This is a genomic window from Pseudomonas fluorescens (genome assembly GCF_005938625.1).
GTDB classification, from domain to species: domain Bacteria; phylum Pseudomonadota; class Gammaproteobacteria; order Pseudomonadales; family Pseudomonadaceae; genus Aquipseudomonas; species Aquipseudomonas fluorescens_BD.
Genome location: NZ_VCNJ01000022.1, coordinates 57,672 through 113,011, shown reverse-complemented (window position 1 = coordinate 113,011; position 55,340 = coordinate 57,672). Strand labels below are relative to the sequence as shown.

Sequence of the window (55,340 nt, the reverse complement as noted above, 5' to 3'; positions counted from 1 at the left end):
CTGTTGCCAATGATTCAAGCAGGGAAAGAAAAAGGTGGAGAGTCGATCTGTAAGCCGGGTTCTGTCTTGAACAGTCATTCGTCTACGATGGCCATCACTGGACATCTTTAGCAACCTACCCGGTCCCAGCGCGGGCCACGCCTTGGGACCCTATTTGGTCTTGCTCCAAGTGGGGTTTACCTAGCCACGAACTGTTGCCAGACGTGCGGTGCGCTCTTACCGCACCTTTTCACCCTTACCGGCGCCGAAGCGCTTAGGCGGTTATTTTCTGTGGCACTTTCCGTAGGCTCACGCCTCCCAGGCATTACCTGGCACTTCGCCCTATGGAGCCCGGACTTTCCTCCCCCCCCTAATTTTCATAGAGGGCAGCGACTGTCCGATCGACTCTCCGCCGCGAAGGTTAACGGCAGAGCGCCTGAAGAACAAGCGCTAAAAGCCTCAAGACCGCTATAGGCGACGGCTTACACGCCTTTCTGTTTCTCCAGCGCAACCTGATACAACACGTTTTTGCGTTCGCCAGTGATCTGTGCGGCTAACGCGGCGGCGCGCTTGAGCGGCATTTCTTCGAGCAGCAGATCGAGGATGCGCATCGCCTCGCTGCTGACTGCATCTTCTGACTCCGGCGCAGTCCATCCGGCTACCAGCACCACGCATTCGCCACGCTGCTGATTGCTGTCCGACTCGACGAACGCGCGCAGCTCGGCCAATGGTAGTCCCTTGAGCGTTTCAAAGGTTTTGGTGATTTCACGGGCGAGCAATGCATGACGCTCACCGCCGAACACTTCTTCCATATCCTGCAGGCATTCAAGAATGCGGTGCGGTGCTTCATAGAAGATCAGGGTGCGCGGCTCTTCTTTAACCGCTTCCAGTCGCGCCTTGCGTCCGACCGATTTGGCCGGCAGAAAACCTTCGAAGATGAATCGGTCAGACGGCAGACCGGCCGCCGACAGCGCGGCGATAAGGGCACAAGCGCCTGGCACCGGCACCACATTGATTCCGGCCGCACGGGCCTGACGGACCAGGTGATAACCCGGATCGGAAATCAGCGGCGTACCGGCATCGGAAATCAGCGCCACGTTGTCACCGGCCAGCAAGCGGGTAATAAAGCGGCTACCTTCATCTCGTTCATTGTGTTCGTGACACGCGGCCAACGGCGTGCCGATCCCGAAGTGCTGCATCAGGCGCGCCGAGTGGCGGGTGTCTTCGGCAGCAATCAACGCCACTTCACGAAGAATCTTCAGGGCCCGGGCGCTGATGTCGTCCAGGTTGCCGATGGGCGTCGCCACCACATAAAGCGAGCCAGCAGCGGAATTCAGGGAACCTGGAGCAGTCAAAGCGCACACCTCGTGATCGGTAAAAGCGGCCATTGTAGCGCGTCACGAGGCTTGCGATGCGCTCAAGCCGAACCCGGTTTTGCACGCAGTTGTGCGCCGCCGCAACATTTACTCCAGCTAAATTGTCCGATTCACGCCAGTAACATCGCGCCCCGGCCAGTGCTTGGGTACAATTCGACGCTAATTTGATCGAGTATCAGGAACACTTACATGATCGCTTGCCTGCGGCTGTTCACTGCCCTCTGCCTCGCTGCCTTGTTGGCGGCGTGCGCCAGCTCCCCTTCCTCCAGCCTCGGCGAACTTCCACGGACTCCGGATGCCAGCATCGAGCAACTGCTCGAACAGGCTACCCAGGCGAAAACCCCGGAAAAAGCCGCCCTGTTGCGCCTGAGCGCTGCGGACCTGGCTTATCGTCAAGGTAACGCCGGTCAGTCCGCGCAAATCCTGCAGCAAGTGCCGATGGAGCAACTGAAGCCCGGCCAGCAGATTTTTGCCAGCACGCTAAATGCCGAACTGGCCATGACCCGCAATCAGCCGAAAGCCGCGCTGACTGCCCTGAGCCATCCAAGCCTGCAACATTTGGGCGAGATGCCTGAAGAGCAGCAAGTGCGCACCGGCACCGTGCATGCCCGCGCCCTCGAAGCAGATGGCCAGACTTTGGCTGCCGCCCGCGAGCGTGTGTTTATCGCGCCGATGCTGCAAGGCGAAGCCGCGAGCAAGAACCACGAAGCGATCTGGACCCTGATTGGCTCGCTGCCAACTGATCAACTGCAACCCAACACCACCGACGACCTCGGCGGCTGGATGGGCCTGGCCATGGCAGTGAAATCTGCCGGCACTCTGGAACAGCAACAAGCCGCTATCGACACCTGGCGCGCGCAGAATCCAAAGCACCCGGCCGCAATCAACCTGCCGCTGCCGCTGACCAAACTCAAGGAACTGGCAAGCCAGCCACTGAGCAAAATCGCCCTGCTGCTACCACAGGACGGCCCGCTGGCCGCTGTCGGCAAGGCACTGCGTGAAGGCTTCATGGCTGCGCACTATCAGGCTCAACAGGCCGGACAAAAACCGCCAGCGATCGAGTTCTACGACAGCTCCAAGCTGACGTCGATGGACGAGTTCTACCGCAAGGCTCAGGCTGACGGCGTGCAACTGGTCGTTGGCCCACTGGAAAAACCACTGGTCAAACAGCTGAGCACTCGCCCGCAACTGCCGATCACCACCCTCGCGCTGAACTACAGCGAAGGTGATCAAGGCCCGGCACAATTGTTCCAGTTTGGTCTGGCCGCTGAAGACGAAGCCCGTGAAGTCTCGCGCCGCGCCCGTGCCGATGGCCTGCACCGCGCCGCGATCATGGTGCCGAAAGGCGAATGGGGCGACCGCGTACTGCGCGCTTTCAGCCAGGACTGGCAGGCCAACGGTGGCAGCATCGTCGCCACTGAACGCGTTGATCAGCCGGTGCAACTGGCTCAGCAGATCGCTGACATGTTCCAGTTGCGTCAGAGCGAAGCCCGCGCCAAGAGCCTGCAGAATGCCGCTGGCACCAACGTCGCCGCACAGCCTTCGCGTCGTCAGGACATCGAGTTCATCTTCCTTGCCGCGACGCCGCAACAGGCGCAACAGATCAAGCCGACCCTGAACTTCCAGTACGCCGGTGACGTTCCGGTTTACGCGACCTCGCACGTTTACAGCGCCAGTGGCGACGTCAACCAGTACAACGACATGAACGGCATTCGCTTCTGCGAAACCCCATGGCTGCTCGACTCCAGCGACCCACTGCGTCAGCAAGTGGTTGCGCAGTGGCCACAAGCCGCCGGCAGCCTCGGCCGCCTGTACGCAATGGGTGTCGATGCCTATCGCCTGGCGCCGCGCCTGGGTCAACTCAAAGCCTTGCCGGACAGCCGCATCGATGGTGAGTCGGGCAGCCTCGGCATGACCCAGACCCAACGCGTGGTGCGTCAATTGCCTTGGGCGCAGTTTGTCAGCGGTCAGGTTCAACGCCTGCCGGACACCCCGCGCTGATGCCTGACAGGTCACGCTCGCAAAGCGGCAAGGATGCCGAGCGCCAGGCGCTCGAGCATCTGCAACAACACGGTCTGCGCCTGTTGGCGCAGAACTGGTTATGCAAACGCGGTGAGCTTGATCTGGTCATGCTTGATGGCGATACAGTAGTATTCGTTGAAGTTCGTTACAGAAAAAACACTCAATGGGGTGGCGCGCTCGCTAGCATCGATGGGCGCAAGCAGCAGAAACTGATTTTCGCTGCGCAGTATTTTCTTCAGCGCGAGTCGCGTTGGGCCAATTCCCCCTGCCGCTTCGACGTGGTGGCCATCGACAGCCATCCGGATCAGCTGAACTGGTTGCAGAATGCTTTCGACAGTTGATCGTCGGCGTTGCGACCCGGACAATCCCACCGACAAATTTTGCTCTTTGCTTTGCGGGCTGCACATTCATGTGCCGGACAGCCGCGCTACTTAAGGTCACACAGATGGACATGCAATCCCGAATTCGCCAGCTTTTCCAGGCCAGTATCGACACCAAGCAACAGGCGATGGACGTACTTGCACCGCACATCGAGCAAGCCAGCCAGATCATGGTCAACGCCCTGCTCAACGAGGGCAAAATGCTTTCGTGCGGCAATGGCGGCTCGGCCGGCGATGCCCAGCACTTCTCTTCCGAGTTGCTCAACCGCTTCGAGCGCGAGCGTCCGAGCCTGCCGGCTATCGCCCTGACCACCGATACCTCGACGATCACCTCGATCGCCAACGACTACAGCTACAACGAAGTGTTCTCCAAACAGATCCGTGCGCTCGGCCAGCCAGGCGATGTCTTGCTGGCGATTTCGACCAGCGGCAACTCGGCGAACATTATTCAAGCGATCCAGGCCGCACATGATCGCGAAATGATTGTCGTAGCTATGACCGGACGCGATGGTGGCGGCATGGCGTCGCTGCTGTTGCCCGAGGACGTCGAGATTCGCGTACCGGCCAATGTCACTGCACGTATTCAAGAAGTCCACTTGCTGGCGATCCATTGCCTTTGCGATCTGATCGACAGCCAACTGTTCGGGAGTGAAGAATGACCCCTAATCGCCTTGGCCTTCTGGCCTTGACCCTGTGCCTCGGCATCAGTGGTTGCACCTCGGTGGTAAACGCCAGCCGTGAAGCACCGATCGACGACGACCGTGGCACGCGCACCTTCGGCAGCAAGATCGACGACTCGTTGATCGAAACCAAAGTCGGTGTGAACGTGGCCAAGGCCGACCCGGCCCTGGACAACGATTCGCATATCGTCGTGACCAGTTTCAACGGTGTCGTACTGCTGGCCGGCCAGACACCTCGCGCAGATCTGAAAGCCAAAGCTGAACAGGCAGCAGCGGCGGTCCAACGGGTAAAAACCGTTCATAACGAACTGCAAGTCATACCGCCGTCCGGTTTCCTGGCGCGCCAGAACGACACCTGGCTGACCTCCAAGATCAAGACCCAGATGCTCACCGACGCCAGCATCCCAGGCTCGCGCATCAAGGTTGTGACCGAAAACGGTATCGTCTACCTGCTGGGCCTGCTGACCAAACAGGAAGCCACTCAGGCGACCAATCTGGTTCAGGGTGTTTCCGGCGTGCAGAAAATCGTCAAGCTGTTTGAATACATCGATTGATAGCTGAAACGCGCACACAAAAAAGGCGATCCATCCGGATCGCCTTTTTTATTACTTCACCACTTTCAAACTAGGCCGACCGCTAGGGCGCGGAGGCTCGCTGTCCGGTGGCGGCAAGTCGTCATCGGACTCGATCTCTTCTTCCTCATCCATCGGCGACTCGAGATCGAACACCATGCCCTGACCGTTCTCCCGGGCGTAGATACCCAGAATCGCGCTGATCGGCACGTACAAGCTGTGCGGGACACCACCGAAGCGACCCTCAAAGGTCACCACGTCGTTGTCCATGTGCAGATGGCGCACGGCGCTCGGCGAGATGTTCAGGACAATCTGCCCGTCACTGGCGAAGCCCTGCGGCACTTGCACCGCCGGGTATTCGGAATTGACCAGCATGTGCGGGGTGCAATCGTTATCAACAATCCACTCGTAGAGCGCGCGGACCAGATAAGGTCGACTGGAGTTCATAGCGGCTCCTTAAGCCTTAGCGCATATCGCGTTCGACACCAGACAGACTCGCCTGGAAAGCCTCACGCGCAAACGAGCGCTCCATATAATCAAGCAGCGGCTTGGCTGGCCGCGGCAGTTCAATACCCAGAATCGGCAAACGCCAGAGTATTGGCAATAGGCAGCAATCCACCAGACTTTGTTCCTCACTGAGGAAAAACGGCTTGTCGGCAAACAGCGGCGACACGCCCGTCAGGCTTTCACGCAATTCCTTGCGCGCCACGACACGCGCGGCCTCCTTGGACTTGGGATCCAGAATCAGATCCACCAGACCACACCAGTCGCGCTGAATACGATGAATCAGCAGACGGCTGTTGGCACGCGCCACCGGGTAAACCGGCATCAACGGCGGGTGCGGGTAACGCTCATCCAGATATTCCATCACCACGGTCGACTCCCACAACGCCAGGTCACGATCGACCAGCGTAGGGAGACTGCCGTAAGGGTTCACCTCAATCAGTTTAGGCGGCTGGCGACCAGCTTCCACATAAATGATCTCGGCGCTGACACCCTTCTCTGCAAGCACAATGCGCACTCGGTGGGAATAGTGGTCGGCGGGGTCGGAGTAACAGGCCAACCGATTGGTCACGCCCATGGCGATCCTCCTCGCTTGTTGAAATTATCGGAACCGGAAAAACGCGCGCGCCCAGAGGGCGCCTCCCGCAACTTCCGGATGACCGGACGTTGCGTTAACGGAGGCGCCCTTGGGCGCGCGCGATTAACAGCAATGCTTGAAGCGTATCAGTGCACGTCTTTCCAGTATTCACGCTTGAGCAGGTAGGCGAACACAAAGAAGAACGCCAGGTACAGCAAGACATAAGTACCGATGCGCTGATGTTGCAGCTTAACCGGGTTAGCCGAGTAAGCCAGGAAGGTTACCAGATTCTTGACCTTCTCATCGAACTGCTCTTCGTTCAGAGCACCGGATTTCGGCACGATGGTCAGTTGATCGCACGCTTCATGGGTCAGAGGCGTACCGGTCAGCGGATCATATTGCTTCTTGCCGTCTTCGACGATCTGCACCTGCTTGCAACCCACCACCTGACGACCTTGCAGGCCGACCAGCACGTTAGGCATGCCGACGTTCGGGAAGACTTTGTTATTCACACCCCATGGGCGTGCCGGATCTTCGTAGAACGACTTCAGGTAACCGTAGAGCCAGTCGGTGCCGCGCACGCGAGCGACCAGGGTCAGATCCGGCGGCGCTGCGCCGAACCAGGTCTTGGCATCAGCCGGTTGCATACCGATGTTCATGTGATCGCCGATCTTGGCCCCCGTGAACACCAGCTTCTCCAGCATCAATTCGTGCGGCACACCGAGGTCATCGGCGACGCGCTCATAACGCTGGAACTTGGCACTGTGGCAGCCCATGCAATAGTTGGCGAAGGTGCGCGCACCGTCCTGCAGGGCAGCTTTATCGGAGACATCGATGTCGACTTTTTCCAGCTCCGGACCACCGTGTTCAGCGGCGAAAGACAGCACAGGCAACGCAGCAAAAATCAGAGCAAAAAATAACTTTTTCATCAGCCAGTCACCCTTTCCGGAACCGGTTTGGTCTTCTCGAGCCTGGTGTAGAACGGCATCAGAATGAAGTAGGCGAAGTACAGGAAGGTGCAGACCTGCGACAGCAAGGTTCGCTCCGGCGTCGGCGCAAGCACACCAAGAATGCCGAGAATCACGAACGAAATGCAGAACACCAGCAGCCAGATTTTGCTCATCCAGCCTTTATAGCGCATCGATTTGACCGGGCTTCGATCCAGCCACGGCAGCACGAACAGCACCGCAATCGCCGCGCCCATGGCAATCACACCCATGAGTTTGTCGGGGATCGCCCGCAGGATTGCGTAGAACGGCGTGAAGTACCAAACCGGAGCGATATGCTCGGGTGTCTTGAACGGGTTGGCTTGCTCGAAGTTTGGTTTTTCGAGGAAGTAGCCACCCATTTCCGGGAAGAAGAACACAATGAAGCAGAAGATAAACAGGAATACCACGACACCGACAATGTCTTTCACGGTGTAGTACGGGTGGAAGGCAATGCCGTCCAGCGGGATGCCGTTTTCGTCTTTGTGCTTCTTGATGTCGACGCCGTCAGGGTTGTTCGAACCCACTTCATGCAGCGCCAGAATGTGCAGCACCACCAAGCCGAGAATCACGATTGGCAACGCGACAACGTGCAAGGCGAAGAAGCGGTTCAGGGTGATCCCGGAGATCAGGTAGTCACCACGAATCCACTGAGTCAGGTCGTTGCCGATGACGGGTATCGCACCGAACAACGAGATGATCACCTGGGCGCCCCAGTAAGACATCTGACCCCATGGCAGAAGGTAACCCATGAACGCTTCAGCCATCAGCGCCAGGTAGATCAGCATGCCGAACACCCAGACCAGCTCACGCGGTTTCTGATACGAACCGTAGAGCAGGCCACGGAACATGTGCAAATAGACCACGATGAAGAACGCCGAAGCGCCGGTCGAGTGCAGCAGACGCAGGATCGAGCCGTACTCGACGTCCCGCATGATGTATTCGACGGAAGCGAAGGCTTCTTCTGCCGACGGCGTGTAGCTCATCGTCAGCCAGACACCGGTGACGATCTGATTCACCAGCACCAGCAGCGCCAGAGAGCCGAAGAAATAGAAGAAGTTGAAGTTTTTTGGAGCGTAATACTTGCTGAGATGGTCTTCCCACATTTTGGTCGCAGGAAAGCGCGCATCAACCCAATCCATGAACTTGCTCATCACGCTTTCTCCGTATCGACGCCAATGACAATCAGGTCATCGGTCTCATAGGAATGCGGGGGAACTGGCAGGTTCAAAGGCGCGGGTTGCGACTTGTAGACGCGGCCAGCCAGATCGTAGTGGGAACCGTGGCAAGGGCAGAAATAGCCACCGACCCAGTCTTTGCCCAGATCCGCAGGTGCCACTTCGGGACGGAAGGTTGGTGAGCAACCCAAGTGTGTGCAAATTCCGATCAGCAGCAGAATTTCCGGCTTGATCGAGCGCACTTCAGGATCGACATAGGTGGGTTGCGTGGAGTTTTTGGAGGTTGGATCGGAGAGCTGGCCCTCGATCTTCTTGAGATTCCCCAGGATTTCCGCAGTACGGCGGACAATGAACACCGGCTGGCCGCGCCACTCAGCAATCATCTGCTGTCCTGGCTCGATTTTGCTGACATTCACTTTCACCGGTGCACCAGCGGCTTTCGCCTTGGCACTGGGAAACCATGACCCCACGAACGGGACCGCAGCCCCCACCGCTCCTGCAGCACCCACCACGGATGTGGCTGCTACCAAGAAGCGACGCCGGCCTGCATTCACGCCGTCATTGCTCATTCAGTCCTCTCCCATCAGCTTTTGTGGCCTGTTAAATCAGGCATCTACTAAATAAATCAATGTTACTTATAAAAATTTTGCCGAGATGGTAATGAAAAGCCCCAATTCTGACAAGGGAATTACCCGGAGCTCATACCCTCAAGCCTTGCAGTATAGGGGGTCTACGGAAGTGGCAAGTTGTCGCAGCGCAATTCTTTGATAAATCACAGGCATAAAAAAACGCCCGCTTCCGTGAGGAGGCGGGCGTTCTTTTTGAACGTGGAAGCGGAATTAACGCTTCGAGTACTGCGGACGCTTACGCGCTTTACGCAGACCAACTTTCTTACGTTCAACTTCACGGGCGTCGCGAGTAACGAAGCCAGCTTTGCGCAGAGCGCCACGCAGGGTTTCGTCGTAGTCCATCAGAGCGCGAGTGATGCCGTGGCGGATTGCGCCAGCTTGACCACTTACACCACCGCCGATCACGGTGACGTAGATGTCGAACTTCTCGACAGTCTCAGTCAGCTCCAGCGGCTGGCGAACTACCATGCGGGCAGTTTCACGGCCGAAGAAGTTTTCCAGCGAACGGTTGTTGATGGAGATGTTACCAGTACCCGGACGCAGGAAAACGCGTGCGGTTGCGGTCTTGCGACGGCCAGTGCCGTAATTTTGAGTCGCCGACATAATGTACTATTCCGTTAAAACTTCAGTTCTTGGGGCTGCTGAGCAGTATGTGGGTGTGCAGCGCCCGCATAGACTTTCAGCTTACGGTACATGTCGCGACCCAGTGGGTTTTTAGGCAGCATGCCTTTAACCGCGGTCTCGATCACGCGCTCAGGGGCTTTAGCGATCAGCTTTTCAAAGTTGATCGACTTGATGCCGCCCGGGAAACCGGAGTGGGAGTAGTACATTTTGTCAGTGGTTTTAGCACCGGTAACACGAATCTGCTCAGCATTGATTACGACGATGTAGTCGCCGGTATCAACGTGAGGAGTGTACTCAGGCTTGTGCTTGCCACGCAGACGGCTCGCGATTTCGGTGGCCAGACGACCCAGGGTCTGACCAGCAGCGTCGACGACAAACCAGTCGCGCTTTACTGTTTCCGGTTTAGCAGTAAAAGTTTTCATTCTTTATAGCCTCAGGGGCCGCCCTGTAAATTAGACGGCGGATCTTACTGAATAGTGCGTACTTTGACAAGTCAAAGGCAGCCGGATACAGACGCTTTCGGGGGCTCGGGTCGGCGCGTCCGTTCAACGGCAAGATTCTTCGGCGGCGGCGCATCACTTCCACTGCAGAAAGAGGTCGGCAATTATGCAGATTGCGAAAAATATTTCAACCTGCTTTTATGATTGTTTTGCCCAAGGAGCACCTGATGGACTATCGCCAGCTAGGCCGTACCGACCTGAACGTGAGTGCAATCTGCCTCGGCACCATGACCTGGGGCGAGCAAAACACTGAAGCTGAAGCCTTCGCGCAGATAGAAAGGGCCAAGGAAGCCGGGATCAATTTCATCGACACCGCCGAGATGTACCCGGTGCCGCCGAAAGCCGAAACCTACGCCACCACCGAACGCTACATCGGCAATTACTTCAAAAGTCGCGGTGACCGCGCCGACTGGATCCTTGCCAGCAAGATCGCCGGCCCGGGCAACACCATTGACTACATCCGCGACAAAAACCTGCGCCACAACCGCCAGCACATCACCGCAGCGGTGGACGCGAGCCTCGAGCGCCTGCAGACCGACTACATCGATCTGTACCAACTGCACTGGCCGGAGCGCAGCACCAACTTTTTCGGACAGCTGGGCTACAAGCACAAGATCGAAGCCAACCTGACGCCGCTCGAAGACACCCTCGAAGCGCTCGACGAACAGGTGAAGGCCGGCAAGATCCGCCACATCGGCCTGTCCAACGAAACCCCGTGGGGCACCATGCGTTTCCTGGCGCTCGCTGAAGCCCGTGGCTGGCCGCGTGCGGTGTCGATCCAGAACCCGTACAACCTGCTCAACCGCAGTTTCGAAGTAGGTCTGGCAGAAATCGCCATCCGCGAACAGTGCGGCTTGCTCGCCTATTCGCCGCTGGCTTTCGGTTTCCTGTCAGGCAAGTACGAAGGTGGCGCCCGCCCGCCGAAAGGACGTCTGAGCCTCTACAGTCGCTTCAGCCGCTATTTCAATGCGCAGTCGGAAGCAGCGTGCAGTCGTTATGTGGCACTGGCCCGTGAACACGGTCTGGATCCGGCGCAGATGGCGTTGGCGTTCGTCACACAGCAACCGTTCGTCACCAGCAACATCATTGGGGCGACGACGCTTGAGCAACTGGAGAGCAACATCGCCAGCTTCGATCTGAAGCTGTCGGATGAAGTGCTGGAAGGGATCGAGGCGATTCACAAGGATCATCCGAATCCTGCGCCTTGATCCCCCCTTCCCGCCTGATCGTTCCCACGCTCCGCGTGGGAATGCATCCCGTGACGCTCCGCGTCACATCCACAGCGTAACGCGGAGCGTCCCCGGCGGCATGCCCACGCAGAGCGTGGGAACGATCATCAAAGCGACCGCGCAATAATTTCCTTCATGATTTCATTGGTACCGGCGTAAATCCGCTGCACCCGCGCATCCGCCCACGCCCGGGCCACCGGGTATTCCCACATGAAGCCGTAGCCGCCATGCAATTGCACGCACTCGTCGAGCACCTTGCATTGCAGGTCAGTGCCCCAGTATTTGGCCATTGCCGCGGTTGGCACATCCAGTTTGCCTTGCAGATGCAATTCAAGACATTTGTCGACGAACACTCGACCGATCTGGATTTCAGTCGCCATCTCGGCCAGCTTGAAGCGCGTGTTCTGGAAGTCGGCAATGGCTTTGCCAAACGCCTTGCGATCTCGGGTGTAATCGAGCGTCCACTGCAACGCTGCTTCGGCCGAGGCGAGGCCACCGATCGCCACTGTCAGACGTTCCTGCGGCAATTCCTGCATCAGGTAAGCGAAGCCTGCCCCGGCCTGCCCCAGAAGGTTTTCCTTGGGCACACGCACATCCTGGAAGAACAGCTCCGAGGTGTCCTGCGCCTTCATGCCGACCTTTTCCAGGCGCTTGCCCTTGTCGAAGCCCGGCGTATTCGCTTCCACCAGAAACAGGCTGGTGCCCTTGGCGCCGGCCTTCGGATCGGTCTTGGCGACGACGATCACCAGGTCCGCGAGGAAGCCGTTGGTGATAAAGGTTTTCGAACCGTTGATCACATACTCGTCACCGTCCAGCACAGCGCTGGTCTTCACGCCTTGCAGATCGGAACCAGCGCCCGGCTCGGTCATGGCGATGGCCGTGACCATCTCGCCCGAAACCAGTTTCGGCAGGTATTTTTGCTTCAGTGCTTCGCTGCCGTAATGCAGGATGTACGGCGCAACAATGTCCGAATGCAGCGAGAAACCGATGCCGGTCAAACCGAGCCGACCGACCTCCTCGATCACCACGGCGCTGTAAAGAAAATCCGCCCCCAACCCGCCGTACTCTTCAGGCAGGTGCGAGCAGAGCATCCCCGCCTCGCCTGCCTTGTTCCACAGTTTGCGGTCGATATAGCCTTGCTTCTCCCATTGCGCATGAAACGGCACGGCCTCTTTTTCGAGGAAGGTTCGTACGCTGTCGCGAAACAATTCGTGCTCGGGGCTAAACAAGGTTCTGGGGATCATGCGGCACCTTTCTTTCTTGTTGGAGGGAGATGACCTTCAGAGACTAAGCCTCCCCTCTGACACAGGACACTGGACACATCCGACAAAAAATAAGACGATCCAGCCGTCTGGTGACCACTTTCCCTTATAAAAACAAAACAAAAGTTGAATTATGTCCAAGCAAGTCTCCACGCCCTTGCGGCGCGTCAGCATCCTGGCAATCGACCGGGTTTTCGCCTCCACTCTCATGCAAGCCAAGGATTTCTTCCATCTGGCCAGCCTGCGTTATGGCAAACAACTGGGCCACGGCCTGACACCGGCGTTCGAAACACGCCTGGTCAGCCCCGACGGCAAACCGGTGAACAGCTTCAGTGACGTCGTAATGCCGGTCGACGGCGGCCTGGAAAACGCCGATGTCATTATCCTCCCGGCGTTCTGGGACGATTTCGATACGCTGTGCAGCCGTTATCCACAAGTCCTGCCGTGGCTGCGCGAACAACACTCGCGCGGCGCGGTATTATGCGGCGAAGCCACCGGGGTGTTCTGGCTGGCCGAGGCCGGTCTGCTCAACGGCAAGGAAGCGACCACCTATTGGCGCTTCTTCAATGCCTTCGCCGAGCGCTTCCCCAAGGTTTATCTCAATCAGGACAAGCACCTGACCGATGCCGACAACTTGTATTGCGCTGGCGGCACCACCTCAGCCTGCGACCTTTACATCTACTTGATCGAGCGTTTCTGTGGGGCCAACGTCGCGCAAGCCGTAGCCCGCGACATTCTCTACGAAGTGCAGCGCAGCTATGCGCCGGGACGCATTGGTTTCGGTGGGCAGAAGCTGCACCAGGACGTGATCATCCTGCAGATCCAGCACTGGCTCGAAGAGCATTTCGCCGACAAATTCCGCTTCGAAGACGTGGCGCGTGAGCATGGCATGAGCATCCGCAATTTCATGCGGCGCTTCCAGACGGCCACGGGTGACAAGCCGCTGCATTACCTGCAACGGCTGCGCATCGAGACGGCGAAAGGCTTGCTGTCCGGCAGCCGCAAGAGCATCAAGACCATCAGTTATGAGGTCGGTTACGACGATGCGAGCTTCTTTGCGCGGCTGTTCCGCCAGCACACCGAGCTGTCACCGAACCAGTATCGGCAGCAGTTTCAGCAGGCTGCGTAACCCCTCCCCGATGATCGTTCCCACGCTCTGCGTGGGAATGCCGCCAATGGACGCTCTGCGTCCGCCCCGGAATGTGACGCAGAGCGTCACGGTATGCATTCCCACGCGGAGCGTGGGAATGATCAGTGTGCGCGGGCCGGTGAACTCGAGATAAAAAAAGGGCCTGCAATTGCAGGCCCTTTTTTTTTTCGCGACTCTGTTTAAGGCTTATGCGCCCGCGACAGGAATTCGTGCGATTGCATCTCCAGCAAACGGCTCAGCGTGCGCTGGAATTCGAAGTTCAGACGGCCGCCGGTGTACAGATCTTTCAGCTCGACTTCAGCAGAAATGATCAGCTTCACGTTGCGGTCGTAGAACTCGTCGACCATGTTGATGAAACGGCGGGCGATGTCGTCGGTGGTGACGCTCATCTGCTCGACACCGCTGAGCAACACAGCGTGGAAAATCTTGCCCAGTTCGATGTAGTCGTTCTGGCTACGCGGGCCGTCGCACAGTTCGCGGAAGTCGAACCACGCCACGTCATCGCAGGTACGCAGGGCACGGATTTCACGGTTTTCGATGATCAGTACATCGTTCTCGACCGCGGCAGTGCACTCCGGCGTCAGTGCCTTGAAGCTCTTGCGCAGGCTTTCGTGAGCAGCTTCGTCGAGCGGATAGTGGAACAGCTCCGCTTGTTCGAGGTGGCGCAGACGGTAGTCGACGCCGCTGTCGACGTTGACGATCTCGGTGTTCTGCTTGATCAGCGCAATCGCGGGCAAGAAGCGCGCGCGTTGCAAGCCGTCCTTGTACAAGCCATCGGGAACGATGTTCGAGGTCGCGACCAGGGTCACGCCATTCTTGAACAGCTCTTCCATCAGGGTGCCGAGGATCATCGCGTCGGTGATGTCGGAAACGAAGAACTCATCGAAGCAGATCACCCGCGACTCGGTCGCGAAGCGCTTGGCGATGATGGTCAGCGGATTTTTCTCGCCGCCGAGGGTTTTCATCTCTTCGTGAACACGCTTCATGAAGCGGTGGAAGTGGGTGCGGGTCTTTTCCTTGAACGGCAGCGCTTCAAAGAAGGTGTCGACCAGATAAGTTTTACCGCGACCTACGCCGCCCCAGAAATACAGGCCCTTGACCGGCGTCTGATCTTTTTTGCCAAACAGCTTGCTCAGCAGACCCGGCTTGTTCTGATCGGCGGCGATCAGATCCTCGTACAGACGCTGCAAATGACGCACAGCAGTTTCCTGCGCGGCGTCATGGAAGAAGTCCGGGCGTTTCAGATCAGCTTGGTATCGTTCTAGGGGCGTCATAATTCGTTAGCAAGGCAACAAAAACGGGCCGTCACTGTAGCGACGGCCCGTAGGAATGGCAATCGGCCCTTGGTCGGACCGTGCCGCCGATTAGTCCTGAACCGGGGTCAGCGCAACGCGCAGAGCCTCGATGGCCGCGTCCCGCGCAGCAGCGTCGGCGAACGCCGGGCTGTCGCCAACGCACTCGCCTTCCAGCCAGACGCTGAAGCTCAGGTCTTCGCTGCGCACATCCAGCGGCTGGCCGGATTGCAGTTGCTTGGTCACCTGCCCGGCGGTTTTACCGTCGGCGAAGTTGCGCGACAGCAGCAGTTGCTCGCCATCAGCCGCCAGCAAACGGAAACGGAAGCTGCCGTCGTCTTCGCGGAAGCTGACGAAACGCGCGGCTTTCGCGGCTTTCTTCTTGGTCGTCGCGGCAACCTGAACCTGATTGACGAAGGAGCGCAGGCCAACGGCTTCGCGCAGTTCGTTGAGGAACGGCGTTGCCACGGCGCGGGCCTTCTTGGCACCGATCTGCAGAATGTCTTCCAGATCCGCCGGGCGCTCGATCAACTGGTGATACTTGTCGCGCGCTTCGCCGAGATCGTTGTCGAGCAGCTGGAACAGACGGTTCTTCGCCTCACCCCAACCCAGGCCGCCCAACAATTCGCTACGGAATTCATCAGCCTGCGCTGGTGTGGCGAAAGCCTGGAACAGCGTGAACAGGTGCGAGTTGTCCGGATCCTTGGCTTCGCCTGGCGCTTTGGAGTCGGTGACGATCCGTGAGATCGCGTCCTTCATCTCTTTGGCGCTGGAGAACAACGGGATGGTGTTGTCGTAGCTCTTCGACATCTTGCGACCGTCGAGGCCCGGCAACGTCGCCACGCTTTCTTCAATCAGCGCTTCGGGCATGGTGAAGAATTCTTTGCCCTGACCGAACAGGTGGTTGAAACGCTGGCCAATGTCGCGGGCCATTTCCACGTGCTGGATCTGGTCACGACCGACCGGCACTTTGTGCGCGTTGAACATCAGGATGTCCGCCGCCATCAGCACCGGGTAGCTGTAGAGGCCCATGGTGATGCCGGCGTCCGGGTCTTCACCGGTTTCGACGTTCTTGTCCACCGAGGCCTTGTAGGCGTGCGCACGGTTGAGCAGGCCCTTGGCGGCAACGCAGGTCAGCAGCCAGGTCAGCTCGGGGATTTCCGGGATGTCGGACTGGCGGTAGAAGGTTACGCGGTCGACATCGAGGCCACCGGCCAGCCAGGTCGCGGCGATTTCCAGACGCGAGCGCTGGATACGCAGCGGGTCATCGCATTTGATCAGGGCGTGGTAGTCGGCCAGGAAGTAGAACGAATCGGCATTGCTGTCGCGGCTGGCGAGGATCGCCGGGCGGATGGCGCCGGCGTAGTTGCCCAGGTGCGGCGTGCCGGTGGTGGTGATGCCGGTGAGGATACGGGTACGGTTCGTCATGGGTAATCGCTTGTCAGACTGCAATCAATTCGAGAGACGCGGCAGGATCAGATCCTTGAGATCGGTCAGCTTGCCATGAAAAAAGTGTCCGCATTCTGCCACTTTCAGCAGCTCATGGGGGCGCTGGAGTTGTTCCGACCAGTCGTAAACCAGCTGTGGATCGATGACTTCGTCGGTTTCTGGCTGGATCACTGTGAGTTCACCGTGCTGCGGCAGTTGGTCCTGTTCGCCCAGACGCATCACCGCCGGCGCGACCATGAACAGGTGCTTGAGCTGCACGCCTTGGGCTTCAAGACGACCGCCGAGACTTGCTGCAACAAATCCGCCGAAGGAAAAACCGAACAGGGTCAGCGGCAGATCCGGGTGTTTCTCGCGCAGCCACTTAGCGGCGGCCTGAGCATCGTCGACCTCGCCGGTGCCCATGTCGTGGGAACCTTCGCTGGCACCAACGCCGCGATAGTTGAAGCGCAAGGTGATCAGGCCCGCGTCGCGCGCGGTGCGCTGCAGGGTCGAGACGACCTTGTTGAGCATGGTGCCGCCCTGCACCGGGTTCGGATGGCAGATCAGCGCGATGCCGATTGGCAGCTCGTTATCCAGGTACAGAGACTCAAGTTGACCCACCGGGCCGTCAATCACTACAGGGGTTTCACGCATCAGCAAGGAAGGAACTCCGTGACCTCGAATCGGGTCGACTCGTCTAGCAAATTGTCTGTGCCAATCTATTGCGAGTGAATCGCGGTATACAGCGCAGGTTCGAGCCGTTAACGTAAAGCAAAGCCGTTTATAGAGGAAGGACTCGTGGAACACTCGCTCTTAGTTTGGTTGTTACCGACTCTTGCCCTGGTTGTGGGTGTCGCCATTGGATTCCTGATCGCGCGCGTTGCGCCGAACGCCGCGCCGAGCCGTACGCAGCGTCAACTGGATGATATCCAGGAGCGTTTCGACAGTTATCAAAACGAGGTGGTCACCCACTTCAACAGCACCGCGATGCTGGTCAAGAAACTGACCCAGAGCTATCAGGAAGTGCAGGATCACCTCGCCGAGGGCGCCAACCGTCTGGCCCTGGACGAGCAAACCCGCCAGCGCCTGATGGCCGCCCTGCACGCCGACGCGGCAGCCGCGCCACGCGAACGCCTGACGCCACCGCGCGATCAGGAGCCACCACGTGATTACGCGCCGAAGACCCCGAACTCGCCGGGCATGCTCGATGAGCACTATGGTCTGAAGAAGTAATCAGCCTGCGCTGACAAACAAAAAGCCCCCGGACAGTGATGTGTCCGGGGGCTTTTTTGTGTCTGTAATCTTCGGTGTTTGTAGCGGCCCCTTCGCGAGCAAGCTCGCTCCCACAAGGTTATGTGTGGAACACAGGTTTTGTGTACACCATCAATACCTGTGGTAGCGAGCTTGCTCGCGAAGAGGCCGGCACTGCCCAACAAAAAATGCCCGATCAGCGGATCGGGCATTTCTTCATTCAGGCAAGCGCTTACGGATACTGCTGAACCGTACCCGGCTGCTGTTGCTGCTGGCCACCATACTGCTGGCCCGGGATCGCCTTCAGGTTGACCTCGACCCGACGGTTTTGCGCCCGGCCATTCACGTCGCCGTTGCTGGCAATCGGGTTATCCGGACCGGCACCACGGGCCGAGAGGTTGGCACCGCTGACACCCTGCGAAGTCAGGTAGGTCGCCACGCTCTGCGCACGACGCTGGGACAGGTCCATGTTGTGCTGACGGCTACCGGTGCTGTCGGTGTAGCCAACGATTTCGATCTGGTTCTGGCTGAACTCTTTCAACGAACCCGCGAGATTATTCAGCGGTTGGTAGAAGCTGGAGGCGATGTTCGCCGAATCGGTAGCGAAGGTAATGTTGCCCGGCATGATCAGCTTGATCTGATCGCCCTGACGCTGCACTTCAACACCGGTGTTGGCCATGCTGGCGCGCAGCTTGGCTTCCTGCTTGTCAGCGTAGTAGCCGTAACCGGCCGCCGAAGCACCGACCACGGCCGCACCGATCAAGGCGCCCTTGCCACGATTGTTGTGGTCGATGGCGGCACCGGCCAGTGCACCGGCCAGCGCACCGAGGCCACCGTACTTGGCGGTTTTGCTCATGCCCTGCGAGCCACCGTCGGCCTGGCCCTGATTGTCATACGGGTTAGGCGAGGCACAGCCGGACAGCAAGGCCACAGCAGTAGCGACAATAATCAAACGACGCTTGGTGAACATGAAGAGCTCCTACTTTTGTGCATTCTGTGGTGCAGCGGCCGTTTGGCAATGGACCTCTGCGGGCGTTGGATCATGACAATGCACAAAAATTCCGCCGCACACTCGTGACAAAATATTTAGGCCCGCACAAACGGGTTTTCGCGCATCTCATCGCCCAGACGCGTGTCCGGCCCATGTCCGGTCACTACGGTCGCGTCCTCGTCCAAGGTGTATAGGCGCTGCTTGATCGAACGCACGATGGTCGCCTGATCACCGCCCCACAAATCCGTGCGCCCTACGCCGCGACGAAACAACGTGTCACCGGCAATCAACAGCTTAGCCTCGGAAAACCAAAAGCTCATGGAACCGGGTGTATGTCCCGGCGTATGCAGGGCAACGCCGCAACCACAGGCCAGTTCTTCATCGTCACTCAACCAGCGATCTGGCGATGGCACCGGGGTGTATGGCACACCGAACATCTGGCACTGCATTTCGAGGTTGTCCCAAAGGAACTGGTCTTCCTTGTGCAAATGCAGGGTCGCGCCGGTTTTCTCTTTCATCTGACCTGAGGCCAAGAAGTGATCGAGATGCGCGTGGGTATGGATGATGCTGACCACTTTCAGGCCATGCGCATCGAGACGCGCCATGATCAGATCAGGGTTGCCACCCGGGTCGACGACGATGGCTTTCTTGGTGACCGGATCGCCGATGATCGTGCAATTGCACTGGAGCGGGCCGACGGGGAAGGTTTCACGGATCAGCGCTGAGCCTGGAACGGTCATGGGGGGTAATCCTGGAAAAATAGTCAACAACGGTCGGAACCGGACAATCGGGATTTTACCGTCGCTAAATCATTAACCCCAGCTCTTTGGCCCGCGCCACCGCCTGCGTGCGCCGCTCAACCCCCAACTTGCTGTTGATATGGCTGGCGTGGGTTTTCACGGTGTGCAGGGAAATGAACAATTGCTCGCTGATCTCCTGATTCGAGCAGCCTTGAGCGATCAGGCGCAGAACGGCCAGTTCTCGACTGCTGAGCTGTTCGGCCACCGAAACCTCAGCGACGGGACGCGCAGCGGGAACAGGCAGGTGTTCGAGCAATTGCTGACTGACGGCTGTCGACGCGCTCACTAACAATTGCGCGCGCAACCAGTCGCCATGCTCCTTCACTAGCAGATCGAAAGGCTGCGCCACGCCGCCTGTCGCCGCCTCCAGCGCCTGATTCAGTGCTTTTCTGGCCTCCGGCTCACGCCCCCCCACCAGCAGCAATGCCACCTTCTGCGTCAACGCCATTACACTGAGCAACTGTCGCCCGGTTTGCTGGCCGTTCTCATGCAGCACGTTCAACCGCCCTTCGGCGAGCATCGGTTGCCCCTGAATCATGTCCAGCAGCGCTTGTTGCAACTCCACATGCAGCGGCAGCTGTGGATGAAACTCCGGTGGCGCAGCGGCGCGCTCGCCGGTGTAAGTCTGGCCCAGTCGTGCGAGCCACGCCTCGGCCAGATCGGTGCGGCCCTGCGCCAGCCACAGTTCACATTTGACCAGGGTGATCATCGCCAGGTAGTAGATCGGCGGCACGTCCCAGATGTGCATCAGGCGTTCGGCTTCAGCGAGTTCGGCAAAGGCCTTGGCGAACTCGCCAGTGGCGCCGTCCAGGCGGGCGATTACGCAGTGGCCGATCAACACGCTGATATCGCGACAGGCGCGTGCCTCGCCGATCCCGGCCATCAAACGCACGCGTGCCGCCTGAGGCTGCAAGCGCATGGCCAACAGGAAACCCTCATACAACGTCAGCCGTGCGCGCACTGCGTACAGGCGTTGTGGCGACAAGCCGCGCAAGCGCTCCAGGCCCTGATGAACTTCGTCGAGGGAGCGCAGGATTTCGCCGCGAGCCTGCAACACCCGCGCACGATCGTAGTGCGCCAGTGCTTCGAACAACGGATTGCCGACACGCTGCGCCAGCTCCAGGGATTCGCGGTTAAGACCGCGAGCACGCCACAGATCGCCATCGGCAATGGCCAGATTGGACAGGGTGGATAAGCACATCAGCCGCTGGCCATAACGTTTGGCCGGCAGACTTTCCAGCGCCTCGGTGCAATAGCACAACGTCAGCTCACGATGGCCGCGCCCCCGGGCAATGATCCCGCTCAGCGCCAGCCATTGCGCGAGCATCGACTTTTGCGCGGTAGCGGAAGGCGCCGGCAGAAAGCGGCTCAGGTGGCTGGACAACTCTTCGGCGGCATCGAGCTGACAGGCCAGCCCCAGCGCCCAGCTGTACAACACGATCAAGCGTGGCGTGCTGATCAACAGGCTGTCGGGCAAGTCCATCTTCCAGCGCAGCAGCATCCCGACGTTTTGCTCGGCCAGCAGTTGCTCCTCGGAGAGGTTCTGCACCAGGTTCGCGGCGACATCGAGGTGGCCGGCGCGCAACGCCTGCTCGACCGCCTCATCCAGCAGCCCTTGCGCGTTGAACCAGCGACAGGCACGCAGGTGCAGCGTGGCCGTCGGCACCATCGCTTGGGCAATCGGCCGGCTGCGCAACAGATCCGAGAACAGATGGTGATAGCGATACCAGTGACCGTGCTCGTCCAGCGGCACCAGAAAGACCTGATGCGCCAGCAGAAAACGCAGGATCTCGGCGCTGTCATGAGCTTCACGCACGGCATCGCACAGTTCGCTGCAAAAACGCTCTTGCGGTGCGGTGTCGTAGAGAAAGGCCTGTACTTCGGCGGGCAGGCAATCGATGACTTCTTCGAGCAGATAATCGCGGATCAGCCCTTCCCCGCCGTTCAGCGCTTGTGGCAGCGCCGCATCACTGCCCGCTTCGGACACCGCCAGCAGCCAGAAACGCAAACCGGCGACCCAGCCTTCACTGCGCTGGATCAGGTTTTCCAGTGCCTCACCGCGCAACGAACTGCTATGCCGATCGAGCAAGGTCAGGGCTTCGTCGTGGGTCAGGCGCAGATCCGCCTCATGCAGTTCCAGTAACTGCCGGGACAGACGCAAGCGTGCCAGATGCCAGTCCGGACGCTGGCGGCTGGTGACCATGACCAGCAAGCCATCGGGCAGATGGTTGAGGAAAAATTGCAGGCAGCGATCGAGCACCGGGCCTTGCGCAAGATGGTAATCGTCGAGCACCAGTAGCAGCGGTGCGCCGGGGTCGAGGTGCAGGGTCAGTTCATCAAGCAAGCCGTCGAGCCATTCTTCGAAGGCAAACGGCTGATGGCGCTGGCGCATTTTCAGCAGTCCCAGTGCGCGACTACCCAGTTGCGGAAAGTAGTCCTGCAAGCCTTCAAGCAAACGTTCAAGAAAGCGTCCGGGGTCGCTGTCGCGAGGACTCAGGCCCAGCCAGAGGCTTTGCCAATGCGCCGGCAGACTCTGACAGAACTCCACCGCCAGCGAACTTTTGCCGAACCCGGCGGGGGCGCTGACCAGCAACAGCCGCCCACCGAGCCCGGCCTGCAGGCGCTCGCAAAGACGTGGTCGCAAGACGTAGCCGTCGGGCAACGGCGGGCGAAAAAAACGCCCGTCCAGTGCCGCGACGGCAACGCTTGCGGGACCCGGAAGTGGGGACAGATCAGTCATGGCCGGCTCTTGTTCGAATTGCTGTTGGCGGCGTTGCAGATGTCCGCAGACTAGCCTTAAACGAACCGGTTATGAAGGTTACTGCTACAAATGGCTACAAAAAGGCTACACCCACCTTTGGACCCACCCCTGTAGGAGCTGCCGAAGGCTGCGATCTTTTGATCTGGCTTTTGTTGTTGAAAAGTCAAAATCAAAAGATCGCAGCCTGCGGCAACTCCTACAAAAGCGGTTCAACATTGCGCCAGAAAAAGCAAAAAAAAGCCCCGAACCAGTCGGGGCGTTTTCACGAGGATGCGGCCTCGGGTTACAGCGGGTTAGCGAACACCATCCTGACGCAGTGCGGCCGGGGTGAAATCGCTGGTGGTGGCGGTGAAACCGAAGTCATACGCCTGTTTCTCTTCGTTCTTCATGCCCAGTGCCAGATAGCGGCCGGATTGCAGGTCGTAGAGGGTTTCCAGGGCATACCACGGCACTTGCTTGTCGTAGTAGTTCTCGGCGTGTGCTTCGGCGACGCGCCACAGTTGACCACGACCGTCGTAGTGGTCGATCACCGCCGCTTGCCAGGTGTCTTCGTCGATGTAGAAGTCACGCTTGGCGTAGATGTGACGCTGACCTTCCTTCAGTGTCGCAACCACATGCCAGACGCGGCGCAGCTCGTAACGCGCCAGATCCTGGTTGATGTGACCGGCCTTGATGATGTCGGCGTACTTCAGTTTCGGATCGTCGAGCTTGTAGCTGTCGGAGGCGATGTACATCTCTTTCTTGCCTTCGAGCTTCCAGTCGTAGCGATCCGGGGCACCGTTGTACATGTCGAGGTTGTCCGAGGTACGCAGACCGTCCGCCGCAGTACCCGGGCCGTCATAGGACACTTGTGGCGCCCGACGCACACGACGCTGACCGGCGTTGTAGACCCACGCCGAACGTGGTTCTTTCACCTGGTCGAGAGTCTCATGCACCAGCAACACACCACCGGCCAGACGCGCCGGCGCGGTCACTTTCTGCTTGAAGTAGAACAGGATGTTGCCCGGGTTTTTCGGGTCGTAGTCCTTCATCTTGTCGCGGAACACGAACTGATCCTGGAAGTACACAAGGCTGTACGAGCCGTTCGGTTGCGGCGTGGCCTGGGTCACCAGACGAGTCACGCTACCACCGCGATAGCGGGTGATATGGTTCCAGATGACTTCCACGCCGCTCTTCGGAATCGGGAACGGTACCGCGGTTTCAAAGTTTTCCAGACCGTTGCCGCCGGACACCAGATTGGTGTTGGTGGCGTTTTTCTTGATGGCGGCGAACACGTCATCCGGTACGGTCGCGCCACGGTGGGACGGATAGACCGGCATTTTGAAGGTGTCCGGGTAGCGCTTGAACATCGCGTATTGGCCCGGCGCCAGCTTGTCCTTGTACTTGTCGACATCCTTGGCGGTGATGGTGAACAGCGGTTGTTCACTGGCGTAAGGGTTGGACAGGAAACCACGCGCGTCGACCGTGCCGGCGTTTTTTGCCAGCGGCTTCCACGCCGGGATCGAGTTGTCGGCGTTGCCGGCCATTTCGGCGCCCATCGGGGTCAGGCTTTTACCCAGCTTGTCCGCTTCGGCAGCGGGAACCGCCGCCATGACACCTGTCGCCAGCAGCGACAGGCCCAGAACACCGGCGTGGAACAGACTCTTTGTTATTTTCATAAATTCGTTCGTCCTGAAATGCAGTGCTTAGAAGTTCACGCCGAAGCTGAGCGCAACGAAGTCGCGGTCATCCACAGTGGTGTACTTGCCGTCGAAGAAGTTGGTGTAGGCCAGGCTCGCGGTGTAGGTGTTCTGGTATTCGGCATCGACACCCAGACTGACCGCCTTGCGACCTTCCTCGAAGTTGCCGCCAGGGCCTGGCGAGTAACCGCTGACGTCGTGGGACCAGGCCACGTTGGGCTTGAGGTTCACACCGGCGAAGACGTCGTTGTATTCCCAGATGGCGCGACCGCGGTAGCCCCACGACATCGATGTGGTGAAGCCATCGTTGTCGCAATTGCGGCTGCGGTTGTTCTGCGGCGAGCCCGGGCCGGCACCATTGATGGTGCTGGCGTTGAGGATGTTGGCGCAGGTATTGACACCGCCAGTGGCCGGCAACTCACCCGGGCCATACACCGGATCGCGGCCATAACGCATGTCGGATCGGCTTTCCAGCCCGCCGACGTAGGTCGCGCCGACTTCACCGACGAGGGTCAGACGGCTGGCGCCCATGACCTGATCGAAGAAGTGCGTGAACGTCGTCTGGATCTGGGTGATTTCCTTGCGCTCGTAACCGTGCAGATCCTGACCCGGCACACCATTGAGTATCGAAGCATTGGTCAGGGCGCCGCCGATCGGACGCACACCGGCAAACAGGATGTCGGTGGAGTTCAGTTGTACCGGCGCGTTCGGACGGTAGCTGATCTCACCGCTCCACGCCGTACCAGTAGGCAGGGTGGTGGAGAAACTCAGACCGTAGAGGCGAATGTCTTCAGGGTATTCAATGAAGTAATTCGAGTTACCCGCGACCAGCAGTGGTGCAAGTGCGGCAAACGGCCCCGGCAGCGCGCGCGCAGTGTTGTAGACCGATTGCGGCGCACCGGTGGCGCTGAAGATCGGCGCACGGCTGTGATAGTTCATGAAGTAGGCGCCGAACTCGGTGTCGAGCGGCTCGTACATGTACTTGAAGGACGCGCCCCACTGGCCGCTGTCACGGGCATCGCGGTCCGGACCGCGGCGCACCAGAACGCCTTCTTCGTTGACGTTGACACCGTTGGCCGCCAATGGCCCCAGGGCGATGGCCGGGATTTGCGAACGCTTGTTCAGCACGCGCAGGTTGTCGTTGCAACCGTCGGCAACGATGTCCGGCTGCGAGAAGAACGTGCCACAGTTATCGACGACGGTCTGGTCCCATTCCAGTTGATAGAACGCTTCGGCCGAGAGGTTTTCGGTCAGGCTCTGGGACACGTAGAACATGTTGACCGGGATCAGGCCTTCCTTGATCTCGGCGCCCGGACGACGGAACGCGGAGACGTCGATCGGGTTGATCGAGTTGATGCCGCCGCCGATGAAGGTACTTTCACCCCAGCTCACCACCTGCTTGCCCAGACGCACGGAACCCGGCTGATCGGCAATCGAGTAATTGTGGTAGACGAAGGCGTCGAGGATCTGGCCGCCGGACGATTTGGCGCCCTCTTTGCGACCCGAATCGCTGATGTCCTTGAACTCGCGGCTTTCATCCTTGAGTTCGAAGTCGTACCAGTACTTGCCACGGACGAACACGCCGGTGTCGCCGTATTTCAGTTCAAGGTCATGAATGCCCTTGAAGATCTTCGAAAAGGTTTCACCGCTCTTGAAGTTGGCGTGACCGTCATCGGATGTCTGCGACAGGCCATGGCCGCCGTTGTTGACGCCGATGAGGTTCTTGTTCGGGCTCTGAGTAGACCAACTGGCACCGATCGACAGGGACGAGTCGAACTGGCCCTCGATTTCACCGACGTTGAAACTGACGCCGAATGCGGGCCCGGCGAGCGAAGAGGCAAGACTGACCGCCAGAGGCAGTTTCGCCCGGCGCCAGAACTGGTTTACTGAGGTCATCGACGCTACTCCATGTGCATTATTGTTATGGCAGTGAGTACTTTTAAAAACGCCTGAAGGACCGGGTGCCAGAGACAGCCCGAAGTCACTCCAAAAATGCATCGCCCCGTTTTGTGCGTGTGCCCCGTTCTTAAAAATCCTTGAGCGGACTATAGCCAGCAGGTGGTACTGCTTGATCCCTCTAAAGTGTGATTTGCAGCTGCCGGCCACTCTGGAACAGTCCTTTCGCCAGTCCGACAGATGTCGGCACGGCAAGGATGGCCTAATTTTTCGATTTCACAAGCCAAGCGCTTGCTTGGTGGGTCTGGCGCGCCGTTTTCGGCGCGCCAGCAGACACTTAAAGTGTCGAGAGGAAGGTGCTGTTGTTGGCCTGCCATTCGGTGATGTCGAGGCGGATGCGCTTCTTGTCGAGCTTGCCGACACTGGTCTTGGGAATTTCGGTAACAAGGGCGATCTGACTCGGAATCGCCCACTTGCTCAGGTGCCCCAATTCCACGAACGGCTTGAGGTGTTCCTTGAGCTCGCGCGCCCCGATCACATGCCCTTCGCGGATCACCAGCAAGGCAAACGGGCGCTCGCCCCACTGCGGATCGGCGATGCCCACGACTGCTACTTCGCGTACCGCGACGTGCCGGCTGATCAGGTCTTCGAGGTCTAGCGAGGAGATCCATTCGCCGCCGGTCTTGATCACGTCCTTGATGCGATCGCGGATGTCGATCACGCCCATGCTGTCGAGCGTGGCGACGTCGCCGGTGTGCAGCCAGCCGCCGGCCCACAACTCGGCGCCCTTCTGCGGTTCGTTGAAATACCCTTCGGTGAGCCACGGTGCGCGCAGCACCAGCTCGCCCTGGGTTTCGCCGTCGGCCGGAAGGAAGTTGCCGTCGCCGTCAACGATCGCCGCTTCCACCAGCGGCCCCGGCACACCGGCCTTGATCCGGTAGGTGGTGCGTTCGTCTTCAGTGCCGGCCATCAGTTCGTCGTTGAGGTGCGCGCAGGAAACCAATGGCCCGGTTTCCGACATGCCGTAGGCCGCAGTGAGCTGAATACCACGGGTCTTGGCGGTTTCGTACAGAGTGCGATTGAGCGCACTGCCGCCGATGACGATCTTCCAGCCACCGAAATCAGTGCCCTGCGCACCTTTCGCGTTAAGCAGCATTTGCAGAATGGTTGGCACGCAGTGGGAGAAGGTGACCTTCTCTTTACGCCACAGCTCCACCAGAAACTCCGGATCATAGCGCCCCGGGTAAACCTGCTTGAGCCCGAGCATGGTCGCCACATACGGCAGACCCCAGGCGTGAACGTGGAACATCGGCGTGATCGGCATGTACACATCGTTGGTGCCAAGCAGGCGCACGCTGTCGATGGAGCCCATGATCGTCGACACGCCCATGGTGTGCAGCACCAGTTGCCGATGGGTGAAATACACGCCTTTCGGATTGCCGGTGGTACCGGTGGTGTAGAACGTGGTGGCGACCGAGTTTTCGTCGAAGTCCTGGAAATCGTACTGCGTACTGGCGGCGGCGAGCAGTTGCTCGTACTCGCCGACCAGATTCGGCAAATCGGCATTTTTCTCCGGCAGATCAGTCAGCAGCAGGGTGTTCTCGACCGTGGTCAGGTGCGGTGCGATCGCTTGATACAGGCCAACAAACTCGCTGTTGACCAGCACAAAGCGGTCCTCGGCATGGTTCATGGTGTAGAGGATCTGCTCCGGCGACAGGCGCACGTTGATGGTGTGGATCACCGCGCCGATCATCGGTATCGCGAACATGCATTCCAGGTAACGGTGACTGTCCCAGTCCATCACCGCCACGGTGTCACCGGCCTTCACACCGGCCGCCGTCAGCACGTTGGCCAACCGCGCCACGCGCTCGATCAGGGTCGGGTAGCTATAGCGAATCAGGTCACGATAAACGATCTCGCGGGTTTTCTCGTAACGGGCGCCGGACATCAGCAGCCGTTTGATCAGCAATGGATACTGGTAGGCCCCATCGGCCGGGGGAATGACGCGAGTCTGCAACATAAGAATCCCTTTTCTGACTGCACGGTGTTGGCGTTGAGATTGGTACTCTAGAACCCTTATACGCCAGCCAAATCAGCCAAAGGAATGATTTGCAAAGCCGTACAAATGCTAGCTTTGCGCCAGCATTTGCCGGTTTTCATCATCGGTCAGGCGGTTTGTCCCACAGCCTCTTCAGAAGGCGTGCGTGGGAAAACCACCGCCGCGAGGAACGTCAAAGCGCCGAACCCCGCAAGAATCAAGTACAGACCTACGAAACCGTGGCGCGGTTCGACATAGGAAATCAGCGGAATCGCCGTCGCACTGGCACCGAACGATAAACAATAACGCAGGGCGAAGACCCGTGATTGCCATTGCGGGGCGACGAAGTTGGCGACCATCGCATCGTTGACGGTGACCTGACCGAACACCACGAACATGAACGCCGCACCGAGGGCGATTACCGCCCAGCCGTCGGCATAAGCCAGCGCGACCAACAGCGGCGCCTGGCACAGCGTCAGGACAATGAACGGCCATTTCAGGCTGAGCCGATGCAACACACGACCAATGCTCAATTGCGCAACCGCACCAAAGGCATACGCCAGACTGACCACCACACCGAGGGTTTGCGGCGAAGCGAACAGCTCATGCAAACGCTCCTGAAACAGCTTTGGATAGGTCATGGTGGTGGCGTTGAACACCACGCCGCCAGTGGCCGTGGCCAGCGCCAGCACGCCGAACACCATGACCATCGAAATACGCTGACCGGTGGCACCTTTGAGTGGTGTGTGCGCACGCTTCGGAATCGGTTCTTCTCGCACCTGAAAGGCGAAACCGATGCCCAACACAATCGCCACTGCGCCCGGTATCAGAAACGCCGAGCGCCAGCCGAATTGCGCCACCAGCAAGCCTGTGATCAGCGCCGAAAACGCCACGCCCAGATTGCCCCACATGCCGTTGATGCCGATCTCGCGGCCACGGTTCTGCGCGTAAGCAACCAGCATCGCAGTGCCGACCGGGTGATAAATCGCCGCGAAAATACCGATCAGGGTCAGGCCGATCACCAGCATCGTCGGACTGTTACTCAGGCCGGTAAAAATCGACGAAGCGCCAATACCGAAGAAAAACACCAGCATCATCTGCCGCCGACTCCAGTGATCGCCGAGCCAACCGGCGGGTAGCGAACAGGCGCCAAAAGCAATGAAACCACCCAGCGACAGGCCGATCAGCGTGGCGTAATCGAGACCGAAAGCCTGGGTCATGCCGAGCACGGCGGCGGGAAAAATCAGCATGAACATGTGATCGATCACATGCGCGGCGTTGATGTAGCGAATGACATTACGGGATTGATTCATGACGGCACGCTTTACCTTGTTGTGTACCGCCATGCTAAGTTGGCCGTAAAGCGCATTCCTGCCAAGCAAGTCATCGAATCAGACATGTTGATCAGCCACTTCGAACACGGCCCGGTAAGCGCCTACCCCCGGGATTACCTGGATGGCGCGCACCAGCCGTTGCATCTGCATCGCGAAGCGCAGTTGCTGTATGCCGTCAGCGGGATCATGCGCGTGGTCACTGCATCCGGCGCGTGGGTGATTCCGCCGAGTCGTGCGGTGTGGATTCCACCCGAGGTGGCGCACGAGATTTTCATGAGCGGTGACGTGCAGATGCGCTCGCTGTTCATCGCGCCAGAACTGTCACCCGCCAGCCTGCAACAGTGCTGCGTATTGGCGGTGACACCATTGCTGCGCGAGCTGATTCTGCGTGCCGTGCAAGGGCCGCCGCACGCCGACAACCCGCTGATTCAGCAGTTGATGCTGGAAGAACTCGCCAGTCTGGAAAACCTGCCGCTGCACATTCCGATGCCGACTGACCGGCGCCTGCAAAACATCTGTCTGGCACTGCTGCACACCCCGGATCATGCCAATACCCTGGAAGACTGGGCGCAGCAGGTCGGCGCCAGTTCGCGTACGTTGGCGCGGCTGTTTCAGCAACAATTGCAGATGAGCTTCAACGCCTGGCGCCAGCAACTGCGCCTGATGGAAGCCCTGCCACGCCTGCTCGCCGGGGACAGCGTGCAACGTGTGGCGCGGGATCTGGGTTACGGCAGCGCGCGGGCGTTCAGCGCGATGTTTCGCCGTTTGCTGGGGGAAAATCCGCGTGATTACCTCAACACCCTGAGCAAGCTCAGCGAACTCGTATAGGAATATCCCCCCTGTGGGAGCGAGCTTGCTCGCGAAAGCAATCTCCCAGTCACCTGTGATATCGACTGATCCGACGCCTTCGCGAGCAAGCTCGCTCCCACAGTTTTGAATCGCGTTTCTGCGATCAGTGCATTTCGGTAAACGCGATTTTCACGCCGAGAGCGATCAGCACCGCGCCCATCGTGCGATCAAACCAGTGGCCCATGCGGGCGAAACCGGCACGCACCCGTTGTTGGCTGAACAGCATCGCCACCAGACAAAACCAGATGGCCGTCGCGACAGCCAGGTAAATCCCGTAACCAGCCTGCACCGCCAGCGGCGTGTGCGGGTTGATCACCACGGTGAACAGCGACAGGAAGAACAGCGTGGCTTTCGGATTCAGACCATTGGTGACGAAGCCCGACGTGAAAGCGCCGCGGGCCGTGCGTACGCCGGCCTCTTTATGCAGATCATCGGTCACGGTTTTCGCCGGTTGTGCGCGCAGCGCCTTGAAGCCGATGTACAGCAAGTAGGCCGCCGCCGCCCATTTGAGAGCGTTGAACAGCACGATCGACTGCGACACGATCAAGCCGATACCGAGCAGCGAATAACCGACGTGGAGGAAAATCGCCGTGCCGACACCCAGTGCCGTCCAGGTGCCCGCGCGGCGACCGTGGGTCACGCTTTCGCGCACCACCACGGCGAAGTCCGGGCCAGGGCTGGCGACGGCCAGCAAGTGGATCAGTGCAACGGTCAAGAACTCGGTCCAGTACATGGGGGCTCCTCTGGAGTTGATCGGTCAAATCGGACTCATGGCGCAGATGCTTTCCCTGTGGGAGCGAGCTTGCTCGCGAAGGCGGTGTGTCAGACAACCACAATTCGCTTGATCCGCCCTTTTCGCGAGCAAGCTCGCTCCCACAGGACTTGTGAGTACCTCTGGCACTGAGTAACCAATTGTTTCATCTGGTAGGCTCGGCAGATTACGCCCAACGCTCACAGCACAAAAGGTACAGTTGATGACGAACACGCGCCGCGCGGTATTCCTTGATCACCCTTCGCTGGATCTCGGCGACCTCGACCTCAATCCATTGCGCGAATGTTTCAGCGATTTGCAACTGTTCGCCCAGACCTTGCCCGAGCACGTTGCCGAGCGCCTGCAAGGTGCCACCGTGGCGATCAGCAACAAGATCCTGATCGATGCTGCCGCCATGGCTGCCAACCCCGATCTGAAACTGATCCTGATCACCGCCACCGGCACCAACAACGTCGACCTCGCCGCCGCCCGTGCTCAGGGCATCACCGTGTGCAACTGCCAGGGTTACGGCACGCCGTCGGTGGCGCAGCACACGATCATGCTGCTGCTCAACCTCGCCACGCGTCTGGCCGATTATCAGAAAGCTGTTGGCGAAGGTCGCTGGCAGCAAGCCAAGCAGTTCTGCCTGCTCGACTACCCGATTGTAGAACTGGAGGGCAAAACCCTCGGTTTACTCGGTCATGGCGAACTCGGTGGCGCTGTTGCTCGATTAGCCGAAGCCTTTGGCATGCGCGTGTTGCTCGGGCAGATTCCCGGGCGCCCTGCTCGCCCGGATCGTTTGCCGCTGGATCAACTGCTGCCGCAAATCGACGCCCTCACTCTGCACTGCCCGCTCAACGAACACACTCGCCATTTCATCGGTGCCCGCGAGCTGGCCTCGATGAAGCCAGGTGCGTTCGTGGTCAACACCGCGCGTGGCGGCCTGATCGATGAACAGGCGCTGGCCGATGCTTTGCGCAATGGCCACCTCGGCGGCGCGGCTACCGATGTGTTGAGCGTCGAGCCGCCGACCCAGGGCAATCCGTTGCTCGCGGCGGACATCCCACGCCTGATCGTTACCCCGCACAACGCTTGGGGCAGCCGCGAGGCACGCCAGCGCATCGTCGGCCAATTGACCGAAAACGCTCAGGCGTTCTTCAGCGGTAAGGCGCTGCGGGTCGTCAGTTGATAAACTGCGGCACTTTTTTTTGAGGAGCAGTTATGGATCCGCGCAGTGAAGTACTGCTTCGTCAGCCCGAGTTGTTTCAAGGTTCGTTGTTGCTGGCCGGTTTGCCCGCCGACGATTTGCTCGGGCGCCTGCCCAACGCATTCGGCTGGTGCTGGCATGCCGGCGATCAAGCCGCGCTGGACGCCCGTTTCGAAGGCCGCAGCCAATTCGGCGTGAACGTTCCCGAGCGCGAGTTCGACAGCGCAGTGGTGTTCCTGCCCAAGTCCAAGGACCTGACCGATTACATCCTCAACGCTGTGGCCTCACGTCTGGCCGGGCGCGAAGTGTTTCTGGTCGGGGAAAAACGCAGTGGCATCGAGGGCGCGTCCAAGCAGCTCAACCCGTTCGGCAAGCCGCGCAAACTCGACAGCGCGCGTCACTGCCAGCTCTGGCAAGTCACCGTGGCCAACGCCCCAGAAGCCAAGTCGCTGGAAAGCCTGGCGCAGACCTATGAACTGCCTTTGGCCGAAGGCCCGCTGAAAGTCATCAGCCTGCCGGGCGTGTTCAGCCACGGTCGACTGGATCGCGGCAGCGCCCTGCTGCTGGAGCATCTGGACAAACTGCCGAGCGGCCACTTGCTCGACTTCGGTTGCGGCGCTGGCGTGTTGGGCGCTGCGGTCAAACGTCGCTACCCGCACAATCAGGTCACGCTGCTCGATGTCGATGCGTTCGCCGCCGCCAGCAGCCGTCTGACGCTGGCTGCCAACGGCCTGGAAGCCGAAGTGTTGACCGGGGACGGGATCGACGCTGCGCCGATGGGTTTGAACGCGATTCTGAGCAACCCGCCGTTTCATGTCGGCGTGCACACCGATTACTTCGCTACCGAAAATTTGCTGCGAAAAGCAGCCAAACATCTGAAAAACGGCGGCGAACTGCGCTTGGTGGCGAACAGCTTCCTCAAGTATCAACCACTGATCGAAGAGCATCTTGGCGTGTGTGCGATCAAGGCTGAAGGTAATGGTTTCCGGATTTACCGGGCCAAGCGCGGCTGAAACTTCTTTTAAAAAAGAGGCTTGCTCAATCGGATTTGCCTAGGCAGAATCCGCTCCGTCCTAGGGGAGTAGTCTCCCACGAGCGCCAAGCTCGTCCGGCATACGTCAACATACTTGATCCTCAGATCATGGCGTATGCGACCCAAGCGTCCGCAGCAGACGGATCGCAGGGTTTGACAAGACCTATGACACGCACACCTTACCCGGGGCGGGAAGGCTGTACGTGTCATAGCCGTGTCGACCCGCCCCTTAGGAAATCCTGATGCTGGACTCGTTACTCGTTCCCACCGCAATCGTTGCCTTGGCCGAAATCGGCGACAAGACGCAACTGCTCGCGCTGATTCTCGCCGCTCGCTTCCGCAAACCCTGGCCGATCATTGCCGGTATTGTCGCCGCGACCCTGGCCAACCACGCAGCAGCCGGTGCGGTAGGCGCCTGGTTCGGCAGTTTCTTCTCGAATGCGACGCTGCACTGGATTCTCGCCGCGAGCTTTACGGCCACGGCGCTGTGGACACTGGTGCCGGACAAAATGGACGACGATGAAACCAGCACCGCGCGCAAGTTCGGGCCGTTCCTGACCACACTGATTGCATTCTTCCTGGCGGAAATGGGCGACAAGACTCAGGTCGCCACGGTGATGCTCGCGGCGCAATACCCGGATCTGTGGCTGGTGATTATCGGTACGACAGCGGGCATGTTGATTGCCAACGTGCCGGTGGTATTGGCCGGTAACTTTGCCGCCGACAAATTGCCACTGACCCTGATCCGTCGCCTCGCAGCTTCGGCGTTCCTGATTCTGGCAATCGTTGCGGTGTACAAAGCCATGCAGAGCAGTGGCTGGGTTTAACCCTGCCGACGCCGCTCGTTCCCACGCTCTGCGTGGGAATGCAGCCGGGGACGCTCTGCGTCCCATTGGAACGCGGAGCGTCCCTTGAGGCATTCCCACGCAAAGCGTGGGAACGATCATCGAGTCAGGATTTAGGCGCTTGCTCGTACAGCGGCATAACCTTCGGAATCGCCGCCTGCAACGAGGCAATCCGGCTGGTCGAGGCCGGGTGAGTACTCATGAACTCCGGCGGCGAACCTTCCGATGCTTTGCTCATCTTGTTCCACAAAGTGATTGCGGCGTTCGGGTTGTAGCCAGCGCGTGCGGCCAGTTCCAGGCCGATCAGGTCTGCTTCGTTTTCGTTGGCGCGGCTGTTCGGCAGGGTCATGCCGTAGTTGGCCACGGTGTCGGCCAGCGCCAGACTGTCCTGCCCCAGACCGAGCAACGCACCCGCGCCCTGCTTGGCCATTTCAATCCCGTAAGCCTTGGACATCGCTTCACGACCGTGCTCGCGCAGGGCGTGGGCAATTTCATGGCCCATGACCGCAGCGATTTCATCGTCGGTGAGTTTCAGGCTGTCGATCAGCCCGGTGTAGAAAATGATCTTGCCGCCCGGCCCGCAGTTGGCGTTGAGCTCGTCGCTCTTGATCAGATTGACCTCCCACTGCCATTGCGCCGCATCCGGACGGAAGTTCGGCGCCTGGGCGATCAGGCGGTTGGCAATCGCCTGGACCCGCTTGGCCTCGGGACTGGTCTTGTCCAGCACACCCTTGCTGGAGGCTTCACCGACAGTCTTCTGATACGACTGGGCATACATCTGGTCGACCTCTTGCGAGGACAGCATGCTGAACATGTACTGCTTGCGCTCTACACCCACGGCTCCGCCGCTGGTGGTGTTGACCGACTGACAACCGGCCAGCAACAGCGCTGCGCTCAGTGCACTTACAACCAATGTCTTGTTCATTCAAAAGCTCCCTGAAAACCTGTCGCGTATCCTAGGCGGGTAATTGTATCGACGCCAGATACAACGGACGTGTTGCAGCGACTTTCAGGCGTTTCTCACCAGAGCTGTCGTAAAAAATTCACAGCGACTGCCAAGCCCCGTGCAACTGCGTCGCGCACAGATCCATTTGCGACATCGGCTTTCAATTGCACCTGCTCGCACTCATGGCCCCATGCCGGCTGCCGATACATCAGCGCAGACGTCCTCTTGCGTGCGGAGCTCCCATGAAGTTCAAGTCGATCCAGTTTTCCGTTGCCGCCCTGGCCGGTGCCATCGTGCTTAGCGTGGTGGCCGCGCTGGTGCTGTATGCGCTGTTCTCCGGTGCGCGCACGCAAGAAATGGTGCAACAGCGCACACAGGCCCAGTTCGAGCAGGTCATCGAGCAGCGCCTGACTTCGCTGGCACAAACCCAGGTCAGCCAGATCCAGCGCGAACTCGAAGCACCGCTGCTGATTGCCGGCGGACTGGTGCGGGTCAACGCCCTGCTCGGCACACCGGGCGCCGATGGCCAGCCGCGCCTCACTGCCAGTCGCGAGCAACTGATCAGCCTGATCAAAGAGAACGTCGAAAAGAACCCGAAAATTCTCGGCACCTACATCGGCTGGGAAAAAAATGCTCTTGACCACAATGACGCGGCCTACGTCGGCACCAGCGTGGCTGGCATCGACGCGGCTAACGGCCGTTTTCTGCCGTGGTGGTTCCGCAACGACGACGGTAGCCTCGGCCTCGACAAACTGGTCGATGTTGACGACCAGAAGACTTTGTCCACCGGCGTACGCGCCAGCGAGTACTACCTGTGCTCGAAAGAAAGCAAAAAATCCTGCGTGATTGATCCGGCGCCGTACAAGGTCGGCGACAAGATCGTCATGCTCGCCTCCTTTATTGAACCGATCATGCTCAACGGCGCCTTCCAGGGCATCGTCGGCGCCGATCTGTCGGTGAACTTCATTCAGGAAATGCTCCTCGCTGCCAACCAGAAGCTCTACAGCGGTGCCGGGCAAATGGCCCTGATCGGCGGCAACGGGCGAATCGTTGCCTACACCAAGGATGTGAGCAAATTCGGCGAAAAAGTCAGCGACATTCTCGACGCCGAACAGACGGCCAACATGGCCAATCTCAAGCGCGGTGAAGTGACTTACTCCGTCAACAAGGACAAGGGCCGCATCGAGTTGTACCTGCCGTTCGGCATCGGCCAGACCGACGCGCGCTGGACATTGATGCTGCAATTGCCTTTGAACGCGGTAATGGCGGATCTGCAAAAGCTGCAGGGCGATCTGGATACCCAGCGTAAATCCGACACCTTCGGCATGGCCATGGTCGGTCTGCTCATTGCCGGCCTCGGCTTGCTGGTGATCTGGCTGGTTGGCCACGGCATCGCCAGACCGCTGAAACAGATGGTCGCGATGCTCAATGACATTGCTCAGGGTGAAGGTGACCTGACCCGCCGCTTGAGCAGTGACCGCAGTGATGAACTCGGTTCGATCGCCAAGGGTTTCAACACCTTCCTCGCCAAATTGCAGGCGATGATCACCCAAGTGGTGACATCGGTGCAGAGCGTCAGCGATTCTTCGGAGCACACTGCCGACATTGCGATTCGCACCAACATCGGTATCCAGAAACAAATGGCCGAGATCGATCAGGTCGCCACGGCGGTGCAGGAAATGACCGCCACCGCGCAGGACGTGGCGCGCAACGCGACGCAGGCTGCGCAAGCGGCCAGTCATGCCGATCAGGCCGCCAGCCAGGGCATGCAGATCGTCCGCGACACGTCCGATTCGATTGGCGTACTGGCCGTGGAAATCGGCAAGGCGGTAGGCGTAGTGCAAACGCTGGCCAAGGACAGCGAAAACATCAACGCGATTCTCACAGCGATTCGCGGGATCGCCGAGCAGACCAATCTGCTGGCGCTGAACGCGGCGATTGAAGCGGCGCGTGCCGGTGAACAAGGTCGCGGCTTTGCCGTAGTGGCCGACGAGGTGCGCAATCTGGCGCAGAAAACCCAGAAAGCCACCGAAGAAATCCAGAGCATGATCCAGCACCTGCAACAGGGCACCCGCGATGTCGTGCGGGTCATGGAGGACAGCCAGAACCGCACCGACGAAAGCGTGCAACACGCGGCTAAAGCGGCGGAGGCGCTGGAGACGATCACGCAGGCGGTGTCGGTGATCAACGACATGAACACGCAGATTGCCAGTGCGGCGGAAGAACAGAGCGCGGTGGCCGATGACATCAATCGCAATGTGATCAACATTGGGCAAGTGGCCAATGAAGTCGCGGGCGGTGCGGATGAGTCGAGTTCGGCGAGTGCTGATTTAACCAAGCTGGCAGAGCAGCAGCGGCGGTTGATCAATCAGTTCAAGGTCTGAAAAGCGAAAAGCCCCCTCACCCTAACCCTCTCCCAGAGGGAGAGGGGACTGATTGGGGGATATTGACGAAGTACACCGACTTGAACGCTTTTCACCGAATCCATAATCGCCACGATTTTTCAGGTCGATGCATGACGGTAGACAACTCGGTCAGTCCCCTCTCCCTCTGGGAGAGGGTTAGGGTGAGGGGCTTTTGATCTACAGGCTTTAACCCGGGGTCAGGCACTCAGGCCCATTGAGTTTCGGATCATTGATCAGGTTCGCCAACACCCGCTCACGCAGCGCCGCAGGTTCACTGGCCAGCAACCCCTGCAACACATGCAGCGGCGTCTCGGGATCGAGCCACGCCGCCTGCCCCGCCTCATCGAGAATCAACGGCCGCCGCTGACTCGACGCCGGCTGAGTAATCACCGCCGTGCTCAGCCAGACCTGCTCCTGCACCGGATACGCCTCCCATATCGCAGCAAAAAACAGCGAAGCGCCCTCCCCCGGCGTCAGCCAGTACGGCCGCTTGCGCTGCGTTCCGCGCCATTCGTAGAAACCATTCGCCGGCAGCAGGCAGCGACGCTGGCGCAGTGCCTCACGAAACATCGGTTGCTCAGCCACGGTTTCCGCCCGGGCATGCGCCGGCGTCTTCGACAAATCGGTCAGCCACGGCGGCGTCAGCCCCCAACGGGCGCGCGCCAACGTGCGCTCACCGGTTTCACCGGCACGCAGCATCAACACCGAATCATTGGGGGAAATGTTCCACTGCGCCTGCTGATCGGCGGGAAAACCTGGCAGGGCCGCGAAATCGCGGTTCCAGCGAAACAGGGCATAACGTCCACACATGGGGCAACAAGACTCTAAATAAAACGATCGTCAGCCTAACAGACCAGCGTTCCGGGGAAGCTTTCCGGTTCATCGCCGGGCAGCGGCAGCGCGGCATTGTACGCAGTGATCAGCTCGCGGGCGTATTCGGCTTGATCGTTATCGACCGACAGCCCGAGCAAACCGAAGATCGGCAGCTCACCGGTGCCGCCGAGCAAATCACGGCCAATCAAGTGCGCCTCGATGCCTTCGCTGGCGAGCATGCCCTTGAGCATTTCGCCTTCCATCAGGTTTTCCGGCTCGTAGATTCGCTGCATGGGCGCGCCTCACTCGTTTTCGCTGAAGACTTCCAGAAACCAATCCTCGCCATGGACCTGCAAGACGAACGTGATTGGCCGGCAACACACCTGACAGTCTTCGATGTAGGTCTGATCGCCACCGGACAGATCTACCGTCGTTTCGACTTGCTCACCACAATACGGACATTCGTACAGTGCGCTCTCCAGCATCGCGGTCTCCCAAGTGACTTGTGCGTATAATCGCCGGTCTATTTGCAGGGCTATTTTTGTCTGGCTACCTTTTCAGACCGTGCCCCGCGGGTTTTCGATCAAAACCTTTACTTACCCTAGCCGTTTCCAACAAGAGAGCATGATGGGCGAATTCGATGCCATCCGACCTTACGACGACAGCGAAGTACCTGTGGTACTGGCAAGACTGCTCGGCGACAAGGCGTTTCTAGATATCCTCACCCACTTCCGCTTCCCGCGTTTTGCCGGTGCCTTCGGCTGGATGCTCAAACCACTTATAGCCCATCGGCTGCGTCGTGAGTTCGCCGACGTGACGTCGGTGGCGACGTTGCAGGACAAGGTCGAGTCCTACGTCGACCACACCATCGAGCGCGCCACCGACGGCGTGACCTACACCGGTGTCGAGCAATTCAAGTCCGGCAGCGCCTATCTGTTCATCGCCAACCACCGCGACATCGTGATGGACCCGGCCTTCGTCAACTACGCCGTGTACCACGCCGGCCTGCCGACGCCGCGCATTGCGATTGGTGACAATCTGCTGCAGAAGCCGTTTGTCAGCGATCTGATGCGTCTGAACAAGAGTTTTATCGTCCATCGCTCGATCACCGGCCGTCGCGAGAAAATGGCCGCGTATCAGCTGTTGTCGGCGTACATCAACCACTCGATCCGCAACGATTGCGCCTCGATCTGGATCGCTCAGGCCGAAGGTCGGGCGAAGGACGGCGACGACCGCACCGAGTCGGCGATCCTCAAGATGTTCCATATGAGCCGCAAGGACGAGCCATTCGGCGAGGTCATTCGCTCGCTGAATGTCACCCCGGTGTCGATCAGCTACGAATACGACCCGTGCGACCAGGCCAAGGCCCGCGAGTTGTACATCCGTGCCACCACCGGCACCTACGCGAAAGCGCCGGGCGAGGACGATGTGAGCATCGCCAAGGGCATCACTGGCTACAAGGGCCGAGTGCACGTGAACTTTGCCGCGCCGATCACTGAGTTGTTCGAAGACACCAAGCAATTGGCGGTCGAAATGGACAAGCAGATCCTCGGTGGCTACCGGTTATTCCCGGTGCATTACCTGGCGTATGCGCAGTGGGCTGATGCCGATCCGCAGTTGAATGTGCCGAAGGCTGCCGAGGTGTTCCCGGCGGATGAACTGGCCAAGGCGCAGGAAGAATGGCAGGAGCGGTTGGATGCGTGCCCTGAGGAGCATCGTCCGTATCTGGTGCTGCAATATGCGACGCCGGTGCGCAATCAGTACCGGGTCAAGGCTGGGTTGCCGCTGTAAAACAACGGCAAGATCAAAAGATCGCAGCCTGCGGCAGCTCCTACACGGGAATGATGTAGACCCTGTAGGAGCTGCCGCAGGCTGCGATCTTTTGCTTTCAGAAGCGGGTGCTGATCCAGGAGACGATCAGGGCCAGGCCCAGGCAGGCAAAACCAAAACGATAGAAAAACCGGTTCATGCGCAAGGTCGCCCAGTCCAGGATCGGCTCGGCATTCGGCTGCGCCTGACGCTGGGCGGCGATGCTGGCCATCGCGCGCTGTTCACGGCGGCGGGTGGCGTGCAGCAGCCAACTGCCCGGAAACGCCAACAACAACGCCAGCAAGTTGATCAACTTGGCGGGATGGGCGGTAAACAGTGTCATCAAGTGCAACGACATCACAGACCTCTATCTGAACCGGTATGGCAGACGCCAGATCGGCGACTGCGGCGCGGATTCTAACCAAACCTGCCGGCTCAACCCCAGTCTTTGCGACAAATAACCTGACAATCGACCGATGGCTGTCCTGTGTCACAGCATCGTCATGTGGATAGGCCACCCTGCGCGCCTCGAAACACACATGGAACGCGACATGCTTCACGCTGAAAACCAGGATCGTCTGTACCTCATCACGCCTTATGACGAACAACAGAGTCTCGTCGGCAGCCTTGCCTTCAATGTTCAGGATCGCCATTGGCTGGTGTATTGCGCGTTGGGCGGGCATCAGCATGCGGATTTGCCGGAGACGGATTTGCTGACGGGTGTTAGCGTTCTCGACTTTTACTCGCAGGCTGCTTAAAAGCAAAAGCACCCTCACCCTAGCCCTCTCCCAGAGGGAGAGGGGACTGACCGAGGTGTTTATTCGAGGTACATCGACCTGTAAGTCTGAGGTGAATGTAGATCTCAAGAACAACGCAAATCGACCTGAAACTCCGAGGTGAATTAGATCTCAAGAACGACACCGATCGGCTCCCTTCTCCCTCGCTCCCCTTGGGGGAGAGGACTGGGGTGAGGGGGATCGATGGTTCATCCAACACAAATTCCAACCCTGACACCCACAAAAAAGCCCGGAACCATCACTGGCCCCGGGCTTTTTCACATCCGCCGAAAACTTACTCGGCCAAAACCTGACCCACGGTCGGATCCTTGAACAAACGCGTCAGCGCATCGCTCAACACATCGCTGACCAGTTTGGTATTGGTTTCCTGGTTCGGCGCCATGCCGAAACGCTGGTCCAGCGACGCGCCGTAACGGCCGCTGTAACGGCGGTTAGCGTTTTGCACGTCGGAGCGGAAGGTCGCGCCGATGGTCGCTTCAGTCACGTACATGCCTTCTTTCGGCGACTGATACTTCAGCTCGGCCAGAGTCACGGTCAACTGCGGCGCGTTCGGCGCGTTGTTGGTCGGGGTGAAACCGAGCAGACGCACGGCGGCTTCAGCTTGAGCCTGCAGCTTCGGCAGGATCTGCTCGCGCTGCACGGTGATGGCGCTGGTTTCCGGGTACAGACCGCCACGCGTGCCCAAAGTTGGCGACGGACGACCGTCTACTACACGCACAACAACAGGCTGACCACGGCCGACCGCTGGCAGCTGAGTGGTCAGCTTCGGCTCCGGGTTCAGTTGTTGCGGGCTGTGGGCGCAGCCGGCCAGGGTCAAACCGGCCACAGTGATCAAACCGAACAACAGGCGTTGCAACATGCTCTTCTCTCCAGAATCAGGCACAAACAGGCCGGCAGTATAGCGGTGGGCCACTGCGGGTAACCAGCGCCCGACAGCGAATACTGAAATGTCTGACAAACCCCGTCGAAAGCGGTTCCTGTCACAGATTATTCACCCGCCATACACGCTCACGTCACGGCGCGTTGGCAACCTTGTAATCAGTCCCCCACAAGGTACTCAACCATGCGTTATCTGATCTCGTTGTTCGCACCACGTCCGCTGCACCGCAGCTTCGCCCTGCTCGATCGCAACGGCCATTGCCAGGCTTTCAAGCAGTGCAGCCTGCAGCCGATGGGCGACGGTTGGGTGGAAATCGAAGAAATCCGCCTCCACTGGTTGCACCAGCCACTGCCCGCCAGCGCCCGCGTCATAGCGTCGCAGCCCCGTGCACGGGTGCAAGCGATGTTGAGCATCTGACCGGATGCCTAATAAAAGTCATTAAACACGAGCAACTGCCCGCATTTCTTCGATACAATCTCCCCCCGATTATAAGGACGTCTCCTGATCGGGCCCCGCAACAGCGTCAATGCGCATGCATTTGACATCAAAATCGCCCACAGAGAGCCGCCCACACAGATCGAGTGAAGTTGGCGCGCTTGCCTGTTCTTCCGGCAAAAACCCCGCTTTTCGCGAATCTGCAGAGCTGTCATGACGCTCGGCCACCGCGTTGTTTTTGCCCTCGGGCAAGGTGCCAGGCCTGGACAGCCCTTTTTTGAGGTTCACGTCTTCAAAAGAGCGTGAAAAAAACGGGTTTTCACAACTTCACAAGAGTGTGGCGAGCAAATGAAAAGTTTTGCGTCTGAACATGCACCATTAGCGTCTGAAACAGCCCAACGACACAGGACCGGGTATACCTCGAATATCGGAGCCTGAAGCCTGTCCGCTACGGATTTGGTTGCACAAAAACGGATGTCTCGACCATAAGTCGAATTGCCAGCTGCGTGCTGAAATGAGTTCATGGAGCTCTTGAAGCCAAGCCGCATACATCCGTCGAAGTTGCGAAAAATTGCGAAGATTCGGACATGGCGAACCTGACCACGGATAGCTGGGGCATAACTGATCTGTCCCGGAACGCCTGGCAGCCATGCCGACAATTTGGTGCTGCAGATTTTGGAGACGCGTTAAATGGCGCATAACGAAGCAGTCGACGTAGTTCTGGTTGGGGCGGGCATCATGAGTGCCACCCTGGCCGTGCTGCTCAAAGAGCTCGACCCCGCGATCAAGCTGGAAGTCGTCGAGTTGATGGATTCCGGTGCTGCGGAGAGTTCCAACCCATGGAACAACGCCGGCACCGGTCACGCTGGCCTTTGCGAGCTGAACTACACGCCGCAGGCCGCCGATGGCACCGTCGACATCAAGAAAGCCGTGCACATCAACACCCAGTTCGAGGTCTCGAAGCAGTTCTGGTCGTACCTGACCAAGCAAGGCACCTTCGGCTCGTGCAAATCCTTTATCAGCCCGGTGCCACACCTGAGTTTCGTCCAGGGCGACAGCGGCGTGTCTTTCCTCAAATCGCGCTTCGACGTGTTGAGCAAGCACCACGCCTTCGCAGACATGGAGTACACCGAAGACAAGGCCAAGATGGCCGAGTGGATGCCACTGATGATGCCGGGCCGCGCGCAAGACGAAGTGCTCGCCGCGACCCGCGTGATGAACGGTACCGACGTCAACTTCGGCGCCCTGACCAATCAGTTGCTCAAGCACCTGACCAGCGCTCCGGACACGCAAGTCAAATACTGCAAACGCGTAACCGGCCTCAAACGTAACGGCAGCGGCTGGACCGTCAGCATCAAGGACGTCAACAGCGGCAGCAGCCGTGAAGTCGACGCCAAATTCGTCTTCCTCGGCGCAGGTGGCGCGGCGTTGCCGTTGCTGCAGGCTTCGGGCATCGAAGAAAGCAAAGGCTTCGGCGGCTTCCCGATCAGCGGCCAGTGGCTGCGTTGCGACAACCCGGAAGTGGTCAAGCATCACCAGGCCAAGGTTTACAGCCAGGCCGCTGTGGGTTCGCCACCGATGTCGGTGCCGCACCTCGACACCCGCGTGGTCGACGGCAAGAAATCCCTGCTGTTCGGGCCATACGCCGGTTTCACCACCAAATTCCTCAAGCACGGTTCCTTCATGGACCTGCCGCTGTCGGTTCGCGCCGGCAACATCGGGCCGATGTTGGCCGTGGCGAAAAACAACATGGATCTGACCAAGTACCTGGTCAGCGAAGTGATGCAATCGATGGAACAGCGTCTGGATTCCCTGCGCCGTTTCTACCCGGAGGCGAAAGCCGAAGACTGGCGCCTGGAAGTGGCCGGCCAACGGGTGCAGATCATCAAGAAAGACCCGAAAAAGGGCGGCATCCTGCAGTTCGGTACCGAACTGGTGTCGGCCAAGGACGGTTCCCTAGCCGCCCTGCTCGGTGCTTCGCCAGGCGCGTCGGTGACCGTTTCGATCATGCTGGAATTGATCGAGAAGTGCTTCCCGGCCAAGGCCAAGGGTGAGTGGGCCGGCAAACTGGCCGAGATCTTCCCGGCCCGTGAAAAGGTCCTGGAAACCGATGCTGCGCTGTATCGCAAGATCAACACGCAGAACAACATCGCGCTGGAGCTGGTTGAAGAAAGCAGCGAGACACCAAGCTACGCTTGATCACGCCGCATAAAAAACGCCCCGTACTCAGTGAGTGCGGGGCGTTTTTTTATGGCCTTGAAAAGCAAAAGATCGCAGCCTGCGGCAGCTCCTACAAAGGTTCTGTGTTCACTCTGTAGGAGCTGCCGCAGGCTGCGATCTTTTGATCTTAACCGCGGGACTTTTCGATCAGCTCAATGTATTCCGGGGCGTTGCGCTGATCGGCGATCAGCTCAACAAAGGTCTTGCCCTGTTCGTCCTTGCCATCGACGTCGTAACCGGCCTCGACGAAGAAGCCCAGAAAGCGTTCGAAGTCATCGATACGCAGGCCACGGTAAGCCTTGATCAGTTTGTGCAGCGACGGCGAAGTGGCGTCGACCGGCTCAAAATCGAGGAACAGCTTGATCTGCTCATCGCCGATCTCGTCACCAATCACTTGTTTCTTATCTTTACGCATTGCCGACTCCAGCTCGCAGACATTACACGGGGCGGGCAGTTTACCCCTGCCCGGCCGCCCGGCTCAACGCGATCGCACCGCCCCGGTGTGCAAATCGGCCCAGATATGCCCGTTGGCGTAACTGAGGAACTGTACATACACGGTGTCGTTGCGCAGCAGATCGATGATCACCCGGTATTGGGCCTGTGGATAAAACAGCGTCAGGGTTTTGCTCTTGTCGTCATAAACCGGCTTTTTCAGGCTTTTGCTTTCGCCGTCGAAATTGACCAGTACCTGTGTGATGGTCGCGCCCTTGTTCAGGGATTTGCCCTTGAGGCGGATCATCAAAGGGGATGTGACCGGAATCGGTTGTTGATTGGACTGGCGTTGCGCGCCCACGACCACGGAATAGTCGGTGACCTGCAACAGTTGCTGCTGCTCGGGCTCGGCATCGCGTACGGTCAGATCGTCCGGCGGCAGGAATTGGCTGTGCATCGGCGCGGCAGACAGCGGCAGGCTGAGGGCCAGCAACAGGGCGGCAAAGCTGCGGATCAAGAGGCGCATGACAGGCTCCGGTGGGCGGGGCCGAGCACTCTAGCATGGGATTAAAAGCAAAAGATCGCAGCGTTCCGCAGCTCCTACATCGAACCTGTAGGAGCTGCCGAAGGCTGCGATCTTTTGATCTTGCTTACATGCCTTTAACGGCAAAGATCCCGTTGGCGTTGCGCCAGTAGCCTTTGTAGTCCATGCCATAACCGAAGATGTAGCGGTCAATGCACGGCAGGCCGACGAAATCGGCTTTCAGGTCAGGACGCGCCTTGCGGTCGTGGTCCTTGTCGATCAGCACGGCGGTGTGCACTTTGCGCGCGCCGGCGTGTTTGCAGAAGTCGATGATCGCGCCGAGGGTGTGACCTTCATCAAGGATGTCGTCGATGATCAGCACGTCGCGGTCGATGAACGAGACTTCCGGTTTGGCTTTCCAGAACAGGTCGCCGCCGCTGGTTTCGTTGCGATAACGGGTCGCGTGCAGGTAGGACGCTTCCAGCGGGAATTGCAGATGCGTCAGCAGCTTGCCGGAGAAAATCAGGCCGCCGTTCATCACACAGAACACCACCGGGTTGCTGTCAGCCAGTTGTTCGTTGATGTGTGCACCGACACGGGCGATGGCCGCTTCGACTTCAGCTTCGGTGTACAGGCAGTCAGCCTCTCGCATGATTTGACGGATATGCTCGAGATCAGCGGACATGGCGCTCTCCAGGGGTGGCGGAATTGGAAAAGCGGGCAAAGGTACGCATCCATTGAGGCCGAATCAAGCCTTTATGGACTAACGTACAGAATGTCCTATAGGACATCACCCTCGGATAGATTAATCTAGGCCGGTTTTTTTGCCCGCCGCCGGAGTTTTTCCATGCCCATCCTCGAGATCCGCCATCCGCTGATCCGTCATAAACTCGGCCTGATGCGCCGCGCCGATATCAGCACCAAGAACTTCCGTGAGCTTGCTCAGGAAGTCGGCGCCCTGTTGACCTATGAAGCTACAAAAGATCTGCCGCTGGAGTCCTACGATATTGCAGGCTGGTGCGGCACCGTGTCGGTCGAGAAAATCGCCGGCAAGAAGATCACCGTCGTGCCAATCCTGCGTGCTGGTATCGGCATGCTTGAAGGCGTGCTGAGTCTGATCCCGGGTGCCAAGGTTTCCGCTGTGGGCGTTGCCCGCAACGAAGAAACCCTGCAAGCGCACACTTATCTGGAAAAACTGGTTCCAGAAATCGACGAACGGTTGGCGATGATCATCGACCCGATGCTCGCCACTGGCAGCTCGATGGTTGCGACCATCGACCTGCTGAAGAAAGCCGGTTGCAAGGACATCCGCGCGATGGTGCTGGTTGCCGCGCCGGAAGGCATTGCAGCAGTGGAAAAAGCTCACCCGGACGTGACCATCTACACCGCGTCCATTGATGAGCGCTTGAACGAGCACGGTTACATCATTCCTGGACTTGGCGACGCCGGTGACAAGATCTTCGGCACCAAGCAGAAGGACGCGTAACCATGCAGCAAGAGTTCAACGATCCGCTCTGGCGTACGGTGCTGTCCGGCGCCCAGATGCTGTTCGTGGCTTTCGGCGCTTTGGTGCTGATGCCGCTGATCACGGGCCTGGACCCGAACGTGGCACTGTTTACCGCGGGTTTAGGGACGATTCTGTTCCAGATCGTCACCGGGCGTCAGGTGCCGGTGTTTCTGGCGTCGAGCTTCGCCTTCATCACCCCGATCATTCTCGCCAAGGGCCAGTTCGGCCTCGCCGCGACCATGGGCGGCGTGATGGCGGCCGGTTTCGTCTACACCTTCCTCGGCCTGGCCGTGAAGATCAAAGGCACCGGTTTCATCGACCGTCTGCTGCCGCCGGTGGTGATTGGTCCGGTGATCATTTCCATCGGCCTGGCCATGGCGCCGATTGCCGCAAACATGGCGATGGGCAAGGCTGGCGACGGTTCTGAACTGATCCATTACCAGACCGCAATGCTGATCTCGATGCCGGCGCTGCTGACCACGTTGATCGTGGCGGTGTTCGGTAAAGGCATCTTCCGCCTGGTGCCGATCATTTCCGGCGTGCTGGTCGGTTTTGCCATGGCGTTTTATTTCGGCGTGGTCGACACGGCGAAGATTGCCGCAGCGCCATGGTTTGCGATTCCGCACTTCACTGCGCCGGAGTTCAACTGGCAGGCGATTCTGTTCATCGTTCCGGTTGCCTTGGCGCCGGCCATTGAGCACATCGGTGGCGTGATTGCTGTGGGTAGTGTGACCGGTCGTGACTATCTGAAGAAGCCGGGCCTGCATCGCACCCTGCTCGGTGACGGCATTGCTACCACCGCAGCCGGTCTGTTCGGCGGTCCCCCAAACACCACCTACGCCGAAGTGACGGGCGCGGTGATGCTGACCAAGAACTACAACCCGAAAATCATGACCTGGGCGGCGATCTTTGCCATCAGCCTGGCGTTCATCGGCAAGTTCGGCGCCCTGCTGCAAAGCATCCCGGTGCCGGTGATGGGCGGGATTCTGTGCCTGTTGTTCGGTTCGATTGCGGCGGTGGGCATGAACACCCTGATCCGTCACAAGATCGATCTGGGCGAAGCGCGCAATCTGGTGATTGTTTCGGTGACGCTGGTGTTCGGGATTGGCGGTGTGCTGGTCGGCACCGGTACCGGTCCGGACGATTTCGGCCTTAAAGGCATCGCGCTGTGCGCGGTGGTGGCGATTGCGCTGAACCTGATTCTGCCGGGCAATGATGGCTGGAAGAACAAGAAGGCGGATGAGCCGCTGATCTAAATCCTTAGATCTGATCGTTCCCACGCTCTGCGTGGGAATGCAGCCCGTGACGCGCCGCGTCACTGGACGCAGAGCGTCCCTAGAGGCATTCCCACGCAGAGCGTGGGAACGATCATCACAACGCCAGCGGTGCTCGTTCGCAGAGAGTCGCCAAAGCCTTCGCCCATTGCCGGTCATCGTTCAGGCACGGCACCAGCACCAATTCCTCGCCCCCCGCTTCGCGGAATTGCTCCTTACCACGATCACCAATCTCTTCCAGCGTTTCGATGCAATCGGCAACAAACGCCGGGCACATCACCAGCAACTTCTTCACGCCGCTTTTACCCAGCTCATCCAGCCGCGCTTCGGTGTACGGCTCGATCCACTTGGCCCGGCCCAGACGCGACTGAAACGACACCGACCATTTGCCATCCGGCAAGCCCATGCGCTCGGCAAACAACGCCGCTGTCCGCAGGCATTGCGCGCGATAACAGGTCGCCAAAACAGCAGGCGAGGCATTCTTGCAGCAGTCGTCACTCTTGAAGCAATGATTGCCGGTCGGATCGAGTTTGGTCAGGTGCCGCTCGGGCAAACCGTGGAAGCTTAGCAACAGGTGATCGAAATCCTGCTGCAGATGCGGTCGGGCACTTTCGACCAACGCATCGAGGTATTCCGGTTGATCGTAGAACGGTTGCAGCACCGACAATTGCACGTCGAGTTTCTTCTGCCGGATCACCCGTTTCGCTTCTTCGATCACCGTGGTCGTGGTGCTGTCGGCGAACTGTGGATACAGCGGCGCCAGCGTGATGCGCTTGTGCCCCGCCGCCACCAGCTTCAGCAAGCAGGTTTCAATCGACGGTTCGCCGTATCGCATCGCCAGCTCTACCGGGCCGTGAGTCCACTGCGAGGTCATCTGCTGCTGCAGACGACGGCTGAGCACCACCAGCGGCGAACCCTCGTCCCACCAGATCGAGGCATAGGCATGGGCCGATTGCTCGGGGCGTTTGATCAGGATCAGCGACACCAGCAGACGCCGCACCGGCCACGGCAGGTCGATCACGTACGGGTCCATCAGGAATTGATTGAGGTAGCTGCGTACATCGGCCACTGAGGTTGAGGCCGGGGAACCCAGGTTGACCAGAAGCAAGGCGTGATCGGTCATGCAACGTCCTATTTCAGAGGCGGCTGGAGAGATCATCCAGGGCCGCGCGTAATTCCGTGAACTGGAAAATAAAACCCGCTTCCAGCAAGCGTGCCGGCATAGCCTTCTGGCCGCCGAGCAACAACAAAGACATCTCGCCGAGGCCGACCTTCAGCGCCAGGGTCGGCATCGGCATGAACGCCGGGCGGTGTAAAACGCTGCCCAGCGTCTTGGCAAATTCGCGATTGCGCACAGGTTGCGGCGCGCACGCATTATAAGGACCACTGGCCTGATCGCGGTGCAGAAGAAAATCAATCAGGGCGATTTGATCGTTGATATGAATCCACGGCATCCACTGCCGACCATTGCCCAAAGGCCCGCCCAGCCCAAGCTTGAACGGCAACAGCAAGCGCGACAAAAAGCCGCCCTCGGCCGACAGCACCAGGCCCGTTCGCACCATTACCACGCGGATGCCTTGTGCCTCGGCACGCTGTGCGGTTTCCTCCCAGGCAATACACAACTGACTGGCGAAATCGTCGATCACCGGCGGCGAATCTTCGGTCAGTTCGCGCTCACCGCCATCGCCGTACCAGCCGATCGCCGAACCGGAAATCAGCAATGCCGGTCTCTGCGTGCGGGTTTCAAGCCACGCCAACAGGGTTTCCGTCAGCGTGATGCGGCTGCTCCACAGCAACGCTTTGCGTCGGTGCGTCCATGGCCGATCGGCAATTGGTGCGCCAGCCAGATTGATGATCGCGTCCACAGGCTCCTCGCCGAGGTCTTCCAGACGCGCAATGCCACGCACCTGCGCGCCGCAGATCTTCGCGACCTTCTCCGGTTTGCGACTCCACACCGTGAGGCGATGGCCCTGCCCTGACCAGTGTTGGCAGAGCTGACGTCCGATCAAACCAGTACCGCCGGTCAGCAATATGTGCATGACATCTTCCTCGCGTGGCGTTTAACCCGGATCACTAGTCTATTTTTATAAGCAGGGATCTTTTCTATCGGGCAGGCTCTATTGTTTAACCATAGGCCAAGCTGTCAGAACGAGAACGCTAGAAGTTATACCAAAAAACAAAATTGTACAGGTTTCATCCACGGCGTAGTCTGTACAGAAAGGTAAACGAGGCCCCTATGACTGTACCTATCGCAATCATCGGCACCGGCATCGCCGGGCTCTCCGCCGCCCAGGCTCTGACAGAGAGCGGGCACACCGTCCAGTTATTCGACAAAAGTCGCGGCAGCGGCGGGCGCATGTCGAGCAAGCGCAGCGACGCCGGTTCGCTGGACATGGGCGCGCAATATTTCACCGCGCGTGATCGGCGCTTCGTCACCGAAGTGCAGCGCTGGCAAAGCCAGGGCTGGGTCGCCGAGTGGACGCCGCAGCTCTACACCTATCAGGGCGGGCAACTGAACCTGTCGCCGGACGAGCAGACCCGTTGGGTCGGCGCGCCGCGCATGAGCGCCATCACCCGTGGCTTGCTCGATGGCCTGGAAGTGCATTTCGCCTGCCGGATCACCGAGGTCTATCGCGGTGAAGAACATTGGCACTTGCAGGATGCCGAAGGCTTCACCCACGGGCCGTTCAGCCACGTCGTGATCGCCACCCCGGCACCACAAGCGACTGCCCTGCTGGCCGCTGCACCGAAACTTGCCGGGGCCGCCGCCGGGGTGAAAATGGACCCGACCTGGGCCGTCGCCCTCGCTTTCGAAACACCACTGGATACGCCGATCGAAGGCTGCTTTGTGCAGGACAGCCCACTCGACTGGCTGGCGCGCAACCGCAGTAAACCAGGGCGCGACAACACCCTCGACACCTGGGTGCTGCATGCCACCAGCGCGTGGAGCCGGCAACATATCGACCTGTCCAAGGAAGCGGTGATCGAGCAACTGCACGGCGCCTTTGCCGAGTTGCTGCACAGCGCGATGCCCGCTCCGAGTTTCAGCCTCGCCCATCGCTGGCTCTATGCCCGCCCCGCCACCGGTCATGAATGGGGCACGCTGGCCGATGCCGATCTGGGCCTGTACGCCTGCGGCGACTGGTGCCTGTCCGGGCGTGTCGAAGGCGCTTGGCTGAGCGGTCAGGAAGCCGCAAAGCGCTTGCACGAACACCTGCAATGAACCGCATCAATCCGCGTAAATTGCTGCTGTCGAAATGGACAGCAGCTCACCCGCAGAACCGTGAAAAACACTTTCTGGTGACCGAACTGTTCCGTGATGAGGAAGGCACGGTGCTGGAAGTCGAGTTGCAGGCGGTGTTGACCAAACGTGCCGAACGATTCGATTGGCAGACGCTACAAAACAACGCTGAATGGCTGCAGGGCTGGAAATAGCCACCGACCATTGTGGGAGCGAGCTTGCTCGCGAATGCGGATTAACATTCAACAGATGCATTGACTGACAGACCGTATTCGCGAGCAAGCTCGCTCCCACAATGAACTGCGTTAAACCAAAAAAGTTATACAAATAATTTGACTTGTACACCCATGAATCTATGCTGAGCAAAGTTGTACAGAGATCAACCTCTGTACAGGTATAGATTCGAGGTGCCCATGTCTGATCCTTGCGTAGCCAAGCCAAAAATCGCCATCAGCGCCTGTCTGCTGGGTGCCGAGGTGCGCTACAACGGTGGGCACAAGGAATCACGACTGTGCAGCCGCACCCTCACCGAGCATTTCGATTTCGTCCCGGTGTGTCCGGAGGTCGCAATCGGCCTGGGCATTCCTCGCGAACCGATCCGCCTCGTCGGCGAGGCCGAACATCCACAAGCGGTCGGCACGGTGAACCGGGCGATCAACGTCACCCAGCCACTGGCTGAGTACGGCGAGAAAATGGCCGCCGAACTCGATGACCTCTGCGGCTACATCTTCATGCAGCAGTCGCCGTCCTGCGGTCTGGAACGGGTCAAGGTCTACCACGCCAACGGTGCCCCGGTGAACGGCGGCGGGCGCGGGATCTACGCCCAGGCGTTCTGCGCCCGTCATCCGGATCTGCCGGTGGAAGAAGCCGGGCGCCTCAACGATCCGGTGCTGCGCGAGAATTTCATCACCCGTGTGTTCGCCTACAGCGAATGGCAACAAGTCCTCGCCAATGGCCTGAGCCGGCGCGCTCTCACCGAATTCCATTCGCGCTACAAATATTTGCTGATGGCGCACAACCCGCTGCAATACAAGGCGCTGGGCAAACTGTTGGGCAACATGGCCCACAGCGATCCCACCGAACTCGGCCCGCGCTACTTCAGCGAACTGATGGCGGCGCTGAAAAAATGCGCCACCCGCGGCACGCACTGCAACGTGCTGCTGCACATCAGCGGTTATCTGAAACAGGTAATCAGCGCCGAAGACAAACAGGAAATGCAACACGTCATCGGCCAGTACCGCCAAGGCATCGTGCCGCTGGTGGTGCCGTTGACGCTGCTCAAGCATCACTTTCGCCTCCATCCGGATTCGTACATCGCGCAACAGGTTTACCTGCAACCGCACCCGGAAAACCTCAGCCTGCGAAACGCAATCTAATGAACGACAAACTCGATACCAGCGCCCAGGAAGACCTTGGCGCGGATTTTAAGAAAGCCCTCGACGAGGGCTGGCTGCCGATCCGCGAAGTCGCCCGGCAGACCGGCGTCAACGCGATCACCCTGCGCGCGTGGGAACGCCGCTACGGGCTGGTCGTCCCGCAACGCACGCCCAAGGGGCACCGGCTGTATTCGGCCGAACATGTGCAGCAAATTCTGACCATCCTTACCTGGCTCAACCGTGGTGTTGCCGTCAGTCAGGTCAAACCGCTGCTCGACGCACCGCAGGCGTTCAGCGAGTCGGTTGAAAATGACTGGCAGCGCTTGCGCCAAACCCTGCTTGCAGCCGTCACGCAGCTCAATGAACGCAGTCTCGACGACAGCGTCAATCAGGCCATGGCGCTCTACCCGCCACGCACCTTGTGCGAGCAATTGTTGATGCCGCTGCTGGCGGAACTGGAGCAGCGTTGGCAGGGCCAGTTCGGCGCGCAGATGGAACGGGTGTTCTTTTATTCGTGGTTACGCAGCAAATTCGGCACACGCATCTACCATAACAATCGTCAGTTACATGGCGCACCGCTGTTATTGATCAATCATTCCGACCTGCCACTGGAACCTCACCTGTGGCTGTGCGCGTGGCTGATCAGTAGCGCTGATTGTCCGGTGCAAGTATTTGACTGGCCGCTGCCGGCGGCCGAATTGGCGCTGGCGGTCGAACATCTGCAAGCCCGTGGCGTACTGCTGTATTCCAGCAAAGCCATGAACCTTGCGCAGTTGCCCAAGCTACTCAATGGAGTCAGTTGTACAAAAATGCTGGTCGGACCAACGGTATGCATCCACCACGCCGAGTTGTCCGTAAGAACTTCCGAGATGGCCGATGTGTTCCTGGCTGAAGACGCGCTGCTCGCGCACCAGGTACTCGTTCAGCGCGGGCTGATTTAATGGACGCAGTGAGTTCCGACATGCAATTGATCTGGCTGCGCAGCGACTTGCGCCAACATGACAACACTGCCCTCGCGGCCGCCGCCGCGCGCGGCCCGACGGTCGCCGTATTTCTGTTGAGCCCGCAGCAATGGCTTGAGCATGACGATGCAGCGTGTAAGGTCGACTTTTGGTTGCGTAACCTGCGGGAGTTGAGCTCAGCCCTCGGAAAACTCCACATCCCGTTGCTGATTCGCACTGCAACCCATTGGGATCAGGCCCCGGCAGAACTGCTCAAGCTCTGCCAGCAGCTGAAGATAGCGGCGGTTCACGTCAATGAGGAATATGGCGTCCATGAAAGCCGTCGCGATGCAGCGGTGGCCGAAACACTGAAGGCCGAGGGCATCACCTTTCACAGCTATCTCGACCAGTTGCTGTTCAAACCCGGCAGTGTTCTGACCAAGACCGAGAGTTACTTCAAGGTGTTCAGCCAGTTCCGCAAAGTCTGTTACGAACGCCTGCATCGCTCGATGCCGGCGTTGGTCAAGGCCCCCGGAAAACAGGCAAAACTTGCCATCGACAGCGACCCGATTCCCGACTCCGTCAAAGGCTTCGCCACACCGAGCCAATCCTTGCGCGATCTGTGGCCGGCCGGTGAACAGGAAGCCCGGCGCCGCCTCGACACCTTCACCGACGTGCAGATCGACTACTACCAAAGCGAACGTGATTTTCCGGCCAAACCTGGCACCAGTCAGCTCTCGGCGTATCTGGCAGCGGGCGTAATTTCGCCGCGCCAGTGTCTGCATGCCGCCCTGCAAAGTAATCAGGGCGAATTCGAAAGCGGCAAGGTCGGTGCCGTCACCTGGATCAATGAACTGCTGTGGCGCGAGTTCTACAAGCACATTCTGGTCGGCTACCCACGGGTCTCAACGCATCGCGCTTTCCGCCCGGAAACCGAAGCGTTAGCCTGGCGTGATGCGCCGGAGGATCTCGCCGCGTGGCAAGAGGCACGCACCGGTCTGCCGATCATCGACGCAGCGATGCGCCAATTGCTCGAAACCGGCTGGATGCACAATCGCCTGCGCATGGTCGTGGCGATGTTCCTGACCAAAAACCTGTTGATCGACTGGCGCGAAGGCGAACGCTTTTTCATGCGCCACCTGATTGATGGCGATCTGGCGGCGAACAACGGTGGCTGGCAATGGAGTTCGTCGACGGGCACCGATTCGGCGCCGTATTTCCGCATCTTCAACCCGCTGAGCCAGTCGGAAAAATTCGACAGCGAAGGCCTGTTCATCAAGCACTGGCTGCCGGAACTGGCCAACCTCAATAAAAAGGAAGTGCACAACCCGGCCAACCTCGGCGGCTTGTTCGGCGCTGCGGACTATCCGTCGCCGATCGTCAACCTCAGCACCTCGCGTCAGCGCGCGTTGGCGGCCTTCAAGAATCTGCCTTCGCGTACGTCTTCAGGAGGTGATGATGAGTGAATTCCTGCGCCGCTTCGCCCGGCAATTTTCAGCGTTGAACAAAGACAACCTGCAAAGCCTGGGCGAGCTGTACAGCGATGACATTCATTTCACCGATCCGCTGCACGAAGTGCAGGGGCTGGCACAACTACGCGACTATTTCGGCGAGCTATACGCCAACGTCAGCGAACTGCGTTTCGACTTTCATGGTTTCGACCAGATCGGCGACTGCGAAGGTTACTTGCGATGGGTCATGAGTTATCGCCATCCGCGCCTGGCGGGTGGTCGTTTGATACGCGTCAGCGGCTGCTCGCACCTGCTCTGGCGTGACAAGGTTTATCGCCACCGGGATTACTTCGATGCCGGGGCGCTGCTGTATGAACACTTGCCAGTATTGGGCCGGGTCATTGCCTGGCTGAAAAGGAGAATGGGATGAGTCGTACACCTCCACGGCGTTATTGGTTGACCGGGGCCAGCAGTGGCATCGGCGCGG

At 59.2% G+C, this 55,340-nt stretch carries 56 protein-coding genes, 1 other RNA gene, 1 pseudogene and 1 riboswitch (1 of these 59 only partly in view); of the genes and pseudogenes, 26 read left to right on the top strand and 32 right to left on the bottom strand.

The features are described 5' to 3' along the window. Positions 1 to 34 precede the first annotated feature (34 nt). Both rnpB and rsmI read right to left on the bottom strand, forming a co-directional pair. Positions 35 to 388: RNase P RNA component class A (rnpB, locus tag FGA82_RS14425), an RNA gene on the bottom strand. Positions 389 to 461: 73 nt separating this feature from the next. Continuing rightward, the gene (gene rsmI, locus FGA82_RS14420) at positions 462 to 1,367 is read right to left on the bottom strand and encodes a 16S rRNA (cytidine(1402)-2'-O)-methyltransferase (protein ID WP_141127575.1); all 906 of its coding nucleotides are present in this window, start codon (positions 1,365 to 1,367) and stop codon (positions 462 to 464) included. 177 nt (positions 1,368 to 1,544) lie between these two features. Here rsmI and FGA82_RS14415 point away from each other — a divergent pair, with 177 nt between their 5' ends. The 4 genes from FGA82_RS14415 to FGA82_RS14400 all read left to right on the top strand — a co-directional run bounded on the left by FGA82_RS14415 (position 1,545) and on the right by FGA82_RS14400 (position 4,991). Beyond that, a complete protein-coding gene (locus FGA82_RS14415; protein WP_141127574.1) occupies positions 1,545 to 3,356 on the top strand; it encodes a penicillin-binding protein activator in 1,812 nt (603 codons plus the stop codon). Then, entirely contained in the window at positions 3,356 to 3,718 is a 363-nt protein-coding gene (locus tag FGA82_RS14410; protein WP_007917019.1) for a YraN family protein, read from the top strand. The genes FGA82_RS14415 and FGA82_RS14410 overlap by 1 nt, the downstream gene beginning before the upstream one ends. Before the next feature lie 104 nt (positions 3,719 to 3,822). Further along, positions 3,823 to 4,416 (top strand): phosphoheptose isomerase, encoded by a 594-nt coding sequence (locus FGA82_RS14405; RefSeq protein WP_007917022.1) that lies wholly within the window; start codon positions 3,823 to 3,825, stop codon positions 4,414 to 4,416. Beyond that, positions 4,413 to 4,991: a BON domain-containing protein gene (locus FGA82_RS14400; RefSeq protein ID WP_007917023.1), complete on the top strand. Its 579-nt coding sequence runs from the start codon at positions 4,413 to 4,415 to the stop codon at positions 4,989 to 4,991. The genes FGA82_RS14405 and FGA82_RS14400 overlap by 4 nt, the downstream gene beginning before the upstream one ends. Before the next feature lie 51 nt (positions 4,992 to 5,042). On the opposite strand, the gene FGA82_RS14395 is transcribed toward FGA82_RS14400, so the two are convergent. The 7 genes from FGA82_RS14395 to rplM all read right to left on the bottom strand — a co-directional run bounded on the left by FGA82_RS14395 (position 5,043) and on the right by rplM (position 9,929). Continuing rightward, complete coding sequence (locus tag FGA82_RS14395) at positions 5,043 to 5,456, bottom strand: ClpXP protease specificity-enhancing factor (protein ID WP_141127573.1); 414 nt, start codon at positions 5,454 to 5,456, stop codon at positions 5,043 to 5,045. Between the two features lie 16 nt (positions 5,457 to 5,472). Beyond that, entirely contained in the window at positions 5,473 to 6,090 is a 618-nt protein-coding gene (locus tag FGA82_RS14390; protein WP_007917025.1) for a glutathione S-transferase N-terminal domain-containing protein, read from the bottom strand. 146 nt (positions 6,091 to 6,236) lie between these two features. Further along, positions 6,237 to 7,019, bottom strand: coding sequence for a cytochrome c1 (locus tag FGA82_RS14385; protein WP_038361065.1), 783 nt, complete (start codon positions 7,017 to 7,019; stop codon positions 6,237 to 6,239). Then, on the bottom strand, positions 7,019 to 8,230 hold the full coding sequence (locus FGA82_RS14380) for a cytochrome b (protein ID WP_007917029.1): 1,212 nt from the start codon (positions 8,228 to 8,230) through the stop codon (positions 7,019 to 7,021). Before FGA82_RS14380 ends, FGA82_RS14385 begins: the two co-directional genes overlap by 1 nt. After that, entirely contained in the window at positions 8,230 to 8,823 is a 594-nt protein-coding gene (gene petA / locus FGA82_RS14375; RefSeq protein WP_003228055.1) for a ubiquinol-cytochrome c reductase iron-sulfur subunit, read from the bottom strand. Before petA ends, FGA82_RS14380 begins: the two co-directional genes overlap by 1 nt. A 270-nt stretch (positions 8,824 to 9,093) precedes the next feature. Then, the gene (rpsI, locus tag FGA82_RS14370; RefSeq protein WP_008080273.1) at positions 9,094 to 9,486 is read right to left on the bottom strand and encodes a 30S ribosomal protein S9; all 393 of its coding nucleotides are present in this window, start codon (positions 9,484 to 9,486) and stop codon (positions 9,094 to 9,096) included. A gap of 14 nt (positions 9,487 to 9,500) precedes the next feature. Then, entirely contained in the window at positions 9,501 to 9,929 is a 429-nt protein-coding gene (rplM, locus tag FGA82_RS14365) for a 50S ribosomal protein L13 (protein ID WP_007917032.1), read from the bottom strand. 245 nt (positions 9,930 to 10,174) lie between these two features. On the opposite strand from rplM, the gene FGA82_RS14360 reads away from it, so the two are divergent. Beyond that, positions 10,175 to 11,215, top strand: coding sequence for an NADP(H)-dependent aldo-keto reductase (locus tag FGA82_RS14360; RefSeq protein WP_141127572.1), 1,041 nt, complete (start codon positions 10,175 to 10,177; stop codon positions 11,213 to 11,215). Positions 11,216 to 11,343: 128 nt separating this feature from the next. On the opposite strand, the gene FGA82_RS14355 is transcribed toward FGA82_RS14360, so the two are convergent. Continuing rightward, positions 11,344 to 12,480: an acyl-CoA dehydrogenase family protein gene (locus FGA82_RS14355; protein WP_141127571.1), complete on the bottom strand. Its 1,137-nt coding sequence runs from the start codon at positions 12,478 to 12,480 to the stop codon at positions 11,344 to 11,346. A 250-nt stretch (positions 12,481 to 12,730) separates the two neighbouring features. Here FGA82_RS14355 and FGA82_RS14350 point away from each other — a divergent pair, with 250 nt between their 5' ends. After that, the gene (locus tag FGA82_RS14350; RefSeq protein ID WP_171057287.1) at positions 12,731 to 13,627 is read left to right on the top strand and encodes a GlxA family transcriptional regulator; all 897 of its coding nucleotides are present in this window, start codon (positions 12,731 to 12,733) and stop codon (positions 13,625 to 13,627) included. 200 nt (positions 13,628 to 13,827) lie between these two features. On the opposite strand, the gene zapE is transcribed toward FGA82_RS14350, so the two are convergent. The 3 genes from zapE to FGA82_RS14335 all read right to left on the bottom strand — a co-directional run bounded on the left by zapE (position 13,828) and on the right by FGA82_RS14335 (position 17,022). Then, a complete protein-coding gene (gene zapE / locus FGA82_RS14345; RefSeq protein WP_038361044.1) occupies positions 13,828 to 14,922 on the bottom strand; it encodes a cell division protein ZapE in 1,095 nt (364 codons plus the stop codon). Between the two features lie 90 nt (positions 14,923 to 15,012). Next, a complete protein-coding gene (locus FGA82_RS14340; protein WP_034156484.1) occupies positions 15,013 to 16,368 on the bottom strand; it encodes a tryptophan--tRNA ligase in 1,356 nt (451 codons plus the stop codon). Between the two features lie 24 nt (positions 16,369 to 16,392). Continuing rightward, the gene (locus tag FGA82_RS14335) at positions 16,393 to 17,022 is read right to left on the bottom strand and encodes an alpha/beta hydrolase (RefSeq protein WP_141127570.1); all 630 of its coding nucleotides are present in this window, start codon (positions 17,020 to 17,022) and stop codon (positions 16,393 to 16,395) included. A 144-nt stretch (positions 17,023 to 17,166) separates the two neighbouring features. On the opposite strand from FGA82_RS14335, the gene FGA82_RS14330 reads away from it, so the two are divergent. Next, the gene (locus tag FGA82_RS14330) at positions 17,167 to 17,601 is read left to right on the top strand and encodes a YhcB family protein (RefSeq protein WP_141127569.1); all 435 of its coding nucleotides are present in this window, start codon (positions 17,167 to 17,169) and stop codon (positions 17,599 to 17,601) included. A 250-nt stretch (positions 17,602 to 17,851) separates the two neighbouring features. On the opposite strand, the gene FGA82_RS14325 is transcribed toward FGA82_RS14330, so the two are convergent. The 7 genes from FGA82_RS14325 to FGA82_RS14295 all read right to left on the bottom strand — a co-directional run bounded on the left by FGA82_RS14325 (position 17,852) and on the right by FGA82_RS14295 (position 29,097). Next, on the bottom strand, positions 17,852 to 18,589 hold the full coding sequence (locus FGA82_RS14325; RefSeq protein ID WP_141127568.1) for an OmpA family protein: 738 nt from the start codon (positions 18,587 to 18,589) through the stop codon (positions 17,852 to 17,854). A 116-nt stretch (positions 18,590 to 18,705) separates the two neighbouring features. Beyond that, positions 18,706 to 19,350: an MBL fold metallo-hydrolase gene (locus tag FGA82_RS14320; RefSeq protein ID WP_123595758.1), complete on the bottom strand. Its 645-nt coding sequence runs from the start codon at positions 19,348 to 19,350 to the stop codon at positions 18,706 to 18,708. Positions 19,351 to 19,414: 64 nt separating this feature from the next. Continuing rightward, complete coding sequence (locus FGA82_RS14315) at positions 19,415 to 22,150, bottom strand: LuxR C-terminal-related transcriptional regulator (protein WP_141127567.1); 2,736 nt, start codon at positions 22,148 to 22,150, stop codon at positions 19,415 to 19,417. Positions 22,151 to 22,464: 314 nt separating this feature from the next. After that, positions 22,465 to 23,829, bottom strand: coding sequence for a DUF1329 domain-containing protein (locus FGA82_RS14310; RefSeq protein ID WP_141127566.1), 1,365 nt, complete (start codon positions 23,827 to 23,829; stop codon positions 22,465 to 22,467). A 27-nt stretch (positions 23,830 to 23,856) separates the two neighbouring features. Next, positions 23,857 to 25,746 (bottom strand): DUF1302 domain-containing protein, encoded by a 1,890-nt coding sequence (locus tag FGA82_RS14305; RefSeq protein WP_141127565.1) that lies wholly within the window; start codon positions 25,744 to 25,746, stop codon positions 23,857 to 23,859. 337 nt (positions 25,747 to 26,083) lie between these two features. Further along, positions 26,084 to 27,766, bottom strand: coding sequence for a fatty acid--CoA ligase (locus FGA82_RS14300; RefSeq protein ID WP_141127564.1), 1,683 nt, complete (start codon positions 27,764 to 27,766; stop codon positions 26,084 to 26,086). 146 nt (positions 27,767 to 27,912) lie between these two features. After that, positions 27,913 to 29,097: an MFS transporter gene (locus FGA82_RS14295; RefSeq protein ID WP_141127563.1), complete on the bottom strand. Its 1,185-nt coding sequence runs from the start codon at positions 29,095 to 29,097 to the stop codon at positions 27,913 to 27,915. An 84-nt stretch (positions 29,098 to 29,181) separates the two neighbouring features. Here FGA82_RS14295 and FGA82_RS14290 point away from each other — a divergent pair, with 84 nt between their 5' ends. Then, positions 29,182 to 29,946, top strand: coding sequence for an AraC family transcriptional regulator (locus FGA82_RS14290; protein WP_141127562.1), 765 nt, complete (start codon positions 29,182 to 29,184; stop codon positions 29,944 to 29,946). A gap of 124 nt (positions 29,947 to 30,070) precedes the next feature. Here FGA82_RS14290 and FGA82_RS14285 read toward each other — a convergent pair whose 3' ends face one another. After that, entirely contained in the window at positions 30,071 to 30,700 is a 630-nt protein-coding gene (locus FGA82_RS14285; protein WP_007912807.1) for a LysE family translocator, read from the bottom strand. Positions 30,701 to 30,941: 241 nt separating this feature from the next. Here FGA82_RS14285 and FGA82_RS14280 point away from each other — a divergent pair, with 241 nt between their 5' ends. From FGA82_RS14280 to FGA82_RS14270, 3 genes are all read left to right on the top strand, one after another. Next, the gene (locus FGA82_RS14280; protein ID WP_141127561.1) at positions 30,942 to 31,907 is read left to right on the top strand and encodes a 2-hydroxyacid dehydrogenase; all 966 of its coding nucleotides are present in this window, start codon (positions 30,942 to 30,944) and stop codon (positions 31,905 to 31,907) included. Positions 31,908 to 31,939: 32 nt separating this feature from the next. After that, positions 31,940 to 32,938, top strand: coding sequence for a class I SAM-dependent methyltransferase (locus tag FGA82_RS14275; RefSeq protein ID WP_141127560.1), 999 nt, complete (start codon positions 31,940 to 31,942; stop codon positions 32,936 to 32,938). Positions 32,939 to 32,988: 50 nt separating this feature from the next. Continuing rightward, a riboswitch (yybP-ykoY riboswitch) is annotated at positions 32,989 to 33,113 on the top strand. An 87-nt stretch (positions 33,114 to 33,200) separates the two neighbouring features. After that, on the top strand, positions 33,201 to 33,785 hold the full coding sequence (locus tag FGA82_RS14270) for a TMEM165/GDT1 family protein (protein ID WP_141127559.1): 585 nt from the start codon (positions 33,201 to 33,203) through the stop codon (positions 33,783 to 33,785). 124 nt (positions 33,786 to 33,909) lie between these two features. Here FGA82_RS14270 and FGA82_RS14265 read toward each other — a convergent pair whose 3' ends face one another. Further along, positions 33,910 to 34,728 (bottom strand): M48 family metallopeptidase, encoded by an 819-nt coding sequence (locus FGA82_RS14265; RefSeq protein WP_007912815.1) that lies wholly within the window; start codon positions 34,726 to 34,728, stop codon positions 33,910 to 33,912. A gap of 203 nt (positions 34,729 to 34,931) precedes the next feature. Between FGA82_RS14265 and FGA82_RS32900 the strand changes: the two are divergent. Together FGA82_RS32900 and FGA82_RS32895 are read left to right on the top strand one after the other, a co-directional pair. Then, positions 34,932 to 36,278, top strand: a pseudogene (locus FGA82_RS32900) (HAMP domain-containing protein); the annotation flags it as partial. Positions 36,279 to 36,290: 12 nt separating this feature from the next. After that, positions 36,291 to 37,133, top strand: a complete 843-nt coding sequence (locus FGA82_RS32895) for a methyl-accepting chemotaxis protein (protein ID WP_432767149.1) — start codon at positions 36,291 to 36,293, stop codon at positions 37,131 to 37,133. A gap of 207 nt (positions 37,134 to 37,340) precedes the next feature. Here FGA82_RS32895 and FGA82_RS14255 read toward each other — a convergent pair whose 3' ends face one another. The 3 genes from FGA82_RS14255 to FGA82_RS14245 are packed head-to-tail and all read right to left on the bottom strand — an operon-like array spanning position 37,341 to position 38,452. Continuing rightward, positions 37,341 to 37,964, bottom strand: coding sequence for an SOS response-associated peptidase (locus tag FGA82_RS14255; protein ID WP_141127557.1), 624 nt, complete (start codon positions 37,962 to 37,964; stop codon positions 37,341 to 37,343). A gap of 35 nt (positions 37,965 to 37,999) precedes the next feature. Beyond that, a complete protein-coding gene (locus FGA82_RS14250) occupies positions 38,000 to 38,260 on the bottom strand; it encodes a putative signal transducing protein (protein WP_007912819.1) in 261 nt (86 codons plus the stop codon). Between the two features lie 9 nt (positions 38,261 to 38,269). Continuing rightward, the gene (locus FGA82_RS14245; protein WP_053123703.1) at positions 38,270 to 38,452 is read right to left on the bottom strand and encodes a CPXCG motif-containing cysteine-rich protein; all 183 of its coding nucleotides are present in this window, start codon (positions 38,450 to 38,452) and stop codon (positions 38,270 to 38,272) included. A 142-nt stretch (positions 38,453 to 38,594) separates the two neighbouring features. On the opposite strand from FGA82_RS14245, the gene FGA82_RS14240 reads away from it, so the two are divergent. After that, entirely contained in the window at positions 38,595 to 39,758 is a 1,164-nt protein-coding gene (locus FGA82_RS14240; protein ID WP_171057286.1) for a 1-acyl-sn-glycerol-3-phosphate acyltransferase, read from the top strand. A gap of 97 nt (positions 39,759 to 39,855) precedes the next feature. Here the strand turns inward: FGA82_RS14240 and FGA82_RS14235 are convergent, their stop codons facing one another. Next, the gene (locus tag FGA82_RS14235; RefSeq protein ID WP_016985168.1) at positions 39,856 to 40,134 is read right to left on the bottom strand and encodes a hypothetical protein; all 279 of its coding nucleotides are present in this window, start codon (positions 40,132 to 40,134) and stop codon (positions 39,856 to 39,858) included. A 193-nt stretch (positions 40,135 to 40,327) separates the two neighbouring features. Between FGA82_RS14235 and FGA82_RS14230 the strand changes: the two genes are divergently transcribed. After that, entirely contained in the window at positions 40,328 to 40,534 is a 207-nt protein-coding gene (locus tag FGA82_RS14230; protein WP_008083982.1) for a hypothetical protein, read from the top strand. Positions 40,535 to 40,847: 313 nt separating this feature from the next. Here the strand turns inward: FGA82_RS14230 and FGA82_RS14225 are convergent, their stop codons facing one another. Next, on the bottom strand, positions 40,848 to 41,432 hold the full coding sequence (locus FGA82_RS14225) for a YajG family lipoprotein (protein ID WP_008086137.1): 585 nt from the start codon (positions 41,430 to 41,432) through the stop codon (positions 40,848 to 40,850). A gap of 204 nt (positions 41,433 to 41,636) precedes the next feature. Here FGA82_RS14225 and FGA82_RS14220 point away from each other — a divergent pair, with 204 nt between their 5' ends. Continuing rightward, a complete protein-coding gene (locus FGA82_RS14220; protein ID WP_116031505.1) occupies positions 41,637 to 41,870 on the top strand; it encodes a hypothetical protein in 234 nt (77 codons plus the stop codon). Between the two features lie 708 nt (positions 41,871 to 42,578). Next, on the top strand, positions 42,579 to 44,087 hold the full coding sequence (gene mqo / locus FGA82_RS14215; RefSeq protein WP_141127555.1) for a malate dehydrogenase (quinone): 1,509 nt from the start codon (positions 42,579 to 42,581) through the stop codon (positions 44,085 to 44,087). Positions 44,088 to 44,235: 148 nt separating this feature from the next. Here the strand turns inward: mqo and FGA82_RS14210 are convergent, their stop codons facing one another. The 3 genes from FGA82_RS14210 to FGA82_RS14200 all read right to left on the bottom strand — a co-directional run bounded on the left by FGA82_RS14210 (position 44,236) and on the right by FGA82_RS14200 (position 45,748). Further along, positions 44,236 to 44,523 (bottom strand): PA4642 family protein, encoded by a 288-nt coding sequence (locus FGA82_RS14210; protein ID WP_141127554.1) that lies wholly within the window; start codon positions 44,521 to 44,523, stop codon positions 44,236 to 44,238. A gap of 63 nt (positions 44,524 to 44,586) precedes the next feature. After that, positions 44,587 to 45,066: a hypothetical protein gene (locus tag FGA82_RS14205; RefSeq protein ID WP_141127553.1), complete on the bottom strand. Its 480-nt coding sequence runs from the start codon at positions 45,064 to 45,066 to the stop codon at positions 44,587 to 44,589. A 124-nt stretch (positions 45,067 to 45,190) separates the two neighbouring features. Further along, positions 45,191 to 45,748 carry a hypoxanthine-guanine phosphoribosyltransferase gene (locus tag FGA82_RS14200; protein ID WP_141127552.1) on the bottom strand — a complete coding sequence of 186 codons (558 nt, stop codon included), beginning with the start codon at positions 45,746 to 45,748 and terminating at the stop codon, positions 45,191 to 45,193. A 162-nt stretch (positions 45,749 to 45,910) separates the two neighbouring features. Between FGA82_RS14200 and upp the strand changes: the two genes are divergently transcribed. Continuing rightward, positions 45,911 to 46,549 (top strand): uracil phosphoribosyltransferase, encoded by a 639-nt coding sequence (gene upp, locus FGA82_RS14195; RefSeq protein WP_007912842.1) that lies wholly within the window; start codon positions 45,911 to 45,913, stop codon positions 46,547 to 46,549. 2 nt (positions 46,550 to 46,551) lie between these two features. After that, positions 46,552 to 47,826, top strand: coding sequence for a uracil-xanthine permease family protein (locus FGA82_RS14190; protein ID WP_077574503.1), 1,275 nt, complete (start codon positions 46,552 to 46,554; stop codon positions 47,824 to 47,826). 115 nt (positions 47,827 to 47,941) lie between these two features. Here the strand turns inward: FGA82_RS14190 and hemH are convergent, their stop codons facing one another. Beyond that, complete coding sequence (gene hemH, locus FGA82_RS14185; protein WP_141127551.1) at positions 47,942 to 48,967, bottom strand: ferrochelatase; 1,026 nt, start codon at positions 48,965 to 48,967, stop codon at positions 47,942 to 47,944. Between the two features lie 13 nt (positions 48,968 to 48,980). Beyond that, entirely contained in the window at positions 48,981 to 49,883 is a 903-nt protein-coding gene (locus FGA82_RS14180; RefSeq protein WP_141127550.1) for a TIGR01777 family oxidoreductase, read from the bottom strand. A gap of 197 nt (positions 49,884 to 50,080) precedes the next feature. Here FGA82_RS14180 and FGA82_RS14175 point away from each other — a divergent pair, with 197 nt between their 5' ends. From FGA82_RS14175 to FGA82_RS14145, 7 genes are all read left to right on the top strand, one after another. After that, positions 50,081 to 51,067 (top strand): NAD(P)/FAD-dependent oxidoreductase, encoded by a 987-nt coding sequence (locus tag FGA82_RS14175; protein WP_141127549.1) that lies wholly within the window; start codon positions 50,081 to 50,083, stop codon positions 51,065 to 51,067. Beyond that, positions 51,064 to 51,279, top strand: coding sequence for a TIGR02450 family Trp-rich protein (locus FGA82_RS14170; protein WP_122599138.1), 216 nt, complete (start codon positions 51,064 to 51,066; stop codon positions 51,277 to 51,279). The genes FGA82_RS14175 and FGA82_RS14170 overlap by 4 nt, the downstream gene beginning before the upstream one ends. Before the next feature lie 219 nt (positions 51,280 to 51,498). Further along, positions 51,499 to 52,461, top strand: coding sequence for a YbgA family protein (locus tag FGA82_RS14165; protein ID WP_141127548.1), 963 nt, complete (start codon positions 51,499 to 51,501; stop codon positions 52,459 to 52,461). Continuing rightward, entirely contained in the window at positions 52,461 to 53,402 is a 942-nt protein-coding gene (locus tag FGA82_RS14160; protein WP_141127547.1) for a MerR family transcriptional regulator, read from the top strand. Before FGA82_RS14165 ends, FGA82_RS14160 begins: the two co-directional genes overlap by 1 nt. Positions 53,403 to 53,422: 20 nt before the next feature. Then, positions 53,423 to 54,868 carry a deoxyribodipyrimidine photo-lyase gene (gene phrB, locus FGA82_RS14155; protein WP_171057285.1) on the top strand — a complete coding sequence of 482 codons (1,446 nt, stop codon included), beginning with the start codon at positions 53,423 to 53,425 and terminating at the stop codon, positions 54,866 to 54,868. Further along, positions 54,861 to 55,283, top strand: a complete 423-nt coding sequence (locus FGA82_RS14150) for a nuclear transport factor 2 family protein (protein WP_122599142.1) — start codon at positions 54,861 to 54,863, stop codon at positions 55,281 to 55,283. The genes phrB and FGA82_RS14150 overlap by 8 nt, the downstream gene beginning before the upstream one ends. Continuing rightward, positions 55,280 to 55,340: the 5' end (the start) of an SDR family NAD(P)-dependent oxidoreductase gene (locus FGA82_RS14145; RefSeq protein WP_141127545.1), read on the top strand. It continues 722 nt past the right edge of the window; only the first 61 of its 783 coding nucleotides appear in the window; its start codon is at positions 55,280 to 55,282; its stop codon lies beyond the right edge, outside the window. Before FGA82_RS14150 ends, FGA82_RS14145 begins: the two co-directional genes overlap by 4 nt.

Bases quoted from the DNA above. Each gene is read 5' to 3' on its own strand.
- rsmI (WP_141127575.1), bottom strand. From the start codon at position 1,367: ATGGCCGCTTTTACCGATCACGAGGTGTGCGCTTTGACTGCTCCAGGT.
- FGA82_RS14415 (WP_141127574.1), top strand. From the start codon at position 1,545: ATGATCGCTTGCCTGCGGCTGTTCACTGCCCTCTGCCTCGCTGCCTTG.
- FGA82_RS14410 (WP_007917019.1), top strand. From the start codon at position 3,356: ATGCCTGACAGGTCACGCTCGCAAAGCGGCAAGGATGCCGAGCGCCAG.
- FGA82_RS14405 (WP_007917022.1), top strand. From the start codon at position 3,823: ATGGACATGCAATCCCGAATTCGCCAGCTTTTCCAGGCCAGTATCGAC.
- FGA82_RS14400 (WP_007917023.1), top strand. From the start codon at position 4,413: ATGACCCCTAATCGCCTTGGCCTTCTGGCCTTGACCCTGTGCCTCGGC.
- FGA82_RS14395 (WP_141127573.1), bottom strand. From the start codon at position 5,456: ATGAACTCCAGTCGACCTTATCTGGTCCGCGCGCTCTACGAGTGGATT.
- FGA82_RS14390 (WP_007917025.1), bottom strand. From the start codon at position 6,090: ATGGGCGTGACCAATCGGTTGGCCTGTTACTCCGACCCCGCCGACCAC.
- FGA82_RS14385 (WP_038361065.1), bottom strand. From the start codon at position 7,019: ATGAAAAAGTTATTTTTTGCTCTGATTTTTGCTGCGTTGCCTGTGCTG.
- FGA82_RS14380 (WP_007917029.1), bottom strand. From the start codon at position 8,230: ATGAGCAAGTTCATGGATTGGGTTGATGCGCGCTTTCCTGCGACCAAA.
- petA (WP_003228055.1), bottom strand. From the start codon at position 8,823: ATGAGCAATGACGGCGTGAATGCAGGCCGGCGTCGCTTCTTGGTAGCA.
- rpsI (WP_008080273.1), bottom strand. From the start codon at position 9,486: ATGTCGGCGACTCAAAATTACGGCACTGGCCGTCGCAAGACCGCAACC.
- rplM (WP_007917032.1), bottom strand. From the start codon at position 9,929: ATGAAAACTTTTACTGCTAAACCGGAAACAGTAAAGCGCGACTGGTTT.
- FGA82_RS14360 (WP_141127572.1), top strand. From the start codon at position 10,175: ATGGACTATCGCCAGCTAGGCCGTACCGACCTGAACGTGAGTGCAATC.
- FGA82_RS14355 (WP_141127571.1), bottom strand. From the start codon at position 12,480: ATGATCCCCAGAACCTTGTTTAGCCCCGAGCACGAATTGTTTCGCGAC.
- zapE (WP_038361044.1), bottom strand. From the start codon at position 14,922: ATGACGCCCCTAGAACGATACCAAGCTGATCTGAAACGCCCGGACTTC.
- FGA82_RS14340 (WP_034156484.1), bottom strand. From the start codon at position 16,368: ATGACGAACCGTACCCGTATCCTCACCGGCATCACCACCACCGGCACG.
- FGA82_RS14335 (WP_141127570.1), bottom strand. From the start codon at position 17,022: ATGCGTGAAACCCCTGTAGTGATTGACGGCCCGGTGGGTCAACTTGAG.
- FGA82_RS14325 (WP_141127568.1), bottom strand. From the start codon at position 18,589: ATGTTCACCAAGCGTCGTTTGATTATTGTCGCTACTGCTGTGGCCTTG.
- FGA82_RS14320 (WP_123595758.1), bottom strand. From the start codon at position 19,350: ATGACCGTTCCAGGCTCAGCGCTGATCCGTGAAACCTTCCCCGTCGGC.
- FGA82_RS14315 (WP_141127567.1), bottom strand. From the start codon at position 22,150: ATGACTGATCTGTCCCCACTTCCGGGTCCCGCAAGCGTTGCCGTCGCG.
- FGA82_RS14310 (WP_141127566.1), bottom strand. From the start codon at position 23,829: ATGAAAATAACAAAGAGTCTGTTCCACGCCGGTGTTCTGGGCCTGTCG.
- FGA82_RS14305 (WP_141127565.1), bottom strand. From the start codon at position 25,746: ATGACCTCAGTAAACCAGTTCTGGCGCCGGGCGAAACTGCCTCTGGCG.
- FGA82_RS14300 (WP_141127564.1), bottom strand. From the start codon at position 27,766: ATGTTGCAGACTCGCGTCATTCCCCCGGCCGATGGGGCCTACCAGTAT.
- FGA82_RS14295 (WP_141127563.1), bottom strand. From the start codon at position 29,097: ATGAATCAATCCCGTAATGTCATTCGCTACATCAACGCCGCGCATGTG.
- FGA82_RS14290 (WP_141127562.1), top strand. From the start codon at position 29,182: ATGTTGATCAGCCACTTCGAACACGGCCCGGTAAGCGCCTACCCCCGG.
- FGA82_RS14285 (WP_007912807.1), bottom strand. From the start codon at position 30,700: ATGTACTGGACCGAGTTCTTGACCGTTGCACTGATCCACTTGCTGGCC.
- FGA82_RS14280 (WP_141127561.1), top strand. From the start codon at position 30,942: ATGACGAACACGCGCCGCGCGGTATTCCTTGATCACCCTTCGCTGGAT.
- FGA82_RS14275 (WP_141127560.1), top strand. From the start codon at position 31,940: ATGGATCCGCGCAGTGAAGTACTGCTTCGTCAGCCCGAGTTGTTTCAA.
- FGA82_RS14270 (WP_141127559.1), top strand. From the start codon at position 33,201: ATGCTGGACTCGTTACTCGTTCCCACCGCAATCGTTGCCTTGGCCGAA.
- FGA82_RS14265 (WP_007912815.1), bottom strand. From the start codon at position 34,728: ATGAACAAGACATTGGTTGTAAGTGCACTGAGCGCAGCGCTGTTGCTG.
- FGA82_RS32895 (WP_432767149.1), top strand. From the start codon at position 36,291: ATGATCACCCAAGTGGTGACATCGGTGCAGAGCGTCAGCGATTCTTCG.
- FGA82_RS14255 (WP_141127557.1), bottom strand. From the start codon at position 37,964: ATGTGTGGACGTTATGCCCTGTTTCGCTGGAACCGCGATTTCGCGGCC.
- FGA82_RS14250 (WP_007912819.1), bottom strand. From the start codon at position 38,260: ATGCAGCGAATCTACGAGCCGGAAAACCTGATGGAAGGCGAAATGCTC.
- FGA82_RS14245 (WP_053123703.1), bottom strand. From the start codon at position 38,452: ATGCTGGAGAGCGCACTGTACGAATGTCCGTATTGTGGTGAGCAAGTC.
- FGA82_RS14240 (WP_171057286.1), top strand. From the start codon at position 38,595: ATGGGCGAATTCGATGCCATCCGACCTTACGACGACAGCGAAGTACCT.
- FGA82_RS14235 (WP_016985168.1), bottom strand. From the start codon at position 40,134: ATGTCGTTGCACTTGATGACACTGTTTACCGCCCATCCCGCCAAGTTG.
- FGA82_RS14230 (WP_008083982.1), top strand. From the start codon at position 40,328: ATGCTTCACGCTGAAAACCAGGATCGTCTGTACCTCATCACGCCTTAT.
- FGA82_RS14225 (WP_008086137.1), bottom strand. From the start codon at position 41,432: ATGTTGCAACGCCTGTTGTTCGGTTTGATCACTGTGGCCGGTTTGACC.
- FGA82_RS14220 (WP_116031505.1), top strand. From the start codon at position 41,637: ATGCGTTATCTGATCTCGTTGTTCGCACCACGTCCGCTGCACCGCAGC.
- mqo (WP_141127555.1), top strand. From the start codon at position 42,579: ATGGCGCATAACGAAGCAGTCGACGTAGTTCTGGTTGGGGCGGGCATC.
- FGA82_RS14210 (WP_141127554.1), bottom strand. From the start codon at position 44,523: ATGCGTAAAGATAAGAAACAAGTGATTGGTGACGAGATCGGCGATGAG.
- FGA82_RS14205 (WP_141127553.1), bottom strand. From the start codon at position 45,066: ATGCGCCTCTTGATCCGCAGCTTTGCCGCCCTGTTGCTGGCCCTCAGC.
- FGA82_RS14200 (WP_141127552.1), bottom strand. From the start codon at position 45,748: ATGTCCGCTGATCTCGAGCATATCCGTCAAATCATGCGAGAGGCTGAC.
- upp (WP_007912842.1), top strand. From the start codon at position 45,911: ATGCCCATCCTCGAGATCCGCCATCCGCTGATCCGTCATAAACTCGGC.
- FGA82_RS14190 (WP_077574503.1), top strand. From the start codon at position 46,552: ATGCAGCAAGAGTTCAACGATCCGCTCTGGCGTACGGTGCTGTCCGGC.
- hemH (WP_141127551.1), bottom strand. From the start codon at position 48,967: ATGACCGATCACGCCTTGCTTCTGGTCAACCTGGGTTCCCCGGCCTCA.
- FGA82_RS14180 (WP_141127550.1), bottom strand. From the start codon at position 49,883: ATGCACATATTGCTGACCGGCGGTACTGGTTTGATCGGACGTCAGCTC.
- FGA82_RS14175 (WP_141127549.1), top strand. From the start codon at position 50,081: ATGACTGTACCTATCGCAATCATCGGCACCGGCATCGCCGGGCTCTCC.
- FGA82_RS14170 (WP_122599138.1), top strand. From the start codon at position 51,064: ATGAACCGCATCAATCCGCGTAAATTGCTGCTGTCGAAATGGACAGCA.
- FGA82_RS14165 (WP_141127548.1), top strand. From the start codon at position 51,499: ATGTCTGATCCTTGCGTAGCCAAGCCAAAAATCGCCATCAGCGCCTGT.
- FGA82_RS14160 (WP_141127547.1), top strand. From the start codon at position 52,461: ATGAACGACAAACTCGATACCAGCGCCCAGGAAGACCTTGGCGCGGAT.
- phrB (WP_171057285.1), top strand. From the start codon at position 53,423: ATGCAATTGATCTGGCTGCGCAGCGACTTGCGCCAACATGACAACACT.
- FGA82_RS14150 (WP_122599142.1), top strand. From the start codon at position 54,861: ATGAGTGAATTCCTGCGCCGCTTCGCCCGGCAATTTTCAGCGTTGAAC.